A 50,813-nucleotide genomic window follows, 5' to 3' on the forward strand; every position below is an offset into this window, starting at 1 on the left:
TCCCTGTCTGTTTACTCATGGTGTTGGTTGATTTGAAACGTTTGTTCAAACAGGCGATGTCGGAACATCGCCCGATCAACCAGCACCAATCGATTTTAACATTTTAACGAAAAAAAATCCTCTTCCTGGCAAGGGCTTTGTAGGAAATCAAGCGGTTGGAAAACGAAGGCATGTAGAAGCCATGGGTTTCCTTGGTCCGATGCTCGATCTCACGGCGGCAAAGGTAAAGCTGGCGCTCGAATGCGTCGGCATCCATCCCGTGGGGATTTGAGTCAGCACGCCCGAGCCGTCGCCGGTCTTCATGTCGGCATCCACGGCACCGCGGTGGGTCATGCAACAGACGGAAGTCAGCGCGTGATCCAGAATTTGATGGCTGCGTTTCCCCTGCAAATGGGCGATCGCGCCCAAGCCGCAGTTGTCGTGTTCTTGAGAAAGTCGGTGCAGGGAACCAGAGGGCTGCTTGAGTGGTAAAACGAGTTCATCAGAAGTTCAGAAAATCCAGGCGACCCGCACCGGATAGCAGAACTTGTGCCTGCGGCGGCGGCCAATTCAAACGGCTTCCTCGGGCGGCAGTAACCCACGATCCACCAGGAATCGATCCGCCGCGGCGACTGTCAGCTCGAAGTTCTTGTGACTGACGTTGAAGTTGAAAAAACTGTGGTCCGCGCGCACAAAATCCACCAACTCGCAGGAATTGCCGCGCCAACGCAGGCGGCGGCGGAATTTCTCCACTTCGTCGAACGGCGTGATCCGGTCGGATTTCCCATGAAAGAAGAGCATCGGCGGAAGTTTCCGGCGGATCAGGTTGGTCGGACTCAGGCGTTTGGCCGTCTTCGCGTCGGGAAATCGATCGGCGGCGGCACCTTTGGAAGCCGTGTTGACCAGCGAGCTGAAAAGGATCAGCGCTTGGGGGAAACAATTGAGACCATCGACAGGAGGTAGGCTTTTCAGCTTGGGCAGAGTCGCCAGCAGCGCCAGATACGCTCCACCGCCAGCGCCCCCGATGGTGATTTTGTCGGGATCGAGATTGAAAGTATCGGCATTGTGGCGCAACCAGCGGATCAAATCGCGGGCGTCCTCGATGGCTTCCAGCGGGCCGGTGCCGTGCTTCGCAGAGGTCCGGGTTTCCGCCGCCACCGCGACCGCGCCGCGGCTGGCGAAATGGAGACAGTGGGGGACAAATTGCGTCGGAGTGGGGGAATCCCAGAAGCCGCCATGAAAGAAAACCACGACCGGACGGGGCTCGTCCTTGGCTTTTTCAGGGAAAAAGAGATGCGCCAGGACATCACCCTGGGGCCGCTGCTCGTAGACATAAGTCGCCGCATCCTTCAAAATCTCCCGATCGCGCGCTTCGCCAATTGGCGCCACTCTCTGCAAAATACTGCTCATAGCTCAGTCCCGGCCGCACTCAATTGAATCGGCATGCAATTTGTTTGTTGTGGGATGGACCATCTTGTCCAATCGTTTCGCCAATGAATCGACTGATTTTTGCGTTCTTGCTGATTTCCGCCACTCTAGCAGGCGGGCAGGAAAACCTGCGCCCGACCCTCGAAACCACCTACAGCGCTTGGCGTGAGTCGATGATCCGGCGTGATCCGGCGGCGTGGCAACGGGTGACCGCCGAGCATCGGCGGGTCGAGGTTCGCAACCGGATTGTCTCGGAAAAGCAGCCCTATCCCGCCACGGTCTTCGATCTCCCGGCACCGCCGCCATCGCTTCAGGGACTTCAATTTCTCGAAGCGAAACAAAACGGAGCGACTGCAAAAGCCTCCTATTTCGGGAAAATCGACTTCGCCGTAGGTGGCGAGCCGACGGACAACCTGCTGGTGCTTTCCTTCGTCCAAGGCACCGGCGGCTGGCTATACGACCGGGCGGATTTCGTCAATCTGGCGGCGCTTCCGGTAGTTCGAAAGGAATTGGCGGCGGGGAACCTCAAGTATTTGAAAGAGACTTCGGAAGCCCAGCCCAGCGGACAGATTCCGCCAACACCGATCGCCGCGCAGCCGGCAAAATACGTGGCCAAGGTTTACGTTTTCAGCCCGGGCCGCGAGGTGCAGGTGCAAATCAACAAGATCAGCCGCCATCGGTTTGCCAATGCCAAGGAGGCCGAAGTTGTCATCGGCGGGGCCGTGGATGGCCTGAACGAGGTGCAATTCACCGTGAAAAAGCTGGAGGGGGGCACTGGCAAAGAGGTCATGACGATCCGCGTGTATCTGATGTCCGAGTTGGCGGGTGCGAAGCCGGTCAAAGCCTTCGAGTATCAAATCGCGGCCGGTGAGAAACCGGAACCGGTTGCAACCAAGATGTTCAATGTCGATGCCGCGACCGTCGCAAAACTTGCCGGACGCTGATCGGAAGAGCGGCAGGATGGAGGTAAGCCTTGGAATTCACGGCACCGCAGCACGAACCCCCGGCACCTTGTTCGGGCAGAGCTCCTTCACCGGAAGATCAGTGGGACGAATCGGTTTAAGCGACTGGGGGCTGGTTGACCCCGTTTGATTCCGCATTACATATATTGTAACAAGTGAATTTTATTGGAATTGCGATACTTCAATGCTGGCTCAGGCCCCGCAAACCGGGTTCCATCGCCGCAGATGAACCAGCTTCAAGACAATGTTGCCGACCTCATGGCGGATACCAACGACCGGATCGGGAAAACCCGCCGTCCGCTTTTCCGAATTTATGAAATCCATGCGGCGATCCGCGGCGGCTCTTATCCGAATTGCAACCAACTCGCCAAGCAACTCGGCGTTCAGCGCAAAACCATCCAGCGCGATATCACCTTCATGCGCGACGAACTCAAGCTCCCGCTCGTCTATGAGGAAACCCTTCACGGCTATTTTTACGAAGCGGATGTCTCGGATTTCCCGGTCTTCCAAACCAGCTCCGAGGAGCTCGCCGGCTTGTTCCTCGCTCGCACCGCCTTGGAGTCCGTCCGCGGCACGCCCTTGGCCGAGGTCATGCAAAAGGTCTTCGCCAAGCTCACCCGTGGGATGTTGGGTAGGATCCAGTTCGCCTGGAGCGATCTGGACGAGGCCTTTTCCCGCAAGTCGATCGAGTCCAGCCCACGCGATGTGAAACTTTTTGGCCAGATCGCTGATGCTGTTTTAAATCAACTTGTTACAACCTTTTATTATCGAAAATTAGGCGCTGAGACATCCGAGCTTCGGCGGGTCAATCCCTTGCATCTCGGCGAGGTTGATGGTGGCTGGTATTTGATTGCGCAGGACTTGGAGCGCGACGCGCTGCGCACCTTTGCGTTGCCTCGGATGACCCGCCTCAAGGTCAGTCAGAAAAGCTTTGAGCGCCCTCAAGGCTTCGCTGGAAATGACCACTTAAAACAATCGTTCGGCATCTGGAGTGTCGCTGGCGATTACTCCCGCCAAATCGTCCGGGTCGAGCTGAAGAATTATGCAGCCCGACTCGCTCAGGAACGTCGTTGGCATCCGACTCAGGAGATTTTCCCGCTCAACGCGAAGGGCACACGGGTGGAAGTCCGCTTCGAAGTCGGACGCCTTGAAGAGGTTCTGCGCTGGGTTCTCAGCTTCGGCAGCCAAGCGAAAGCACTCGGTCCGCCGGAATTGGTTGCAATCGTGCGGGCGGAAATCGAGGCGATGCGTGGCTGAGATTTCACGACATATTAGACGATTCAACTTCACAGTGCCGTTTTCCTGACGTGCGATCCGCAAAGAGTCCTCAACAAGTCCACTTACCAACCAACATTTCACCCATGTGCCGATTTATCGTTCCTATGTTCATCAGTCTGCATCTGATCGCCGCTGGCGCTCAGCCCGCGGAGCAAGCCGCCGACAAAACAGCACCTCCGGCCGCCGAAACCCCGCCGAAGGACGCTCCACCGGCCAAAGTAATCGCGCCAGTCGTGAAAGAATCCACCGTTACCATTGACGGTAAGAAGGTTGCTTACAAGGTCACCACCGGAAAATTGCAGCTCAAGGAGGACGACGGCAAGGCCCGCGCATCAATTTTTCACGTCAGCTACGAGCGCACCGACACCAAGGATCCATCCGCGCGCCCGGTGATGTTCGCCTTCAATGGCGGCCCCGGATCTTCGGCCGTTTGGCTGCACATCGGCGTGCTCGGGCCGAAAATCATCAAGCTCCAAGGCGACGGAACGCTCGCCCCGTTTCCTCCGGTCCGGGTGGCGGACAATCCGCTGAGCGTGCTCGATGTCTGTGATCTGGTGTTCATCGATCCGGTTTCCACGGGGTACAGCCGTGCGGAAAAGGACGTGAAACCCGGCGATTTCCACGGGCTGGATGAGGACATCTCCTCGGTCGGAGATTTCATCCGCCGCTGGGTCAGCGAACATGACCGCTGGTCGTCGCCGAAGTATCTGCTGGGCGAATCCTACGGCGGCATCCGGGCGGCGGGCCTCTCAAACCATTTGCAGGCGCGCTACGGAATGAGCATGAACGGCGTTGTCCTGCTTTCGTCGCTGCTCGATTTCGCCACGCTCCAGCCGGCCCAAGGCAACGATCTTGCCTATCAGGTCTTTTTGCCGTCGCTCACGGGCACGGCCCATTTCCACGGGAAAATCCAGGGCGAGCGCGATGCCTTGGTCAAGGAGAGCACGGAATTCGCCTTCGGTGAATACGCCGCGGCTTTGCTCAAGGGAAATGACCTCGATCAAACAACCCGGACCAGCGTGGCTGACAAATTGGCCCGGCTGACAGGCATCGATGCCGCGATCTGGCTGGCGAACGACTTGCGGCTCGATTCCACGGCGTTCCGCGCGGAACTGCTGCGCAAGGAAGGCAAAGTCATCGGCCGCTTTGATGCCCGTGTCGCGTGGGATGCCACCGACAAGGCCGCCGCGCGCCCTGACTACGACCCGTCCTATTCCCTGGCCTATGGCGCGTTTTCCTCCGCGTTGCTCGACTACCTGGGTCGCGAACTGGGCTACAAAGAGGATCAGCCCTACGAAATCCTCACCGGAAAAGTCCAGCCATGGCGATGGAACACCAGCAACGAGGTGGTCAATGTCAGTGATCGTCTCGCGGTCGCCATGAGGGATAATCCACATCTCAGGGTGCTCCTGATGGGCGGCTACACCGACCTCGCGACTCCTCCGGCGGGAACAGCGCACTCGGTCCGGCACATGCTCAACCTGCCGGTAAACGTCCGGAAGAACATCTCGACCGCCTTCTACGACGGCGGCCACATGTTCTATCTGAATCCGCCGGATCTGATCAAATGCCGCGCTGACATCGTCAAGTTCATCGAAGCCGGGAAACCCTGAAAGCAATGCAGCCCCCCTTGCCCGGCGACTCCCCCGCCCCGCCGCAGATTCCGACCTGTCAGGCAATTTCGGAGGAGGATAAATCCCTCGCGATGTTGTGCCACTTGCTGGGGATCTTCACGGGCTTTATCGGACCCTTGATCCTGTGGCTGGTGAAAAAGGACAGCAGTGCTTTTGTCGGCCACCACGGCCGCGAGGCGCTCAATTTCCAGATCACCTTGATGTTAGTCATGCTCGGCCTCGGCTCGGTCACCGTGGTGCTGATGTTCGTTGTCGTCGGGATTTTTTTAGTTCCGGTGCTTTTCATCGTGCCGATCCTCGCGCTCGTGGCGGAGATCATCGCCGCCGTCGCGGCTCAGAAGGGCGAGTGGCACCGTTATCCATGCTGCATCCGGCTGGTCTGATCAGTAGGTGGCAAATTTAGCAGCGGCCACCACCAACACCGCTGCGAGCGCGCGCTGGAGCGCGGGAGTCCGCGCGCGCCTGCTTCCCCATGACGAGCCTAACCAAGCGCCGGCGAGAACCACGGGGAGAAGAAACCACGCCAGATGGGGAACAACCCCGCCCTTCGTTACAAAACCGGCGAGGCCTGAAAGTGAATTCACGAAAATAAAGGCTGCGGAGATCGCCGCAGCCGGTTTCGCCGGGGTCCAGCGAAAAAGGACCAGCAATGGCGTGAGGAAAATCCCGCCGCCGATGCCGATGAGCCCGGATAGGAATCCAATCGCCAGTCCGAGAATCAGGATGGCGGCGAGCCGCGGCTCGCGGCGAGCCGGCTCTTCCGCATTCCTGTGGAATGCGAGCCGCCACGCACCGAAGAGGAGCGCGGCGGCGAGGATGAGTTTGAAAACCGGATCCGGAGATTGCAGCCATCCGCCGACAAACGCGGCGGGCACCGAGGCGGCGGCGAACAGCCAGAACAAACGGGCCCGGAAATGGCCGGCGCGGGCGAACGCGACGAACGCCAGCAGCGAGACGGCGATGTTGAGCACCAGCGCGATGGGCTTCATTTCCACCGGAGCCATGCCGATGAGCCCCATCACCGCGAGATAGGCCGACGCGCCGCCATGCCCCACCGACGCATACAGAGCCGCCGCGAAAAAGAACGCGAGGCCGAGCGCCAACGGTGAGGCGGAAATTAGAATATCAGACCACATGGATCGGGCTGCGGAGAATCATTTCGCTCTCCGCCCGGATACACTGCCCGTGAAAACCGGAATGGCAACCTTCAGAAGCAAGGTGTAAACGATCAAACCCGCGGCCCAGATCCCGGCCATGATTTTCCACTCGGCGGCGCTTGGGATGTATTCGACCCACTCGTGCAAGGTCGATGGCACGAACCCCGGAATGATCAAGCCCATGCCTTTCTCAATCCAGATTCCCACGAACGCGAGCACGCAGGCGATGTCGAGAACCTTGAGATGCTCGTGCACCTTGGGACGCATCAGCAGCACGGCGGCGGTCACCATGAAGGCCAGCGAAACCCATGTCCACGGCACCAGCGCGTTCAAATCTCCATGGCCGAAGAACAGATACTTGATGGCGGTGGAATGCGCCCCGCCGGTGTAGAGCGCGGTGAAAACCTCGGACCCTAACATCAAAAGGTCGATCAGGATGGTGATGCGCATGATGGCAATCAAGGTCTGGATCGAGCCCGGCCCTATTTTCATTTGGGTCATGCGGCGGATCAATTGCAGCACCACGATGATGAAGGCCGGCCCGGCGACGAAGGCGGAAGTCAGGAAACGCGGGGCCATCAGCGCGGTGTTCCAGAAGGGGCGGCCACCGAGACCGCAGTAGAGGAAGGCGGTCACGGTGTGGATCGAAATCGCCCAGGCGATGCTCAGGAAGACAAACGGCACATACCAGCGCTTGTCCGGAGTTTCCCCGAGGAAGCGCTTGTAGAGCATGTAGCCGCAGATGTGCAGGTTGAGTAACAGATAGCCGTTCAGGACGATCACGTCCCAGGTAAGCATCGAGATCGGCCAGTTGAACTTCCCGATAAACGGCATCATGTGCCAGAAACGGTCCGGCCGGCCGAGATCCGCGACGACGAACATCAGGCACATCACGATCGAGGCGATGGCCAGCAACTCGCCGATGATGACGGTGTCGTGCATGTCCTTGTCATGATAGATATAGGCGGGAATGACCATCATGACGCCCCCGGCGGCGAGGCCGACGAGGAAGGTGAAGTTCGCGATGTAGAGGCCCCATGAAACGTGGTCAGTCATCGCGGTGACGATCATGCCCTCCGCGACCTGGGTCGCCCAGGCGTGGGCACCGACGAGAAAGACGCAGCTCAGAACGAACATCCACACGTAAAACGTCCAGGTTCCCTCGGTCGCCAGGCGGAAGGCGAGGCGCAGGAATTTCAGATAGCTCGTGGCGTGAAACTTCGCGTCGTGAGGACTTTCAGCGTTGGAAATCGTGGGATTCATGGGCGTTCGGGGATCACTCGTCAAAAAAGTAGAAAAAGCTCGGGCGGGTTCCCAATTCCTCCTTGAGGACGAACACCCGCTTGTTGTCGATGACCTTGCGGATCTCCGCGTCCGGATCCAGCAAGTTGCCGAAAACCCGCGCGCCGGTCGGGCAGGCTTCAAGGCAGGCCGGCATTTTGCCTTCCCGCGTGCGGTGAAGGCAGAAGGTGCATTTTTCCATCACGCCCTGCGGACGGATGCGGTTGCTGAGGTACGATTGCTTCGGGTTGATCTCTTCCTTGGGAATCACCGGCCTGGTCCAGTTGAAACGGCGAGCGTGGTAGGGACACGCGGCCTCGCAGTAGCGACATCCGATGCACCAGTTATAATCGACGACCACGATGCCGTCGTCCTCCTTCCATGTCGCTTCCACCGGGCAGACATCGACGCAGGGCGGGTTGTCGCACTGCTGGCATTGCACCGGCATGTAGAACTTGTCCGGGTGCGGCACGGGATGGTCGTAATGGGCGTTGCCGTGCTCCATGTCCATCGAGCCTTTCTGCATTTCCAGCACGCGGATGTAGCTGTTACTCGTCGAGCGGTCGTGATTGTTTTCGTGGTGGCAGGCCTCGGCACAGCGCCGGCAACCGATGCAAACGCTGAGATTGAGCGCGTAACCGAATTTCACGCCCTTCTGCGGCCGGTGGTCGCTGATGGTGACGTCCGCGCCGTAGTTCTTTTTTGCATCCTCTTCGAGATGTTTCATCACGGCGGCGAGCTGCTCCTTGTCGAGCTCGCGGTAATGCTGTTGAATGAACTCATCGACAGATAGATTTTCGCGGCTCCAGTTGACGATCGGCGAGATGGCCTTGGCGAAAGCGGCCGCGCCGAGGGTGACGCCCGCGGCTTTGAGCAGGTTGCGCCGGGTGGCGTCGGCCTTGCCGCCGGGATCCGAGTGACATCCGCAGCCACTGCCGCAGCCTCCGCTTGTAGGTTGGTTTTCCATGGAAATCTAAGTTGAGGATCAGTGGGATTTCATTCCGCCTGCCGATGGAATCGCCTCGCCGATGACTGGTTTGGGCGGAAACACCGGCATGACGAGTGGATACTTGGGATGGTGCGGATCGTGGCAGTCCGTGCAATGGTTCCGCTCGCGTGGTCCTTGTTTCAGGTCCCAGTGGCCGGTCATGCCGCCGTGGCTTCCATTCTGATAGTCGCGGTATTGGGGACCGTGGCACTGGGCGCAGAGCCGCATGCTTTCGGAGAAATCCAGCGAACGCCCGTCGGCGCGTTTCAAGGTGTTGCAATCCTCATGATTGTGGCAACTCAGGCACGTTAGATCCCCGTGCCGCGTCTGCAACCCTTGGTGGAATTCCTTCAACGCCGCACCGCTGTTGGACTTGAAATTCGGATCGCGGGTGTCATGGCACGTGGCGCACGCGACCATCACCGCTTGGCCGTGCGTGTCCTTTTTACCCGAGTCCACCAGCGCCGTTCCCCTCGGTTTCCGGATCACCACCGGATGGGTGAAATCACCAGGCTTCTTGTCCGAAAACGCGCGCCCCGGTCGGTCCCGGTGCCGCTGCATCCACGGGATCGCCAGAGCGCCCAGGAAAAAAATGGCGATTGCGGCGATCACTCCGAAAAACATCCATCTTCCAACTCGGGTTCCTGAGGTCATGGTCTTCTCGTTTTGCGGCTGAACCGGCGCTCCGCCGTTTCCGTGAACGAGGATTAAAAAACAACAGCCGCCAATTCAAGAAAAAACATTCCGTTTTTACTTGAAACTGACATCCGAGTTGGCAGAACAGACCGCGGAAGGAACGCCTGCCATGCCTATGAACGGACTTCTACTCACTCTATCAAACAATGCCGGGTTGGCGGATGCGGCGCGATCGCGGATCGCCCTTCGCCCGGAGGTCACGTTAGGCGACGCGAGCGGGCGCTGGCAGCCTCTCGCTGTCGATACGCCCGACGTGAAGGCGTCGCATGATTTCCACGAATGGCTCGAAGCGCTTCCCGGCGTCGAGCAGGTCGATGTGATTTACGTCGGCTTTGACGAACCCTCTCCCACCGAAACCGCGCCATGAATCTCATCGAACGCCGCACCTTCCTCAAAACCTCCGCCCTCGCCGCCGCCAGCGCCGCCGCGCTCGCCCGGGCCCAGTCCCCCGCCCTGCCGACAGCACCCACGGATGGCATCAAGTGGGACAAGGCCCCCTGCCGGTTTTGCGGCACCGGATGTCATGTGAAGGTCGGCGTGAAAGACGGGAAAGTCGTCGCCATCGCCGGCCACCCGGACGCGGCGGTGAACAAGGGCCTGCTTTGCGTGAAGGGCTATCACGTCGGCGGCATTCTCTACGGCAAGGACCGTCTCACCGATCCGATGCTCCGCCGCAACGGAGTGATGGAAAAAATTTCCTGGGAGGAAGCCATCGATATCGCCGCCCGCCGCATCATGAAAAACCCGGCGGGTTTCGGGTTCTACACCTCCGGTCAATCGACGATTCCCGAGGGCTACGCCGCCACCAAGTTCATGAAGGGCGGGCTCTCCAACAACCACACCGAGCCCAACGCCCGCCTGTGCATGGCCTCCGCAGTGACAGGCTATATCTCAACCTACGGGGTCGACGAACCCGCCGGCTGTTATGACGACCTCGACGCCTGCAACGTCCTGCTCATGTGGGGAAACAACATGGCGGAAATGCACCCGGTGCTATTTTCCCGCATCCTCGACCGCCGGGAACGCGGCCAGAAAGTCACCATCATCGATCTCGGCACCCGCCGCACCCGCACTTCGGAATTCGCCGATCATTACTTGGAATTCCGCCCGCAGACCGACCTCGCCATCGCCAATTGCATCGCCCAACAGCTCATCGAGCGCGGCGCATGGGACAAGAAGTTCGTCGGAAACCACTGCGCCTTCCGTGCCGATGCGGACGTCGCGAGACCCGACCTCCTCGGCGTGGCGATCAGCTTCGATGAGTTCAAGAAACGCGTCGCCGAATACACGCCCGAACACGTCAGCGAACTCTCCGGGCTTTCCGTGGAGCAGTTGAAAATGCTAGGCGACCTGTTCGCCGACCCCGACATCCGCATCACCTCCACCTGGTGCATGGGCATGAACCAGCACACCCGCGGCACGGCGATCAACCGCCTGGTCCACGGCATCCACCTGCTCAGCGGGCACTTCGGCAAACCCGGCGACGCGCCCACATCCCTAACAGGTCAGCCCTCCGCCTGCGGCACCGCCCGGGAAGTGGGCACCCTCTGCCACACGCTCCCCGGCGGCCGCCTCGTCGCCAAGCTGCCTCACCGCGAGCAGTGTGAGAAACACTGGAACCTTCCCGCCGGCCGAATCAAGGAAACACCCGGCTACCACACGGTGTTGTTGTTCGAGAAATTCTGCACGCCCAAGGGCAAGGGTGGCGACATCGACACCATCATGGTCCAAGTGACCAACCCGGGCCAGACACTGCCCAACCTCAAGAAACTCTACACCGCGAAAAACGGCCTCGAAGACAAGTTTCTCATCGTTTCCGATGTCTATCCGACCGCCTCCACCGAGATCGCCGACCTCGTCCTGCCTGCCGCAATGTGGGTCGAGAAAAACGGCGCGTATGGCAACTCCGAGCGCCGCACCCAGCAATGGTTCAAGATGGTCCAGCCACCCGGCCAGGCGCGTGAGGATGTCTGGATGACTATCGCCATCGCCCGCCGCATTTTCGAGCTCGGCCATCCCGGCATGAAGAACAAGGACGGGAAATTCATCTTCACCTTCAAGGATGACGCCGGAAATGAAGTCCCCGCCTGGGATTACGCGCATTTTCACGACATCAATGTGGACCGCGCACTCTACGAGGACTACCGCCCGCTCACCCACATCAAACACAAACACGTCGCACCTTACGACGAGCTCGTCAAAGCAACGGGAATGCGCTGGCCGGTCGTCGAGCAAGCGGACGGTTCCTACAAGGAAACGCGCTATCGCTTTGTCGAAGGCGAGGATCCCTTCGTCGAAAAGGGCAAGGGCATCGATTTCTATCACTCCACCACCGAGGACGGCCGCGCCCAAATCTGGTTCTGCCCCTTCGAGCGCCACCCGGAAGAGCCGGACACCGAATATCCGTTCTGGCTTTGCACCGGACGCGTCGTCGAGCACTGGCACAGCGGCTCCATGACCATGCGCGTGCCCCAGCTCCGCGGGGCCATGCCGAACGCCTACTGCGAAGTCCACCCGGACGACGCCGCGGCGGCGGGTATCGGCAACGGCGACGAGATTATCGTCTCCACCCGGCGGGGAGAAATCAACCTAACTGCCTGGCTCAACGGCCGCGGGCGGCCACCGAAGGGCGCCCTGTTCGTGCCCTTCTTCGATGAAAAGCGCCTGATCAACAACATCACGCTCGATGCCGTCTGCCCGATTTCCAAGGAGCCGGACTACAAGAAGTGCGCCGCCCGGATTCGTAAAGCCTAAGCAGCCATGGACAGCCACGATATCGAAAGCTACTTCCGCCAGCACCGCAAGACGCTCGCGGTGGTCTTCCTGGTGGTTTGCATGTTAGCCATCTCCGGTTTTTTCATGGGAATGCGCCAAACCGAGCGCCAGGTGACGCGCAACCAGCTTCCGGTTGCTGGGAAACACGAGGTTTCCGAACAGACGCAGGAAGTCCCGGTTGCGCCCAACTATAAGGAAATCGGGAAAGCCGCTTGGCTCGCCAACCGCGACTGGAAATTCACCCTCGCCGACCTGCCACGTGCTGTCGCCCCGTTAGCCGGTCAAGCCGACGCCACTCCCGCGGAAACCGCCGCCGCCATCGAACGCCGGAAATCCCTCCGCGCCTATGACGGAGCGCCGCCCGTGATTCCCCATGCCATCGACACGCTCAAGGCATCCGCCTGCACCTCCTGCCACGGCGAAGACACCAACCTCGTCATCGGGGGCAAGCGTCCCTCGGAAATCAGTCACCCGTGGATCACCAACTGCACCTCCTGCCACGTCCCGGCAGACGGCCTGCGCCAAGTAACAGCCCTCGCGAAAGATCGGTTAGTCATCGAAAATTCCTTCCTCGGAAAAACCTCCGCCGGTCACGGCCCGCGTGCTTACGGCACCGCGCCGCCGACCATGCCGCACGCGGTCTGGATGCGCCAAAACTGCATGGCCTGCCACGGGCCGGGGCGCGAACAGGCCATCCGCACCTCCCACCCGGAGCGCCAGAACTGCCTCCAGTGCCACGCGCCCAATGCCGCGTTCGACAACCGGGAAACCTACCTGACGAATCCCAAACCGCCCTTGGATTCGTCGATTCTCAAAAAACAATGAGTTCCATCAGTCGTCGCGATCTCTTCCGTTCCATGTTCGGTCGCCGGACGGAACCGGCAGCTCCAAGCGTCCAGGAAACGCCCGTCATTGCCGAATCGCCGCCACTCGCGCTCATCCTCGACCGCTTCTGCCTCGCCTACCAAGGCTCATTCTGTTCGGTCTGCTCCGAGCGCTGCCCGGCCGATGGAGCCATCACCGTCGAACAAGGAAAGCCCCGCGTGAATCCGGATTTTTGCACCGGCTGCAAGATTTGCCACGACGTCTGCCCGGCGCCGAAAAACGCTGTTTTCCTCGTATCCCGCAAACCCCGCCAAGGCATGGTCGTGCGCCCGGCCGACCCCACTCTGACATGAGCCACCCCGTACCTCTACCCGATCTCCACCAGGCCGAACTCGACGAGGCCACAGTCCGACAGCTTTTCGAAGACGTTCGTGACCACACCGAGCTCATGGAAGTCATCCCGAAGCACGCGGCTTCCGCCTACGTTCCGGAAATCGCCGCCATCACCCTCGCAGAAGGGCTGGAGCAATTGTTAGCCGGCGGCGTCCGAGCGCTTCAGCTCCGCTACCGGCACGACGGCACAGTCTGGTGGGACACGCTGATGCCCACGCCGCACGGCACTTTCCGCATTGTCCGTATCCAACACGATTTCCCGGCATGAGTCCACACGGACAGCAAGTCACCCCAACCAAAATACGATCCATGAAAACAAACGCTGCAATACTCCTGTTGGCATCATCCCCCGTGCTCTGCGCGGGAACTCCCGAAGTGACTCCTCCGCCCGCGCCTGCCGAGCAATGGATCACGCCGACCATCGACATCCGCGCCCGTTATGAGTTCGGTGATACGGATGGCCTTGATCAATCCCACGCGTTCACGTTCCGCGAGCGCCTCGGGCTGAAAACCAAGGCATGGAACGGCTTCAGCGCCTTCGTCGAAGGGGAATTCAGCCAAGCGGCTGTCGATGACTACAATGCCAATGCTGGTCCGGAAGCCAATCCCTATGACCCAGCGAATACGGTGATATCCGATCCCGAGACCAACGAGCTCAACCAAGGTTTTCTTCAATATGAAGGCTTTGACACCGTCGCGAAAGCCGGTCGTCAACGAATCATTTATGACAACGCCGCTTTCATCGGCAACGTCGGATGGAGACAAAACGAGCAGACCTACGATGCAATCTCACTTTCCAACAAGTCAATCGACGGACTGACCCTCAACTATGCCTATCTGAACCAGCTGAACCGGATTTACGGCTCCGAAGCGGACGCGCCGCTGGCTCCGGGATTCACGAACGTCGAGGATATCGGGACCAGCAGCCACCTTTTCAACGCTTCCTACACCGGGATCGAAGGAATCACCCTCGGCGCTTACGCGTATGTGATGAACTTCGAGGATGTCGGCGCATGGGACAACAACACCTTCGGACTCACCGCCAAGGGCAAGCTGAGCGACATCGCCCTCTACGGCGAACTCGCCTGGCAGGACAAGGCCGGGGTTGCCGGCGAGGATGACGCGCTCTACGCCCATGCCACCGCGACGAAAGCCTTCGGCCCGCAGGCTTTGACCCTCGGTCTGGAGCATCTCGACGCCGGGTTCAAGACCCCGCTCGCCACGGTCCACGCCTTCAACGGCTTCGCCGACGTCACCGACGCCGCCCGGATCTCCGGAGCACATAACGGTCTGACGGATCTCTACCTCTCGCACACGATGCCGATCTTCTGCGGCATCAAGTGGATGAACGTCCTGCACGCTCTCGGAGACAATGAGATTTCGGCCGGCTACGGCTGGGAGTATGACTCCGTGCTGACCAAGAAGTTCGACGACAACTTCACCGCCATCGCCAAGGTCGCGTTCTTCGAGTCCGAGGGAGACGACTACACGGCTAACGCAACGAATGACAGCCTTCCGACCACCGCACGTTTCTCGGTTGAGTTGAATTACACCTTCTGATTGTTGGCAGTCGGTTGCTGCGCGGAGGGGGCGTTTCGATCAAACGAAACGCCCTTTTCTTATTCCGTGAGACTGGCCGGCATCGCGGCGAAGGCCATTTCGCAAAGGCCGATGAACGCCTCTTCGACCAGGCTCGGCTCCCGTTTGGGCGAGTGAAACACGCCCCACTCGCGCTCGATCCCGGGCTCGTCGATGCTGACGACTTTCAAGCTCCCGTCCGCGATCTCGCGCGCCGCCACCCAGGGCGCGACGATTCCCACGCCGATGCCGAGCTTCGCCATTTCCTTGATGGCCTGCATGTCACCCAGCACCAGAGGCTTTTTGCCCCGGCCGCCTTTTTGCTCCAGCCATTCCTCGATCAATCGGTGGGTCTCGGTCGCTTTGGCGTAAATGATGAACTGGTGATCGTTGATCGTGGAAGTGACCGACGAGCTGTCGAGCGCCCACGGATGAAAGGACGAGACCACCAAGGCCAGCCGGTCTTTGAACATCGGCCGATAGCCATCGTCCCCTTTTCCACGAGGCTTCAGACCGACGACCAGGTCGAGATCCGCACCGGCCAGTCGATCTAGCAAAAGTGTCGTGTCACCGGCCTCAATGACCGGCTCGCACCTTGGGAAACACTCGCGGAACTCGCGCAGGACCGATGGGATTAGAAAGTGACAAAGGCTGTGAGGCGCCCCGATCCGGATTCGCGTCTGCCCCCAGCGGCGAAGGCCGTCGAGATCCCGGCTGGCTTGCTCCAACTCGAAAATCACCCGTTTGCAGCGCCTGAGCAGCAACTCGCCCTCGGCAGTGACCGCCACCCGCTTTCCCGTGCGGTCCAGCAAGCGGCAGGACAATTGCTCTTCGAGCGTGCGCAGCGAGTGACTAACGGCCGACTGCGTCACGAAAATCCGGCGCGCGGCGAGCGTGAAACTGCCCTCCTCCACCACGGCCACAAAGGCTCTCAGTTGTCGTAAATCCGGAACCCAGTCCATAGATGAATGCCTTTCATTGAAAGACAGGGGGAAATTAGCAGCGCTTGTGCCAAATTCTTATCTTTGGCATTCCACGCGCTTAGGGAGCGGCGTGAAGCATCATGACCCACCGCAAATGCCGGGTGTCCCACTTCGTCTGGGATACGTTCCCCTGAGCGACTGTGCCCCGATCGCAGTCGCCATGGAAACGGGGATTTTCGCGCGTTACGGGTTGAATGTGATGCTGTCCCGTGAGCTCGGCTGGACGAGTGTCCGCGACAAGATGTTCTACGGAGATCTGGAAGCCGCCCAGTCGATTGCCGGGATCGCCTTCGCCCTCGGGATGGGCTTCAGCGAGTTGCGCGGCGAAGTCGCAGTGCCCTTGATTCTCAACCTGCACGGCAATGCCATCACTCTATCAAAAGATTTCGCGCCATCTGAAATCGGCAAGGGCGAGGGCCTGCCATCCTTCCTCGCCCACCATTGGAAGAAGGACCGGCCTTTCACCCTGGCCGCCACCCATCGCTTTTCCTCCCATCACATCCTCCTTCATCAGTGGCTGAAACGCCACGGACTATCAGCCCCGGCGGACGTGGAAATCATCTTTCTGCCCCCCCCACTCATGCCGCGCCACCTCAAGGCCGGCCACATCGACGGCTACTGCGTCGGCGAACCGTGGAATTCCGAGTCGGTGCTGGCAGGAACCGGATGGTGTCCTGTCACTTCCTCGGATCTTTCCCACGGTCACCCCGAGAAGGTTCTGCTGGTCTCCGGAAAATTCCTGCACGAGCGCAAGGACGAGTCGATCGCGCTGGTCGCCGCGCTGTTGGACGCCTGCCGGCTGTGCCAGGACCCCGCCTTCCGCAATGAGATGATCTCGATCCTCGCGCTCAAGGACTACACCGGTGCTGCGGAGGACGTGCTGCGGAACAGCCTCGGCAACCAGTTCAATACCGGAGCCGGCACCACCAGTGCCTCAGCCTTTCACATCTTCCACGGGGACTCGGTGAACCGGCCAACCGTGGAAAAGGCCTCGTGGGTGCTCGCCGGGCTCCGTAACATCGGCATCCTGCCGGATGTCACCTGCGGCTCGCTGTCCCGCATCTATCGGGAGGATCTGTTCCACACCGCCACGCAATGTTCCCAGGGGGCGTGAACGTCCTTCATTCCCGTCTCCACATCCTCATCTGCATGTCCATCGCCTCACCCCTGGTTACTGGCGGCGCACCGAAGAAGCCGATGGTCGCTAACATGCAGGCCGGGAAAATCATGTGCGGTCGCGATTTCAAAGCGCGAGCTTCCAGATCACCCCTAGCAGCGCGCACCCCGCCAGCACCGGGATCACGCCGATTTTGAATCGCTCCATCGCAAGCCAAGCCACGGTCGCCACGACCGCAACGAAGTAATCGTAGCTGCCCTCCACCGGCCTCAGCGCGTGCCAGGCGAACCAGATCGCGAGATTGAGAATCACCCCGACGACCGCCGCGGTGATCGCGGTTAGTGTGGAAGCCAGGGCCGGACGCTCGTGCAAACCCTGGACATACGGCGCTCCCAGAAAAACGAAAAGGAAGCACGGCAGAAAGGTCACCCAAGTCGTGATCAGCGCCCCGAGCGTCGCGGCGGCGAGTGGCGGCAAGTCGCCGGGATGTTGCCACGCCGCCACGAACCCCACGAACTGGAGCACCATGATCAGCGGTCCCGGCGTGGTTTCCGCCAGGCCCAGCCCCGCCATCATTTGCCGCTGGCCAAGCCAACCGTAATGCCCCACCGCCATCTGCGAGACATACGGCAGCACCGCGTAGGCACCGCCGAAGGTGACCAGCGCCGCCTTGCTGAAAAACAGCCCTTCCTGAAAGTGAATCCCCTGCCACCCCAGCAACATCCCCGCGCCGATGACCGGAATCCACCACAGCGTCAGGCAAATCACCGAGATCAAAACCGTCCGCCCCAGACTCGCCCTCGCGGCTGGAGGCAGCACCACGCAGGGCGTTTCCTCCGTCCCCGACTTCCCGTGCCCTTTGCCCGCAGGAAATTGCTTTGGAAAAAACCTGCCGCCCAGACAGCCGATCAGCGCGGCCGATAGAATGATCAGCACGAAGGAGATCTTGAAAACAAAGATCGCGACGAAAGCCAGCAATGCCAGCGCCCACAGGCTCCGCGTTTTCAACGCCTTCGAGCCGATCCGTTTCACGGCCGCCGCGACGATGGCGATCACCGCCGGGATCAACCCGTAGAAAATCCCGCCGATCCAGACGACGTCTCCGCCCGCCATGTAGAGCCAGCTCAGGCCTAGCAGGATGAAGACCGAAGGCAGCACGAACAGCGCTCCCGCCGCGACTCCGCCGCGCGCGCCGTGCAGCCGCCAGCCGAGATAAGTCGCCAGTTGTTGCGCTTCGGGTCCCGGCAGCAGCATGCAGAAATTCAGCGCGTGCAGGAAATGCTCCTCCGACAACCAGCGCCGCCGCTCGACGATCTCCCGGTGCATGATCGCGATCTGCCCCGCCGGTCCGCCGAAGCTGATCCAGCCGAGTTTCCACCAGAAACGGAGCGCCTCGCCAAAAACCGGCGAGGGCGGAGGAACTCTTGTGGATGATGCGTCATGACTCATTGCCAAGCCCAAGGCTCTTCAAAATCCTCCCGGAGCAACAGCGCTATCTTCCCCCATTTCGGATTCCGCTCGGATCATTCAAAACCCCCAAGTCAATCCTCCGGACAATCGCCCCTTGACCGGAACGGCTCGGCCCTCTACCTACCCCGCCGTATGGGATTTGACACACTTGGGCTCTCCGCAGCCGTTCTGGAAGCCATTGAGGAGTCCGGTTACACCACGCCTACGCCGATCCAGGCGCAGGCCATTCCGCTCATCCTCGAAGGAAAGGACCTCATCGGGGCCTCCCAGACAGGCACGGGGAAAACCGCCGCCTTCGCGCTTCCCACCCTTTCGAAAATCGAGAAACTCGGCAAACCGCAGATTCTCGTCCTCGAGCCGACCCGCGAGCTGGCCCACCAGGTCGCCGAGCAATTCGAGAAATACGGCAAGCACACCGGTCTGAAAGTCGCGCTCCTCTACGGCGGCGTCGGCCTCGGCACCCAGTGCGAGCAACTCGCCGCCGGTGCCGACATCGTCGTCGCCACGCCCGGCCGCCTCGTTGACCACTTCTACCGCACCTCCATGCGCTTCGGCGAAATCAAGGTGCTCATCCTCGACGAAGTGGACCGCATGCTCGACATGGGATTCCTCCCGCAGGTCCGGAAAATCGTCAATCTCTGCCCGTGGGAAGGCCGCCAGACCTTGTTTTTCTCCGCCACCATGCCGCCGGCGATCCAGACCTTCGCCCAATGGTGCCTCACCGATCCGATCAGCATCGAGATCGCCCGCACCTCCATCCCCACCAGCGTCACCCACGCGTTCTATCCGGTCGCCATGGACCAGCGCGACGAGCTGCTCTTGGAACTCCTGAAACAAACCGACTACCACTCGGTGATGATTTTCACCCGCACCCGCAAGGAAGCGGACCAGCTCACATCGCTGATCAAATCCACCGGCCAGACGAAAGTCGCCGCCATGCACTCCGACATCAACCAAGTCGACCGCATGAAGGCGCTCGCTGGATTCAAGGCCGGTGACTACGAAATCCTCGTCGCCACCGACGTCGCCGCCCGCGGCATCGACATCTCCGGCGTTTCCCACGTCATCAACTACCGCGTCCCGGAAAACGCCGAGGACTACGTCCACCGCATCGGCCGCACCGGCCGCGCCGAGGCCGAGGGCGACGCCTTCACCATCCTTACCGCCGATGAGCTCGACTACGCGAAATCCGTGGAAATCTTCATCGATCAGCCGATCCCGCGCCGGAAACTGGAGGATTTCGACTACATATACACCGCGCTGCTCGACGACTCACCGATCAAATCGGTGCGCCGCAAGAAGGTCGGCGGAAAAAAGCGCCGTTGACCGATGCCTTGCGCTACAACAATGTAGCCACATGAGAATTGCCGCTGTCCGCGATCTTCGCAACCACTGCTCCAGCCTCCTGAGCTGGGTCAGTGCCGGTGAGGAAGTCGTCATCACCCAACGCGCCAAACCTGTTGCGAGGCTTGTTCCGGAAAAGCCGGAGGTGCACGAGCAAGTGAATTGGGCGGACAGTCCTGCGGTGACCCGTGACCGCACGGGTGAGAGAATGCTCACCGCACAGGAATCTTTGGATCTCATCCATGACGCAGCAAGCAAGTGGTGATCTGCACCGATACCAGTTTCCTGTTCTCACTGTATGGGAATGATTCCAAAACACCCGATTCGGTGAAATGGAGCGCAAGCAACAACGTTGCCATCTTGATTACCGCATTGACGCATTTCGAATTGATCAATGTCCTTCGTTTTGCTGAATGTCGGCGTTTCATTGGAATAGGTGATTCGGACCGATTCGCCGCCGATTTCCACACCGATCTCAAGGGAGGAAGATTGATAGAAAGATTCTGTGATCTCGCGGATATCCTGGCGGAAGCTTCCCGCCTTTCCCTAGCCCATACCCTCACCGGCGGCCATCGCGGTTTCGACATCCTTCACGTGGCCGCAGCGAAAGTGATCGGTGCCACCCGTTTCCTAACTTTCGACGCGACCCAGAAAAAGCTAGCCGACAAAGAAGGCCTCATTGTCCCCCTCTGATGCGTGTCCTCTCCATCGATCCCGCCGTGCGCAACACCGGTTACGCCGTGCTTGAAGGCGATCCGCGCAAGCCCACCGTGCTCGCCTTCGATGTGATTTCCATCCCGAAGACTGTCACGCAATCCGCCGCGCTCTCCGCCATCCGGACGCATCTGGTCAACGTCATCCAGAAATTCCAACCGGATGAAGTCGCCGTCGAGGGCATCATTTACGTCCAGTCCCACCAGACCGCCATTTCCATGGGCGCCGCACGCGCCGCCGCGCTCATTGCCGCGGCCGATCACGGATTGCGGGTTTTCGAATACTCGCCGAAGAAGGTGAAGATGGCCGTCGTCGGCAATGGCAACGCCGACAAAAAACAAGTCGCCTTCATGGTCCGCGCCCTCCTCGGACTCGCCGAAACACCGCCGTCCGACGCCGCCGACGCTCTCGCCATCGGCATGGCCCACCTCCAGGCGTCCGATCCGCTCAAAGCCAAACTCCTCGAACGCCGCCTCGTCTAACCGTAGCGGCGATCACCGGTCGCCGCATCAAACATTCATGCTGGAAATCCTCCACCTCCCCGCCCCCATCGACTACGAAGCCGGCCTTCGCCTTCAGGACCAACACGTCGCCGCCATCCTCGACGGCACCGGCGGCGACACCATCCTCCTTCTCGAACACCACCCGGTTTACACCATCGGCCGACTGCGCGACCAATCCTCCCTCCGCGATCCCGCCTCGCTCCCCTACCGCGTCCACGAAATCAACCGCGGCGGCCAGGCCACCTATCACGGTCCCGGCCAACTCGTCGGCTACCCGATTCTTGATCTCACCCCGCGCGGCAAGGACCTCCACGAACACCTGCGGAAACTCGAAGACTCCCTCATCCGCGCCTGCCGGAAATTCGGCGTGCAAGCCGGCCGCCGCGAAGGCCTCACCGGCGTCTGGGTGGAAAACCGCAAACTCGCCTCCATCGGCGTCGGCGTTAGGAAATGGATCTCCATGCACGGCTTCGCCATCAACATCACCCGGGAAAGCCTGCCGCCCTTCTTCGCCATCACGCCGTGCGGCATCGACGGAGTTTCCATGAGCTGTCTGGAAACCGAAGCCGGCCGGAAAATCAGCGTCGCCGAGGCTGCGAAGGTGATTGCTGAAGAACTGCGCGAGCTGTAAGGAGGGTTGGCGTGTCGTCAACCCGTGTGGACCGAAGGTCCACACTCCTTACCGCCCGCCCTTCTTCACCCACGAATCCTTGAGCGCAACGGTGCGGTTGAAGACGGGTTTCACACCGGGCTGGTGGTCGATGGCGTCGGAGATGAAGTAGCCGGTGCGGTCGAACTGACAGGAGAACCCGGCGGCCTCGGTGGCGAGCGCGGGCTCGATTTTCGCGGTGAGAGTCTTCAGCGAATCCGGATTGATCACGGTGAGGAAGCCGCCTTCCGCGCTATCAGGATCTTCCTCGGTGAAGAGCCTGTCATAAATGCGAACCTCGGCATCGACACAGGTGGCGGCATCGACCCAGTGGATCGCCGCCTTGCAGACAACGCCTTCCGGCGAGTCCGCGCCGATGGTGCCGGGGAGGATTTCCGCGCGGATGAGGGTGATGCTTCCGGCAGCGTCCTTTTCGAATCCGGTGCAGCGGATGATGTGGCCGCCCTTGAGACGGACATAACGATCCGGGCCGAGGCGGAAGAACTTCTTCTCGGGCACTTCCATGAAATCCTCACGCTCAATCCAGACTTCGTTAGAGATCGGAATGTCGCGGTTGCCCATCTCCGGATTCTGCGGGTGGTTGGGAACCTCGACGCTGGCGAGCGGTTCGGCGGACCAGTTTTCGAGAACGACCTTCACCGGATCGAGCACGGCCATGCGCCGCGGCGCGGAGTGGTTGAGGGAATCCCTGACGTCGAACTCCAACAGCGCGACATCCGTGGTGCCGCTGAACTTGGTGATACCGACGCGCTTGCAGAAATGCACCACCGCTTCCGGCGGATAGCCGCGGCGGCGGAGACCGGAAATCGTCGGCAGGCGCGGGTCGTTCCAACCGCTTACGTGACCTTCCTGCACGAGCTGGAGCAGCTTGCGCTTGCTCATCACGGTGTAGGTGAGATTGAGGCGAGCGAACTCGATTTGCCGCGGCTTGGACGGCACCGGGCAGTTCTCGATGAACCAGTCGTAAAGCGGACGGTGGTTCTCGAACTCCAGCGTGCAAAGCGAGTGGGTGATGTGTTCAAGCGCGTCTTCGAGCGGATGCGCGAAATCGTAGAGCGGATAGATGCACCACGCGTCGCCGGTGTTGTGGTGATGCGCGTGCATGATCCGGTAGAGCACGGGGTCGCGCAGGTTCATGTTCGACGAGGCGAGGTCGATCTTGGCGCGGAGTACGCAGTCGCCCTCCTTGAACTCGCCGGCCTTCATGCGGGCGAGCAGGTCGAGGCTTTCCTCCGCCGGCCGGTCGCGGAATGGCGACGGCGTGCCGGGCGTGGTGAGGTTTCCCCGGTTGGCACGCATTTCCTCGGCGGATTGTTGCTCGACGTAGGCCTTGCCCTGCTTGATGAGATGGACGGCGCAGTCGTAGAAAAACGCAAAGTAGTCGCTGGCGAAATAGAGGTCGTCGCCCCAGTCGAAGCCGAGCCATTTCACGTCCGCTTTGATGCTCTCGACGAATTCGGTTTCCTCCTTCTCGGGGTTGGTGTCGTCGAAACGCAGATGACACTTCGCCCCGACGGAGGCGTTTTCCTGGGCGATGCCAAAGTTCAGGCAGATCGACTTGGCGTGGCCGATGTGGAGGTAACCGTTCGGCTCCGGCGGAAAGCGGGTGATGACGGTGGCATGTTTGCCGGTGGCAAGGTCATCGGCGATGATCTCGCGGATGAAATCGAGCTTGGCGGGCTGGGTGGTGGAGTCGGACATCGGGAAAGGCTTTGACTCTGGAAATGAAGGGCGCGGGCGTCAAGGCTTCCGGGCTTTTGAAAGCTCACAGAGCTGGATTTCAGCCGGAAAACGAGATGACCCGCTTCGTGAGGAAGAAGCAGCGCCAACTTCGAAATCCGCCCGCCCCGGAGGGAGAGAAGCATTCCTTCCGATGTCGGAATCGCCGCCACCAAACAACTCGCCCGCGATCTTTCCGACGCCAAGGTCATCGAGGAGCCCGTCCGCGACCGGATCATTGACAAGCTCGCCGAGCTCTCCAAAAAGTAGCCTGATTCAAATGCGTCGCCCGCGCGGACGGGTTAGGATGAACAAAACGACTCCGAGAGCGGACACTGCGAAGGTAGCGCCAGTTACGAGCATCAGACTCCAATCCCGGAGATCCTTGTTCCGGATGAAGCCGAATTTGTGGAAGAGCGTGAAGATGTCGGCCTCCAGCTGTTTCCCATCGTCGGTGAGGCGCGTGACGCTGCCAGTGGCCGTGGAGACATAAACCCGGGTGCCGCGGGTATCCGCGGCATCGAATCGATAGACCGGGAGAATGCGGAAGATGCCGATGTATTCGCGATTGAAGGCTGTGAGATAGCCAGTCTTCCGGACTGCTTGACCGCCGAGAAAGTCGCTGGCAATTTCCTTGCCATAGGCTTCATCCATCGATGGGTCGCAGGCTCCGGTGACGGCGCTGACATAGCTGGGCGCTCCCGTGGAGGGAAAGATCTGGTAGTGAGGCTGCCCGGCGATCATGCGCAAGTTGATGGCGGTGGCGGCCGCGCCGCCGGGAACCCGCGCCACGGCCTCCCCCGCCGATAGGCGTATGGCTGACGGGTCGAGGAACTGATTTGAAGGACGCGCGGCAGGCGGAGGTGCCTGGCTGCGTGTCATGAGTGTGTGAATCACGCCGCTACCGGATGAAAGCAACAGAGTAAAACTGAAAATGAGACCAAGCCAACGATGGGCTTTACGAATCCAAAGTTTCATGTGTGCAAATAGTAGATAGCTTGAAAAGCGGAGGGGAAGGAGGCGGATTTAGCCGCCGCCTTCCCGAGAAAATCGAATCAACAGCTTACCATTTCCACTCGATCCCGGCGAAGACGCCACGGCCGTCGCCAGGGAGAAAATTGCGGGATTTCTGATCCGGGTCTGCGCCAGCGTTGGCGACGACGCCGGTGGTGGCCGCATAGCGCTCATCCGTGAGATTCTTGGCCTCAATGAACCACGACAGGCCGTTTTCCAACCTGCGGCCGAGCTTGAAGCCGAGCAGTGCGTAGGGATCCGCGCTGAGCGTGTTGGCATGATCGACATAAGACTTCACCGGCACCCACTCGACAGTCGGCCCGGCGTAGTAGCCCGCCTTGCTCTCCCAGATCAACTCGCCGCGGATCAGATGCGGCGGGAGTCCTGCGATGGTGTTGTCGCCGTAGGTCGAGTCGTCGTCGAACTTGAAGCGGCCGTATGTCCAAACACTACGGAGGATCAATCGGTTTTCCGCCATCTCCTCCAGCGCGCCACCGAGCAGATCGACCTCGCCGAACAACTCCACGCCACGGTGGCTCGTCCGGTCCGCGTTGGTCGTCCCGAGCGGGGTTCCGGCGCTATTGTTCAGGGAGAGAAATTCATCCTTCACCGCCGAGACGTAAGCCACCGCATCCCAGCGGAAATTCGCATGGCTGCCGCGGGTTCCTAACTCGATCGTGTTCGCAGTCTGCGCCTCGTTCGGCGTGAGCGCGCCGTTGGTCTCCGAGAAGGACGGTGGCTCGTAGCTGCCGCTGAAATTACCGAAGACCTGGAAATCATCCGTCTCCCAGCGCAAGCCGATCTTCGGCGTGACGTTTTCATACGAGCGGTCGTAACTCGCGGCGGTTCCTGATTGCTGCTCGTTCTCGCGGCGGTTGCTGGCGGCGGTGGCACCGGCAACGCCCGTGAAGCCGTTGCCCAACGCGAGCTGGTCTTCCACGAAGCCCTCGATGTTGGTCGCCGTTTGATCGGCGCTTGAAGTCAAATCGCCGCGTTCGCCGAAGCGGTTTTGAAACGTGGCCGCGTCGATGGTCCCACGGGTGAGAAACGCTCCGGCCCGAGCGCGGTTGTCACGGCCGAAGAGCCGTCCTTCGCGGGTGAAAACCGCGCCTAGCAGCGTATCGTTTGAGAGCTGGTCGATCACTCCCACGAAAGGCGTGATCGGATGATCCAGGTCTTTGTAAGTGAACGCGACGATGAACTCGATGGTGTCGTTTCCGTTTCTCACCGTGGTCTTGTCCGCGATTCGATAGAGCTCGAAGTCGCGCCGGTTGTCGTAGGCGACGGCTCCGAAAAGCGAGTCGTCCGCCTGTGAGGGGTCGTCGTTTAGCTCGGCCTTCGTCAAGCTGCCGGGAAGTTCGGACCGGGAGCGGACGGCGGTGACGAAGAGCCGGGTCTCGGCGCTGTCTGAAAGCCGCCAGCCGAAGTTGCCGAACAGGCGCTGGTTGTTCTGCTCCGCATGCTCCCGGAAGCCGCCTTGGTATTGCTCGGAAACACTGAGATACGCGTCGGCATTTCCCTCGCTGAGACCAAGCGCCACGCGAGCGCGGAGATAGTCGAACGAGCCGCCTTCCAGCCGGACCGAACCACCCGGCGCGGAGAGCCCGGTGGCGGAAATGTAGTCGATGGCGCCGCCGAGCGTGGAGGAGCCGAGAGCAAGCGCGTTGCCGCCGCGCCAGATGTTGACGTGATCCGCGGCCAGCGGATCGACCGCCTGCATGTCGAAGCCGCCATCGGCTAGATTGAGCGGCACGCCGTCCTGCATCACGCGGATGCCGCGACCGTGGAACGTGCGCTGCATCCCGGAACCGCGGATTGAAATGCGCGCCTCGTCCGAACCGAAGCGCGGCTGGGCGACCACACCGGGAGACAGCGCGAAAGTGTCCGCCATCGTGCTGGCCCGCCCGCGAAGGTAGCGCCCGGCCTCGACGACTTCCGTGCCGCCGGGAGTTTTCGCGAGTTCCTCTCGGCTCTCGGCGGCCGTCGGCACCGTCTTGGAAACCGGGTGGTGGTCGGCCTCTACGACGAGGGGCGTGAGACGGCTGGATTGCGCGCCAGCAACGCCGGCGATACTGATGAAAATGAAAATGGAATGATTGAGAGTCATAAAAAATATTTGTTGAAATCAGAAGATGATCGCGATGCGTCCATGCATCGCGCGGCCAAAGCGGCCTGGACGTCCGCGACGGCAACTGCCGTGCGACACGTCCTGAGAGTTTCCAACGAAAGATCCCGGGCACGCTTCGGAGGCCCCCATTGGGGAAACCAGCGGGTCAGTGAGTGGCTTTCGTCTGCGAATGCACGATCAGACGGTTCGCGGCGGCTGCAACGGCACGGCCAGACAAACCTCCGCAAAGGTCCCGGAATACTCCGTCACGCGGAACACGACCGCCGTGCCGCGTGGGAACGGCACCTTGACCGGTGCGGGCAAGATGACTTCCATTTTCATTTCGGATTTGAGCAGGGGCTTCTTCTCCTCTTCGCTCTTCGATTTCCGCACCACCTTGCACAAGTGGCATGGATGCTCGCCGTCGAAGGTCTTTTCAACCGCTTCCGAAATGGAGGATCTGCTGGAGAAATCCACCAGCATGTTTCCCCATGCGATCGTCTGAAGCAGCGCCAAATGCCCGCCCATCGAGATGACGAGCGCTCCTATCAGGAGGTATTGACCTATTCGTAACGACAGCTTCGACACTGAGGCGAATAGACGTCTCCACAAGAAACCGGTCAAGTGGTTTTTTAGAAATCAGGAATTCAAGTCGATCACATCCAGAACTTGCGGAGGGAGAAATCGGTCGCATGATTGCCCGCGCCAAGCTCTGTCATTACCGGAAAACCGCAATTTTCTTACCCGTCGGACTTGACCGAACTGGTGAGCGGTCCGCGGTTACTGATTGGAGTGACTCTCCAAAGACCGTCTCATTCGGCGTCCGACCTCCTTGAATATGAAACCTCCCTATTTCCCATCAGTCTATCTCGCACTTTTCACGGCATCCATTTCCGCCCAGGAAACGAATCCACCCGTGGACCCCAGCCCTCAGACACTTGCGGCCCTCGTCGTCACCGGCAAGGCGGAGAGTCTCATCGGCATCGCGCCCAGCGCCTCGAGAGGCCAAGTGAATTCCAAGGAACTCTTGGATCGGCCCTACCTTCGGCGCGGTGAGCTGCTAGAGGCGGTGCCCGGCATTGTCATCACGCAGCACTCCGGCGACGGCAAGGCGAACCAGTATTTCGTCCGCGGCTTCAACCTCGACCACGGCACGGATTTCTCCGTCTCGATGGACGGGCAACCGGTGAACTTCGTCACCCACGCGCACGGCCAAGGCTACGCGGACCTCAATCCGATCATCCCCGAACTCGTCGAAACCCTCGATTACTGGAAAGGCCCGTTCTACGGCCAACTCGGCGATCTCAGCACCGCGGGAGGGGCGAAGTTCCGCTTTTTCGACATGCTGCCGCAGGGCATGGCAAGCGTCGGCATCGGGGAAAACAATTACTTCCGCGGATTGTTAGCCGGAACCATCGATCTCGGCTCCCACTCCCCGCCGGGCGGACGTTCGAAATCCGCAGCACCCGAAGCACCGGACTCCGATCGGTCCGGCCTGACCTACGCCGTGGAATACAATTACTACGACGGACCATGGGATCGTGAAGGAAGATCCCAGCGCGTGAACGGGTTTCTCAAATACTTCAAGGAATCCGGCCAAGACAGTTTCAGCCTCACCGCCATGGGCTACGACGGGAATTGGGATTCCACCGACCAGATTCCGAAGCGGCTCAGTGACAGCGGTAAGATCGACCGGCTCGGAAATATCGACGACACCGTGGGTGGAGAATCCAGCCGCTACAGCTTGATGGGAGCGTGGGACCGCGATCTTGCTGATGGCCGCCTCCATACCGATTTCTATCTGGGAAGCTACGATCTCGATCTGTTTTCCAACTTCACTTACTTCCTTAACGATCCTATCAACGGCGACCAGTTCGAACAACAGGACCAACGCTGGTTTCTCGGCGGAGAGGTGCGGCGTGAGTGGGATTTCGGCAACGAAAACACCCTGACCGTCGGATTCCAGACGCGCCATGACATCATGAACGGCATCGGCCTTTATAACACAACCGACACCGTCCGCACCAGCTCGGTCCGCGTGGACGACGTTCATGAAAGTTCAGCCGGACTCTACGCGTCGGCGAACTATCAGGTGAACGACTGGTTCCGCGTCCAACCCGGCCTGCGAGCGGACGGCTTCTACTTCGACGTGGAAAGCGAAGATCCCGCGAACTCTGGAAATGAATCCGACGCCATCGTCAGCCCCAAGCTCAGCCTGATCTTCGGCCCATGGGCTGATACAGAATTCTACGCCAACGCAGGAATGGGGTTCCACAGCAACGACGCCCGCGGCGTGACGCTCGCCATGGACGCGGTGGATCCCCTGGTTCGCACCTACGGCTTCGAACTCGGAGCAAGAACCGAAGCGCTAGCCGACGTGGTCAGCACCTTGGCATTGTTCTATCTACACAGCGATTCGGAGCTGCTCTACGTCGGAGACGCGGGCACGTCCGAGGCCGGGCCCGCGACCGAGCGCTTCGGCGTCGAGTGGTCCACTTACTGGCGTCCCTCGGACTGGTTGACGCTTGATAACGAGATCACACTGAGTGAAGGCAGGCTTAAAGACGTGGGAGCAGATGATGAAATCCCGGGCGCAGTGCCACTCACCCTCGACACGGGAATCACCGTAGGAATGAGTGAAGGCTTCTTCGGCAGCCTGCGCTCACGATATTTCAGCCAACGGCCCCTGATCGAGGACGGCAGCGTCAACTCCCGGCAAAGCTGGCAGATAAACGCCCGCATCGGCTATCGAAAAAGCGATTGGGAAATCTCCTTGGATTGCCTGAATCTCCTCGGCCGCGATGACAACGACATCGAGTATTTCTACGCTTCCCGCCTCCCCGGCGAGCCGGTCGGCGGGGTGCAAGACATCCACCTGCATCCGGCGGAACCACGCACCTTCCGGCTGTCGCTAACCCGGCGGTTTTAAAACGGAACGCTTCTGTTTCATAGGGTCAGCCAAGCATGCGAGGATCCTGCAAACGATCGGGATGCCGGAGGAGGCCACGAGGGCTTTTCGTGGTCCGGGTGTAATTTTTGATTTCCGAATTCGCGGATGATCGTTCCGGCCTTGTCATTTCGGGATTCCGGGGCTTTTTTGCTTTGTGCAGAGTCCGATCACATCCGACAAACTCGCCGCGCTGGAGCAGCGACTGGCGGCGCTCGGGATCGCGGAGGCGGATCTGTTGGAGAAATTCGTGCGCGGCTCGGGGGCGGGCGGGCAAAAGATCAACAAGACATCGAACTGCGTTTTTCTCAAACACCTGCCGACTGGCGTCTGCATCAAGTGCCAGATGGACCGCTCGCGGGAGATGAACCGGTTCCTCGCACGGCGGGAACTTTGCGAGCAGCTTGAGGCGATCCGCGAGGGCAAGGCGGTGGCGAAGACCCAGGCGATCGAGAAAATGCGCCGGACGAACCGGCCTCGCTCGCGGAACTCGAAAAACCGCTCCGTGGCGGACAAGCGGAATTTGTCGCAGAAGAAATCGATGCGCCGTTCGCCTTCCGGCGATTGAGGTGGGCGCCCCTATCAGTCCTCGATCTTGATCGTCTTGGGGTCCCAGTTGATGGCCGGATACTCCATGTTGAGCTTCTTGAGCGTGTCGAGCATGATCCGGGCGACGCAGAGATTGCGGTACCATTTCCGGTCGGCCGGCACCACATACCACGGCGCGAACTCGGTGGAGGTCTTCTGCATCACGTCCTCGTAAGCCCTCATGAAATCATCCCAGCGCGCGCGGTCCACCAGATCGTCAGGGTTGATTTTCCAGTGCTTGACGGGATCTGCCAGCCTCGCTTCCAAGCGCTTCTTCTGCTCGTCCTTGGAAATGTGCAGGAAGATTTTCACGATCGTCGTCCCCTCTTCCGCGAGCATCCGCTCGAACTCGACGACGTGGCGCTGGCGGCGTTTCCAGACCTCGTCGGGGAAGATCTTCTTCACCCGCACGGCGATGATGTCCTCGTAGTGACTGCGGTTGAAAATCACCAGTTGCCCGCGGTGCGGGACCTTGGAATGCACCCGCCACAGGAAATCATACGACAATTCCTCCTCGCTCGGCTTCTTGAAGGAGCGGACGTGAATCCCCTGAGGGTCGATCCGTGAGAAAACGTGCTTGATGCAGCCGTCCTTGCCACCGGTATCCATCGCCTGCATCACCACCAGGATGCGGTGCTTGTTCTGCGCGTAGAGACGTTTTTGCAATTCCTGCAGCTCGTCCTGAAGCTCGTCGAACTGCCGCTGGATTTCCTCCTTGCCTACCCCCTTGAACAGGACCTTCTCGCCGCCGTCAATTTTCACCAAGTCCACCTCGGCACCGGGCTTCACCCAATATCGCTCCAACGCTCCTCTGACTGGCATGGGCGTCTTATTGCCAGCGAATCCCCCCGTGACAAGCCCTGACTCGCCGAAGATTCATCTTGTCACACATTGAGGGTTGAACCGCTGGCGATTGCGCGTTGTCCTTGTGCGATGCCGCCCGCCCGCAAATCCGCGAAAAAAGCCCTTGTCGCCGAAAATCTATTCACCGCCCTGCACATCGGCGCGAGTTCGGTCTCCATGATGGTCGCGGAACGCCAGCAAGACGGCTCGTTCATCTCGGTCGATTTCCTCGAACAACCCGCGCCGGTCGCCCGCGACATTTTCCGGGGCGGCGTCGTCAGCCCGTCCACCACCGAGCGGGTCGTGGCTATCATCAAGGGCTATCAGAAATCCCTCGCCGAACTCGGGCTCGACCCCCACGCCGTCACCCGCGCGGTGGCCACCAACATCCTCAGCGAGGCGACCAACCATGAGACCTTCATGAACCGCATCCGCATCGCCTGCGGACTGCGGATCGGCACCATCGACGACGGGGAAATGACCCGGCTCATCTATCTGAAAACCCGCCGCCGCCTGCTCAGCCTGCCCGCCATGCGCAAGGACACCACGCTGGTCCTGCACGTGGGTCCGGGCAACACCCGAGCGCTTCTGTTTCAAAACGGCCTCATCGCGCGCTACACCAGCTACCGCATGGGCACCCACCGGACGCGCGAGGCGGTGGAGGGTTCCCACGCGGAAGGTCCGGCCATGCTCCGGGTCATCCGCGAGCACGCCTACGGGAATCTCGCCCAGATCCGCTTCGACTACTCGGATGTCAGCATCGACGGCCTGGTGGTCATCGGCTACGAGCTGCAATCCGTCGCGCCCTCGCTCACCAAGTCCACCCAGGTTTGCTCGATCAAGGCCCTGCGCCAGTTCACCGCCGACGCCGCCAACATGAGCGACGTGGAGCTCGTGAAGCGTTTCCAGCTCGACTATCAAACCGCAGAGGCCCTGCTCCCCGCCCTGGAAATCAACCTCGCCATCGCCGAAACCCTCAAGCTCGGCGAGGTCCACATCCCCACCAGCGAATACGAGCAAGGGCTGCTCCACGACCTGCTCGTCTCGCAGGAACTCACCGGCACCTTCGCCGAGGAAGTCCTCCGCTCCGCCCGGATCCTGGCGGAACGCTATCAGTCCGACCCCAGCCACGGCGAACACGTAGGCAATCTCTGCACCCGCTTCTTCGAGGCGCTCCCCGATCTCCATCAGCTCACTCCGCATGACTCGCTATTGCTCCAGGTGGCCGCCATTCTCCATGAAGTTGGCACTTACGTCAGCCCGCGGGCCCACCACAAACACTCGGAATACCTGATCCTCAACTCGGAAGTCTTCGGACTCAACCGACTGGACGTCACCATCGTCGCGCTCGTCGCCCGCTATCACCGCCACTCCGGCCCACGGCTCGACCACCCGAGCTACGCCGCCCTCAGCACCGACGACCGCATCCGCGTTTGCAAGCTCGCCGCCCTGCTCCGCGTGGCCGACGCCCTCGAGCGCACCCACGTCCAGCGCGTCGCCAACCTCGAAATCCGCCGTGAGTCCGGCAAACTCCGCATCCGCCTGCCCGGCCTGGCAGACGCCGCCGTCGAGCGCCTCGCCATGGACTCCAAGGCCGACCTCTTCGAGCAAATCTTCGGCCTCGGCGTCGTCATCGACGAAGATAACTGAGGGTAAATGCTGAAACGCTGAAAACTGAAACGCTGAAATTTCCTCCCATGTCCACTCCCTACCTCAACCGCGAGCTCTCTTGGATCGAGTTCAACCAGCGCGTCCTCAACGAAGCCCTGCGCGAAGACCTGCCGCTGCTGGAGCGGGTGAAGTTCCTCGCCATCACCGCGTCCAACCTCGACGAGTTCTTCCAAGTCCGCATCGGCGGGCTCATGCTGATGCGCCGCAGCGGACGCAAGACGCCGGACGCATCCGGCCTCACGCCGGCGAGAAACCTAACCGCACTGCGCCAGCGCATTCTCAAGATGAGCGCGCAGCAATACGCCCTGCTCACCGGCACCCTCGTCCCCGCGCTTGAAAAGGCCGGCATCCGGCCGCTCCAACCGTCCGACCTTTCCGTCACCCAGGCGGCCCAGGTCGCCGCGACTTTCGAGGACTCCGTTTTCCCGCTGCTCACCCCTCTCGCCGTCGATCCGGCTGGCGCGCCGCCCGTCGTCCCCGCGCTGCAAATCATCGTCGCCTGCCGCCTGCTCGATCCTGAAACACAGACCGCCCGCCACGCGCTCATTCCCATTACGGAAATCCTCGGCCGTCGCGTGAACGTCGCCATCGAAGGCGAGGGTCATGCCTTCATCCTCATCGAGGACCTTGTCGCCACCCACGCCGGCCAGCTTTTCCCCGGCGAAGTGGTCACCTCCACCACCGCCTTCCGAGTCACCCGCAATGGAGACATCGCCGTGCAGGAGGAAGACGCCATCGACCTCGCCGGTGAAATGGAAGACGTCCTGACCGCCCGCCGCTTCGCCGACACCGTCCGCCTCGAACTCCGCTCGGACGCGCCGCGCGATCTGGTCCGCATGATCCAGCACGTCACCGCCGCCACTCCGCAGGAAGTCTATCGCGTCGATGGCCCTCCGGGGCTGGCATCGTTCATGGAGCTCGCGTTCCTGCCCGATTTCGACCACCTGCGCGACGCCGACTGGCCCGCGCAGAACTCGCCCGCCATCGCTCCCGGCGCTTCGATGTTTGAAACCATCGCCTCCAACGACGTCCTGTTGTTCCACCCCTACGAATCCTTCGAGCCCGTCCTCCGCCTCATCGAGGAAGCCGCCGAGGACCCGGACGTCATCGCCATCAAGCAAGTCCTCTACCGCACCGCGCGGAAGTCCCGGATCATCGACGCCCTCATCAAGGCCGCGGAAAACGGCAAGCACGTCACCGCGCTCGTCGAGCTCAAGGCCCGCTTCGACGAGGCCCGCAACCTCAACCGCGCCGACGAACTCCAGCGCGCCGGAGCCCAGATCGTTTACGGCGTCAAGGGCCTCAAGACCCACGCGAAAATCTGCCTGATCGTCCGCCGCGAGTCCGGCCACCTGCGCCGCTACGTCCACCTCGGCACCGGCAATTACAACGAGACCACCTCCAAGCTCTACACCGACCTCTCCTACCTGACCTGCAAGCCGGAGTATGGAAACGACGCCTCGCTGTTCTTCAACGCCGTCACCGGCCGCTCCAAGCTCCTGCGTTTCCAGCGCCTCGTCCCCGCCCCCACCGCGATGAAGCCCGAGCTGCTCGACCTCATCGCCGGCGAGGCGGAGCGCGCCAAACAAGGCCTACCCGCCCGCATCATCGGCAAGGTGAACTCCCTGCAAGACCCGGAAATCATCAACGCCCTTTACCGCGCCTCGCAGGCCGGCGTCGAGATCCGTCTCAACGTGCGCGGCATCTGCTGCCTCAAGCCCGGCGACCCGAAATACTCGAAAAACATCGAGGTCATCTCGGTGATCGACCGCTTTCTCGAACACGCCCGCCTGTTCTATTTCCATCAGGGAGGAAACGCCGGAGTGTATATTTCCTCCGCCGACTGGATGACGCGCAACCTCGAAAAGCGCGTCGAGCTCATGCTCCCCATCGAGGAAACCGCGCTCAAGCGCCGACTCGTCCGCATCCTCGAAGCCTATTTCCAGGACAACACCCAGTCCTCCCGCCTGCTCCCCGACGGCAGCTCCCAACGCATCATCCGCGCCAAGGGCCAGAAGGCGTTCCGCGTCCAGGACCATTTCTATCAACAGGCGAAAAAGGCCGCCAAGGCCCGCGAGCACGAGCGCGCCATGACCTTCGAGCCCCACGTCCCGGCGGAATGAAGTGTCGCAGGCATTCCTGCCTGCATCTTCCAATCCCCCTGATGAAGCGGCTTGTTTGTGACTCGTTTCTCGGGCACTCTCAGGTATGCCCGCGAAGGAATCCCCCACTCCGCTCGCCCGCTGGACACGGGACGGCGGGCAGCTGGTGTTGGCGATTTCCGGCGATTGGCGGCGCGGAGGGATGGCTCCCGCGATCCAAGGCGATGCGCCCGCCGAGGCACCCGCCCGATATGTCACGGGCGAACTCGGCAAATTTGATTCCACCCTTCCAGCCTTCATTCTCGCCCATCTGCGAAGCGTGGCAAAACCCGGCGACGACGCGAAGCCGTCGCTCGACGGCCTGCCGCCCGATCTCCGCGGACTGATGGAACTCGCGCTGGCCGTCCCCGAGGAAATCGAAGCCCGCCAGATGCCTACGGACGTTTCCGAAATCAAGAAGCTGGGAACAACCTCGCTCAATGTGTGGGCTGGCATCCTGTTAATCGCCGAGTTCACCGGACAATCCGTGCTGGCGCTCGGACGCTTCGTGACGGGCCGGGCCCGCTTCCGCGCCCGCGATTTCTGGATGATCGTCCAGGAATGCGGCGCGCAGGCGCTGCCGATCGTTTCGCTCATCAGCTTCCTCGTCGGGCTGATCCTCGCTTTTGTGGGAAACGTCCAGCTGGCTAACTTCGGGGCCAGCCTTTACGTCGCGGATCTGGTAGGCATCGCGATGGTCCGCGAAATGGGTGTGATGATGACCGCCATCATCATGAGCGGCCGGACGGGTGCCGCATTCGCCGCCCACCTCGGCAGCATGAAGGCGAATCAGGAGATCGACGCCCTGAAAACCTTCGGCTTCGACCCCTTCGATTTCCTGGTGCTTCCCCGCCTCCTGGCGCTGGTCTTGATGATGCCGCTGCTCACGCTGTATGCGAATGCCGTCGGTATTTTCGGAGGCATGTTAGTCGGCGCGGCGGTGGGCATCCCGCCGGTGCTGTATTGGAATGAAACCGTCGCCACCATCGGCCTGACGATGGCCTCCCTCGGTGTTTTCAAGAGCGTGTTCTTCGGGGCGGTCATCGCCATGAGCGGCTGCCTGCAAGGCATGCACGCGGGGAACTCCTCCGCCGCGGTGGGCGAGGCGACAACCCGTGCCGTGGTCGCCTCCATCACCGCCATCATCATTCTCGACTCCGGTTTCGCCGCCATCTTCACCGTGCTCGATATCTAATCCATGACCGCTCCTCCGGAAAATCCCCCGGCCAAGGCCAAGATCACCGTGCGTGATCTGACGATGGCCTACGACTCCTTCGTGGTCATGCGGGATCTCAACTTCGAGGTCGCCGAGAAGGATATCTTCATCATCATGGGCGGCAGCGGCTGCGGCAAGAGCACGCTGCTCCGCCACCTTGTCGGCCTGCTGGAACCGACCCAAGGCAGCGTCTTCTATGGCAACGAGAATTTCACCGCGACCGGTCCCGCGGAACGGGTGAGATTCATCCGCCGCTTCGGCGTGATGTATCAATCCGGCGCGCTGTGGTCCTCCATGACGCTTGCCGAGAACATCGCCATGCCTCTCGAGGAAAACACCGAGCTCGCCCCCAAGGTCATCCGCGACCTCGTCTCCTACAAGCTTTCCCTCGTCGGCCTCTCGGGCTACGAGGACTACTATCCCGCCCAGATCAGCGGTGGCATGAACAAGCGCGCCGGCATCGCCCGCGCCATGGCGCTCGATCCCGAAATCCTCTTCCTCGACGAGCCCGGCGCCGGACTCGATCCGCTCAGCTCGCGCCGCCTCGACGACCTCATCCTCCGCCTCCGCGACAGCCTCGGCTCGACCATCGTGATCGTCACCCACGAGCTCGCCAGCATTTTTGCGGTCGCGAACAACTCGATTTTCCTCGATACTGCCACTCGCACCCAAGGTGCCATCGGAAATCCCACCGAACTCCGCGACCATTCCGAGAACCCCGCCGTGCGACTCTTCCTGCGACGCGGCGAGGAATCATCGTCATCAGCCAATTCACCGTCATGAGTAAAAAAGCCAGTCCCACCGTCATCGGCGTTTTCACCCTCATCGGCATTATCATCGCCGGGGCGACCATCGTGCTCTTCGGTGCGGGCAAGTATTTCAAAAGCAACCACGAGCTGCTGCTCTATTTCGACAAGAGTGTTTACGGCCTCCAGGTCGGCTCGGACGTACGCTTCGGCGGCGTGCGCATCGGCAGGGTGCAGTCCATCAGCGTGCTGGTGGACCGCAAGGAGAACCGCAAGATCATTCCTGTCGTCGTCGAGCTCGGCGACAAGGAACTCAGCCTCATCAGCACGGAAGAGGGCGGCGGCATCGACCTGTCATCCTTCGAGGGCGTGGAAAAAGCCGTCAGCCAGGGACTCCGCGCCGGGATGAAACAACAGAGCCTCCTGACGGGGCTTCTCTACGTCGAGTTTGACATCGTGCCCGGCGAGCCGGGCTTCGTCTATCCGTCTTCCGGCGAGCCGCTCTATCCGGTCGTTCCCACCATCGGCACTGAGTTCGATGAACTCATCGCGGGCATCGCTGACGGATTGAAAAAATTCAACGCGCTCGATTTGGACGGCGTGATGATCGATCTCCGCCAGGTCCTGGTCAAAGCCAAGGAACAGATCGCCGGATTGAACGTGAAGGAAATCAACGACAACGTCATCGCCATCACCAAGGACGTCCGCAAGATCACCAGTGACGAGAAGCTCGCCAGCGCCGTGCAAAACCTCGACGAGGCGCTCGTCCAGATCGACGTCCTCGCCACCAAGGCCAATGCCGGATTTGATCCACTGCTCGCAGACATCAACGCCATCATCGCCAAGACCGACGCCGGGCTCGCCAGGATCGACGAGGCCGCCAAGGAGATCTCGAATTTCTCCAACGCCCGCGCGCCCGTCATGCTGCGCCTGCAAAACGTGCTGCAGGAAACCGAACGCGCGTCACGCGCGCTCAAGGAGCTATCCAACGACCTGAAACGCGATCCCGACACCCTCCTCCGCGGCAAAGCCACCCCCGAATGAAAACACTCCTCCTCGCACTAACCGCTCCTCTCCTGCTCGCCGCCTGCGGCCTCGCGCCCGTCAAGGACACCTCGGTGCTCCACCTGTTGGACCCGCTGATTCCCGCACGCCGGATCACCGGCGCCAGCCCGGCCATCGCCATTTCCCGGCCCGCGCTGCCGAGCTATCTCGACCGCCAGCAACTCGTCAGCCGCAGCGGCGGTGGCCAGCTCCAGATGAACAGCTACCATCTTTGGGCCGAACCGCTCGACGCCGCCATTTCCCGCGTCACCGCCATCAACCTCGGGCGGTTGGAGAACTCGCTCAACATCCAGCCGGTCGAAAGTTTCGTCACCCTCGATTACCAGTCGCTGCTGGAAATCCGCGTCTCGCGCTTCGAGCCAGACTCGCCCGGCAACCTTGTTTTCGAATGCACATGGAAATTACAACCCGTCAGCGGACGCGTCGCGGACACCCGCCCGTTCCTTACCAACGTCCCCATTTCCCCCGCCGACACCGCGAAGGATCTATCGGGAAGGACCGCCGCCATGAACGAAGCCCTCGCCCGCCTCGCGCGGGAAATCGCCCACGCACTATGAGGATCCGCCCTACGTCTTCGCGTAAGGCGGTGGCGTTGACAGTCCGTGGCTGCGCTCTAAAATCCCGGCACCGCTCCGTCAGGTTGCGGTGTTTCCCCCTATCATGAGAATTGTAGTTCACGATTACGCAGGCCATGCGTTTCCCATCTCGCTGAGCCGCGCGCTTGCGGCGCTGGGGCATGATGTCGTACATGCGTTTGCAAGCTCCCTGCAAACCCCGCGCGGCGACCTTGCACGGAGGGATGACGACTCCCCTACCCTGGAGTTTCGGGAAATCCCGATGGACCCGGATTATCCTCGCTACAAATACTCGTTCCGCCGCCGCCGGAACATGGAGGTCCGCTACGGCAGGGAGGTCGCGAAATTCATCACCGCTTGGAAACCCGACGCCGTGCTTTCCGGCAACACGCCCACCGAGACCCAGGAACCGATCACCCGCGCCGCCATCGCCGACGGCGGACGGTTCTATTACTGGGTCCAGGATTTCTACAGCCTCGCGGTGGGCCAGTTCCTCCGCCGCAAGATCCCGGTCGCCGGGGCTTGGATCGGCGCGTGGTACCGCCATCTCGACCGCCGCCAGTTCCAGCGCAGCTCGAAAATCATCGCGATCACCGCGGACTTCATGCCGATTCTATCCAACGAGTTCGGCGTCGATCCGGCGAAAGTCGAGGTCGTGCCGAACTGGGCGCTGATCGAGGAGATCCCCGTCCTGCCGAAGGACAATCCCTGGTCGCGCCGCCACGGCCTGCACGACAAGTTCGTCTATCTCTACTCCGGCACCATCGGCATGAAGCACAACCCGGCGATGCTGCTGGAGCTGGCCCGCAAGCACTCGGACGATCCGGAGGTGCGCGTGGTCATCGTCTCGGAAGGCATCGGCGCGGAGTGGTTGCGGAAGGAAGCCGCCGCCGCGCAACTGCCTAACATCCTGATCCTGCCTTATCAACCGTTTCACGAGTTGCCGGCGGTGCTGGCAACCGGCGATGTGCTGGTAGGCATTCTCGAGGAAGAAGCCGGGGTGTTCTCGGTTCCTTCGAAGACCCTCAGCTACCTGTGCGCCGGACGCCCGCTCTTGCTGGCCATCCCGCTGGAGAACCTGGCGGCACGCATCACCTGCGACCACCACGCCGGGCTGACCGTGGCTCCGCGCGATCTCGCCGGATTCCTCGCCGCCGCCGCCACCCTCCACGCCTCGGAAACGCTGCGGGCGACGCTCGCCGCCAATGCGCGAGCGTATGCCGAGGCCACCTTCCCGATCGCCAAAACGGCAGCCGTCTTCGATCAAATCCTCGCCCGGTGAATTCCGTGATTTCCACTTCCGCAAGTCCACCCGACCCCGTATCCGTCCCCACGGCGGGGCAGGCCGTGTGGGTGGAGCGGCTGCTCTGGGTCTTCATGCTTTCCTTCGCCCTAGACTACCGGGGCGCGGCGGCGCGCGAAGGAGCGGGCGGCGCCGGCATCGACCAGTTGCTCTTTCTCGGCTCCTGCACCGCCTCGACCCTCGGAATTGCATATCTGGGATGGAAATCCCTAACTGTCCGTCCCGGAGCCTGGCTGATCGCCTTCTGGGGCTTGTTCATCGCCTTCATGCTGGCCAACTCGGTCTTGCAAGGCGTGCAACCCGGCCGCTCGATCCGGGTCATCCTGCCGCTGGCTTTCTGTCTTTTCGGAATGATCAACGCCCACATTGCCGGCTGCATGGGCATTCGTCCGTCACGAATCATCGCTCCCGTGTTCACCGCGGCGTGCATCAATATCCTGTGGCGGATCATCCACGGATTTCTCTTCAAGGAAGCCTCGCTGGAGACCGTCCGCTTCGAGGTCCAGAGCCCGGCGACCAACTGGATCGCCGCGTGGATCGCCTGCGCCATCCTGCTGCGCGGGCGCTTTCACTGGAACCTGCTGGTGGCCTGCGGCGTGCTTTTCATCGGCATCGGCATCACCGTGAGCCGCTCCTTGATCTTCCCGGTGGTCGTCGGCGGCATGGCGGCTTCGGCGTGCTTCATGGTGGGTGTGAGTTGGAAGCAATACCAATGGTCGAGCCTCGGCAGGCGGTTGCTGCCAGTCGGCGCGATTCTTACCTTGATCGCCGTGGCCATCGGGCTTGTCGCGCTTTTCCAGCCTCTGATGATCGAGCGCTGGAATGAACGGCTGTTCCACAACGCCTCCGATCGGAATCTCGGCTCGGACATCTCCTACCTCACCCGCAAGGCGGAGGCCGATGCGATCTGGAAAATCCTCTCAAACGACCCGGTGCATTTCATCCACGGCCGCGGCGTCGGCTCGTCCTACTACTGGGACAGCGCCTACATGCCGGAAATCTGGATGGTCATCCCGAAGGAGGAGGCCAGCGAGGATGACATCTGGTTCGCCGGACACTCGGTCTGGACTTACGGACTCCTGTCAGGCGGGGTCATCGCGCTGGCTAGCTATCTGATTTTATTGGGCGGCACCGCGGTATCCAGCCTGTTGGCGGCGCGCGCCAACGCCTCCGATCCCGGACCGGACCAATGGCTGGCATTCCTCCCCTTCGTGGCGACCTGCTGCCTCCTCAGCGAATCGCTCACCAGCAACCCGTTTCAGGAACGACTTGTCGGCATCCTCTTCGGCATGATGGCGGGCCTGCCGCAGGCCTTCATGGTCCGTTCGTCCTGGATTCACACCACCGCCCGGCGGTCGCTCTCATGATGCCGAAAAACGGAAAGACCGTCGCGCTGATCAATCCGCTGTGGGTCGGGCATCATCCCATGTATTTCAGCCAGTTCACCGCGTCCTTCCTGCGCGCCGGCGCGCGGGTCATCGGCCTCTGCCCCGAACCGGAAGCCGCGATGCACGACCTGCTTCAGGCCGTGGATGCCGAGACCGCCGCCACCCTCAGCCGACGCGTCCACTTCCACAAGCTTCCCACCGGCAGCCGCAGCTTCTTCAACGGTCGCTTCGAGGGCGATCCCGCCCGCACCTTTTCCCGCTGGAAAACAGCCGCCGAAACCCTCTCCCAGGCAGAAGCCGCCAGCGGACTGCGCGCCGACCTCGTCTATTTCCCCTATCTCGACAGCTACCTGCGCTTTCTCCCCATCCCGGCCATTCCCGGAGTCCTGCTCAACCGCCTGTGGAGCGGCCTCTATCTGAGAAACCACCACCACGGCGAGACCCCGTCACTGAAAAAATCCCTGCGCCTCCTCGCCAAGGGCGACGCGCTCATCCGCAGCAACCTCTGCCGCGGCATCGGCGTGCTCGACGAGCGCTTCATCCCGGCGATGGAGGAATCCGGCGTCAGGGTCACCGCCTATCCGGATGTCACGCAGGCCGGCCTGCCCGCCGAGGCGTTTCCGCTCGCCTTGGAAATCCAGCGCAAAGCCGCCGGGCGGAAGATCATTGGTATCATCGGCCTCGAGCGCCGCAAGGGCTTACTAACATTTATCCGCACCGCGAAACTCGCGCGCGAGATGGACCTCCCTTACTACTTCGTCTGCGCCGGCACCATTCACCTCCCGCAATTCACCGAAGCAGAGCAGGCGGAAATGCACGCGCTCGTCGAAGCAATCGCCGCCGGGGAAGTCCGCAACATCCACTTCGATCCCGCCGCCGGGCGCATTCCTAACGAGGCGGACTACAACTCGCTCTTCAGCGCCTTCGACATCGCCTGGGCGGCCTACGAGAACTTCGAAGGCAGCAGCGGCACGCTCGGCAAAGCCGCGGCCTTCGAGATCCCCTCCCTCGCCACCGCGGGCGAATGCGTCGGCGGCCGCGTGGAAAGCTACCGCCTCGGCCTCACCATCCCGGAAGGAAACGCGGAACAGGCACTCGCCGCCATCCCGCGTCTCGCGGCACGCACCAATCTCGATGGAAACCCGCTCTCCTCCCGCTTCGCGGACTATCGCGAGCACCACTCTCAAGATCGCCTCGACCGGATTCTGGTGGAGCTGCTGGAGTCATTGTGACGGGATTTTCACCCCACTCGCTCCAACTGCTCCGCAAGCCTGACGTAGTCCGCTTCACCGGTGAATTCCGCGCGCGGGTGGGCGGCGCAACGGCGTTTCACCACCTCCCACTCCGCCGAATCCAGCAATTCGAAAAAATCCGCCAGATTCTCCCCCAGCGGCTCGGCGAACGTCCAGCCGAGCGCGTGCTCGTCGATCCAGCGGCCGGTTTCGGTCGTCTTCGCGCCGATGACCGGCACGCCGAAACAACCGCCTTCATAGATCCGGTTCGGCAAAAGCCAGGCGGAGTTGCCGTTCGGATCGCTCATGTCGAAGGCCCAGTTGAAATCAATTTCCGCATAGAGATCCGCCAGCTCGTCCGGATAGAAATAAGAGCCGCCGAATTCGAAGTTCGGCAGATCGCCGAGCAGGTCGTCGAAGTCATCGGCAATCACACCCGCCGGATAGCCGCGCAGCACGATGCGGACTCGGTCGCCGAGGCGCAGCGCCAGCGCGTGCATGAGTTCGAGGCTCCGGCGGCAGCGCAGCGCGCCGAAGCAACCAATCACCCACGGCCGCCCCGCGGATACCGGAGCGGTGTTGTCCAGCGCGGCCGGCAGGCGGCGGCTTGGATAGACCTTGTTCTCCAACAGGAAAACCTCCCCGGCATAACCTTGCACCGGCAGGAAATACTCGCGGACGAATCCGGGCGAGGTCGTGACCAGCAGCGCCGTGCGATCCAGCACCGCGCGCTCGATGGCGCGCAGGATCTTCGAAATCACTCCGCGGCCCGTCATCGCGGGCTGGATGTCCGCCAGCTCCAGGACGAGCGGCACCCGGCGGCCCGCGAAGAAGCGGCCTAGCAGTGCCAGGACGGCGTTGTCCGTGTTGACCACGTAGATGAGCGCGCAATCCCCCAGAAGCTCCCGGTTCGCCCACAGCACGCCGGTGCATTTCACAAACGCCCACAGCCGCTGGAGGTAGCGGCGGTTGTAGGTGGTGCCGAGATGGACGTTTTTCCAAGTCGGGGGAAGGTCCGCCTTGTCGCGCTCCCGGTGGAAGGTGAAGCCGATGACTTTGCGGCCCTGGTCCTGGAGAGCGGCGATGCGTTTCCTCACCCGCGCGTCTCCGCGCTCGTGCGCGAAAAATGCGATGGGGCGCGGATCAGACGGAGGCACGGCGGTAGATTGGGAAATCACAGCAGGCTTTTCAAGGGAATCCCAAGCCGCCACTTCTCACCGGCGCATCAGCTGTTCGATTTCCTCCACTTCGATCGGGATCTTGCCCATCAGGTCGAAATTCCTGTCCTTGCCGATCACGAAGTCGTTTTCCAAGCGCACGCCCAGCGCTTCCTCGCGGATGTAAATCCCCGGCTCGATGGTGAAGACCATCCCATCCGCGAACGGCTCGTGCGGCGGGGCGACGTCGTGCACGTCGAGGCCGAGATGGTGCGAGGTGCCGTGCATGAAGTATTTCTTCACCAGCGCCTTGTCCGGCCCCTGCTCGCTGGCCTCCTTGGCGGTGAACAGCCCCAGCCCGACGAGCTCGCGCTCCATCAGCTCGATGACTTGCTTCTGATATTCCATCGGTGTGTTGCCGGGGCGGAGGATGTCATTCGCGCCGCGGAAGACCCGCAGGACCGCGTTGTAAACGTCGCGCTGGCGCTTGGTGAATTTCCCGTTCGCGGGCACCGTGCGCGTCAGGTCGGAGGCCCAGCCCGCGTATTCGGCGGCCACGTCCATCAGGATCATTTCCCCATCCTTGCAAACCTTGTCGTTCTCCACGTAGTGAAGCACACAGGCGTTTTTCCCGCTCCCGATGATCGGCGAATAGGAAAACCCCCGCGAGCCGCGGCGGACGAACTCGTGCAGCAGCTCCGCCTCGATCTCCCACTCGCCCACTCCCGGCTTGATGAATCCCAGCACCCGCCGGAACCCCGCCTCCGTGATGTCGCAGGCCCGCTGGAGCAGCTTGATTTCCTCCGCGTCCTTAGTCATCCGCAAGCGGTGGAGCAAGGGCGCGAGCCGCTCGTAACGGTGCAGCGGATAGCGCGCCTGGCAGTCCTTGATGAATCGCGCGTTGCGGGTTTCCACCACCACGCTCGCCCGCAGATGCTCGTTGGTCAGCAGGTAAATGTGCTCCACCTGCGGCACCAGGCGATGCAGGAACCCCTCAAAGGTGTGGGACCACTCGATCCGCTCGATCCCCGTCGCCGCCCGCGCCTGTTCCTTGGTGAGCTTCTCACCCTCCCAGACCGCGATCAGCTCGCTGGTCTCCTTCACGAACAAAATCTCACGCTCCTTGGAATCCGCCGCATCCGGCATCAGCACCAGCGTCGTCTCCTCCTGATCCACGCCCGTGAGATAGAACAGGTCGCTGTTCTGTTTGAAAGCCATCGTCCCGTCCGCGTTGGTCGGGTAGATGTCATTCGCCAGGACGATCACCATACTGTTCGGCTTCAGCAATCCGCGGAGGTTCCCGCGGTTGCGGACAAAAAAATCAGGAGCAATCGGTTCGTAGCGCACGCCGGGAGTTCAAGCTATCCGCCGCCGCAGGGCAATCTGGATTTTGATCAAGGAGCAGCGGAACGCGTCCGCCGCGTCCCTGCAACGCGTGGCTGCGGGCGTCTCGCCCCAGACCGTTGCCGGAGCGTCTCGCTCCGTGCCCAATCCCGGCAGGGCGTGACCGCCGCGGCGCGCCCATCACCTTCCCCCGCCGGAGGCTGCTCTTCATCTTCCCTTCGACGTTCCAGGTTGAGCGTTCGATGTTCACCCCTTCCTCTTCCCATCCAAAATCCAAAATCCACCATTCAAAATTCCTTCACCTCCCCCGTCCAATCATCCGCCAGCGCCCCCGCCTGTTTCAGCACCGGCGCAATCGCCTCCTCGCATCCCTCCTGCAAATAGCAGCGACGCCGCTACTCTAGATAAATCTGCTTAAGCCACTCCTTGATACAGGTATTTTTGAAATCCGGTGAACGCCTCACCGATGTCTTCTCCCAGATCCGCCACGGCATCGTTGATCGAGTCCCGATATCTGAGCTTGAGCAACGGAGCCAGTTTCTTTTGGTCCAATTCCTCCACGCCCACGCTGACGTAGTGGGACAGCACGAAATCGAGAAACACCTGCTGCTTGCTGTTGAAGTGGGTGCTGATCTCCACCTTGGCTTTCGCCGCCCGTTGATCGCGGCTGAGCGTCGGCAGGGCGTAGGCCACGTGGGCCAGCACGTCGAAGAGATCGCTGTTCTCGGCATCGATGATCTTCTGCATCTCCGCCAGCTGATCGTTGCCGAAGCCTTTTTCATCGAGGCCGGCAAGCAGCTTGGCGCGGGTGTCCGGCACGCTCCACAGCTCGCGGAGTTCGTCTTCGTTGGCGAAGAAATCCGGCAGCTTGCCGAAGAGCATGTCCATGAACTGCTGGGAGGACATCGGCGTGCCGTCGGGATGCCAGAAGGTGGTCATCATCATGTGCTGGATGCTGCGCTCCTTGCCGTCGGCCAGTTTCACTTTGGCTTTCTTCCGCTTCTCGCAGGTGCATTGGACCTTGCCGCAGGCCTCGCAGGATTCCTTGGGGCACTCGCACGGTTTCTTGCCGCAGGCTTCGCAAGGAGGCCGCGGCTTCACCTCGCAGGTGCAGGGACGGTTGCCGCATTTCGGGCAGTCTTCCTCTTCCAGCGGCTCGCCGTCCCATTCCGGATCGGCGAAATGAAGGTGCGCCTTCACGAAGTCGTAAACCGTGAAGTAGTCCTTGCCGTCGTAGAGCCGGGTGCCGCGGCCAATGATCTGCTTGAACTCGATCATCGAATTCACCGTGCGCATCAGCACGATGTTCCGCACGTTGCGCGCATCCACGCCGGTGGAGAGTTTCTGCGAGGTCGTCAGGATCGTGGGGATGCTCTTCTCGTTGTCCTGGAAATCCCGCAGATGCTGCTCGCCGAGCGCGCCGTCGTCCGCCGTGACCCGTTGGCAATAGTTCGGGTCCTTGCTGGTCTTCATCTGGTTGATCATGTCGCGCACGATCCGTGCGTGATCCTGGGTGGCGCAGAAAACGAGGGTCTTCTCGTTTTGGTTGATCTGGCCCATGAAGATCTCCACCCGCTTCTTCTCGCGCTCGCGGATTTGGATGTTCTTGTTGAAGTCCGCTTCCTCGTAAACCTTGCCCGCCTCGATCTCCCCCTCCACCACCGTGTCGTCCGAGGTGTAGGTGTAGTAATCGATGGTCGTGGAAATCTGCTTCACCTTGAAGGGCGTGAGGAAACCGTCATTGATGCCGTCCTTGAGCGAGTAGATATACACCGGCTCGCCGAAGTAGGCGTAGGTGTCCACGTTGTCTTTCCGCTTCGGTGTCGCCGTGAGGCCGAGCTGCACGGCAGGCGTGAAATAATCCAAAATGCCGCGCCAGTTACTCTCGTCATTCGCGCCGCCGCGGTGGCATTCATCAATGACAATGAAGTCAAAAAAGTCCTCCGGGTATTCCCCGAAGTAGGGTGACGGCTCGCCATCCTTCGGCGGACCGCTCATGAACGTCTGGAAGATGGTGAAAAACAGGCTGCCGTTCTTCGGCACCTTGCCCTTCTTGCGGATGTCGCCCGGTTCGATGCGGACCAGCGCGTCCTCGGGAAATGCCGAGAACGCGTTGAAGGCCTGGTTCGCCAGAATGTTCCGGTCCGCCAGAAACAAGATGCGCGGACGTCGCGTGGCCTCGCGGCCAAGGCTCCAGCGGCTGTGGAAAAGCTTCCACGCGATCTGGAACGCGATGAAAGTCTTGCCCGTGCCGGTGGCCAGCGTGAGCAGGATGCGCTGCCGGTCGTCCGCGATGGCTTCCATCACGCGGGTGATCGCCACGTCCTGATAGTAGCGCGGCTGGAAATAGCCGCCGCGATCTTCGAAGGGCACGGCGGCGAAACGATCCCGCCACGCGTTCACCTTGGCGAAGGTCAGCGCCCACAGCTCGTCCGGTGTCGGATAGCCGGAAACGTCGCTCTCCTTGCCCGTCTCCATGTCGATCCCGTAGATCCCCTGCCCGTTCGTGGCGTAGGTGAAACGGATGGAAAGCTTGCCTGCGTAGTTCTTCGCCTGCGCCACGCCTTCCGTGAGCGCCACGTCCCAGGCCTTCGCCTCCACCACCGCGAGTTTCGTGTTCCGGTATTCCAGCACGTAGTCCGCCGAGAGCGCCTTGCCGCGTTTCCCGTGGCCCTCGATGCGCCCGAGCGTGATCGGATGCTCGCGGCGGATGCGACTGCCTTCGATGACTCCCCAGCCAGCGGCGGTTAGCGCGGGATCGATGTGCTCGGCTCGGGTTTCGGACTCGTTCATGGGGTGGTGTGGGACTTTATTGACGTTGTTGACGGCGTTGACAATTGGGTCAACAACGTCAATGCGGTCATTCTAGCGGCTTTGTTCCTTTGCATGCCGGGTAGCCTGTGCAGCCCCAGAACTCTCCTTTTGCGGATCTGCGGCGGCGCATGGGTTGGGCGCACTGCGGGCATGGCGGGGAGGGATCGGCGGCGTTGCGTTGCTCCTCGCGGGCTTCGAGCCGGCGGGTGGTGAGGCGCTCGCTGAAGCCGCCGGTTTCCTCGAAGGCCTTGCCTTGCGCGGCAATCTGGCTTTTCAGCATGTTCAAGGCGCGGCCGATGATGAGCAGCATGGCGTTGGCGGCGACCACGGGGTCCGGCGAATCCAGCCAGCGGGCGTATTTCCGGCGTTGCGCCAGCGCGTGCTTGGCGGACTCGTGGACCATGTCGTCCTGGAACGGCGCGGGGTCGATGGAAATCGCGTTCACCGCGCGGGCTTCCTCGGAGTGGACGGACCACGGCAGCTCGCCGCTGTCGATGATGAAGACCTCGTAGTCGCCGCGCAGCTCGCTGAGGCTGGCGCGGGCCACGTCGGTGAGTTTCATCTCCGTGTCCTTGGAGGTGGACGAGCGTTCCGAGCCTTCGATGATGTTCTGGCGTCCGCTGCGGGCGGCCTGGGTCATCTGGTCGTATTGGCGGCCTTTGGGGTCGTAGAATTTTTCGGGCGTCTGGCGGTGGTCGTGCGTCAGGAAACGCCGGCAGAAACGCAGGGTTTCGAGCTGCACGATGGTGGCCAGCGTGAACGAATGCAGCTTCCGGAATCCGCCGTGTTTGTCAAAAAGCTCGGACATGGCGGGGCGGGGTTGGGTTGGGGGGCTTTGTTGCCGGGATGAGTGACCCTGTTGCCGGGATTGACCCTGTTGTCAGCGTCAGCAAGGTCATCTCTGTCATTTCTGTCAATAAGGTCACCATCTCTCTTTCTGACAAGTTCCGTTCACAACTCCCCGCTGAACGCCTGGTGCAGCAGCGACTTCTTCAACGCCTCCAGCGCCGCGAGCTTGCGGGTGTAGAGGCTGGTTAGGCGTTGGGTTTCGGCGCGGAGGCTCGACAGTTGCGCGACAACTTCGCGTTGTTTTGCCAGAGGAGGCGCAGCCAGCAAAAGATTCTTCGTGTCCGGCACGCGCATGTGCTGGACGGTCGATCCCGAAGCTTTTGCGTGTATCTGTCCCTGAAGGTCTCCTGATTGCAGGGCAAAGAGGAGAAAGTGGTTATCTAGTTTCGTGGAGTTGACGCGATACGACACGAGCCGTTGCCCCAGAAAAACCTTGTCGTCAGTGAGAAGCATTCCAACTTCGCCCATCGGAGCTTCGCGGGTCAAAATCACGTCTCCCTTCTGAGGCGTCTGGCGACGGGTCCAGACCTTGTAAGTCTCCTCAGTCACATATTTGACGGACGACACATCGACACGCCCATGACGGACATTGGTGGTTCGTATCATCTTGAACGGCGTTGGTCCATCAACCACGGGCGCAGTCTTATTCACACAGTCCATGATCGAGTCGCACCATTCTTCAATCCTCTTCTCCACCCACCCCTCACCGCGCTGGGAGAAGACGGATTGGAGGTGGCTTTCGAAGAGGGCGCGGGCGTTTTGGAGGTTCTTTTCGGCGTTGGCTTTGGCGGTGGCGATGCCCTCAAACGCTTCGTCGAGCAGGCCGACGATCCGCTGCTGTTCGGCGAGCGGGGCGAGGGGAATCGGAATCTCCCGCAGATTCCCCTGATTGAGCTTAGGCACCGTTAAGCCGGAAACAAACACGGAGAGGTCAGAATGATTCAGGAAATAGATCAGCCAGTTATCTAGGATTTCGTTGCGGTGTGGTCGGAGAACGTGCGCGTGATTATTAACCCAAATTTTGCCTCCGACGGCGAATGCAGTGTGTGCTCCAGATTCCCACTTCGCGCCGTCCTCTCCAACGAGAACAAGAGGCTCGTCAAAGATGTAACCTTCGACATGCCCCAGGACGCCAGTTGCTCCGTAATAAGGATAATCGCCTGCAACCCGGTCACACTTGGTAATTGGTTTGCGCTTGTGGTCGAGCACATCGCAAAGCTCACCAAGACTCTCTGTTCTCCACCCCTTCTTCATAACAGCGCCTTGATGGATTTCAGAACCTCCGCGCTTTCCTGATCCAGCGCGGCGATTTCCTTCATGATATCCGCCGGGCTGAGGTGATCGATCACCTCGCCGCCGTCCGGGTTTTTCACGGAGAGATCGCAGGTTTTCGGATCGATGTCCTTCACGTCCACGCTCCAGCTCTTCGGCGAGTCCGCAAACGTCTTCTGCCGTTCAATGAAGTCCGCGAGGTCGGCATCATTGAGCGGGTTGGTTTTCCCCATGTTCCGGCCGGGATCGAGCTTGTAGAACCAGACCTTGCGGGTGGGCGCGCCTTTTTCGAAAAACAGCACCACCGTCTTCACGCCCGCGCCCTGGAAGGTGCCGCCGGGGCAATCGAGCACGGTGTGGAGATTGCAGTTCTGCAACAACAGTTTCCGCAGGCTGACGGAAGCGTTGTCCGTGTTGGATAGAAAGGTGTTCTTGATGACGATGCCGGCGCGCCCCCCGGCCTTGAGCAGGCGGATGAAGTGCTGGAGGAAGAGGAAGGCGGTCTCGCCGGTGCGGATGTGGAAGTTCTGCTGCACTTCCGGCCGCTCCTTGCCGCCGAAGGGCGGATTGGCGAGCACCACGTCATACTGGTCCTTCGCCTGCACGTCGGCGAGGTTCTCGGTGAGGGTGTTGGTGTGGATGATGTTCGGCGCCTCGATGCCGTGCAGGATCATGTTCATGATCGCGATGACGTAGGCGAGGGACTTCTTTTCCTTGCCGTAAAACGTCCGGGTCTGGAGGGTGGTGAGATCCCGAGTGGTGAGTTTTTTCCCGGACTTGAGGTAATCAAAAGCCTCGCAGAGGAACCCGCCGGAGCCGACCGCGCCGTCGTAGATGGTGTCGCCGATCTTGGGATCGACCACCCGGATGATGGCGCGGATGAGCGGGCGCGGGGTGTAATACTCGCCGCCGTTGCGCCCGGCGTTGCCCATGTTCTTGAGGAAGAGGATTTTTTTTCGTTAAAATGTTAAAATCGATTGGTGCTGGTTGATCGGGCGATGTTCCGACATCGCCTGTTTGAACAAACGTTTCAAATCAACCAACACC

At 61.2% G+C, this 50,813-nt stretch carries 46 protein-coding genes and 2 pseudogenes; 27 read left to right on the plus strand and 21 right to left on the minus strand.

What is annotated here, in order from left to right; all coding sequences use genetic code 11:
* Positions 1-103: 103 nt before the first annotated feature.
* From AC4DF4_RS02230 to AC4DF4_RS02240, 3 genes and pseudogenes are all read right to left on the minus strand, one after another.
* Positions 104-256: a hypothetical protein gene (locus tag AC4DF4_RS02230; protein ID WP_490046484.1), complete on the minus strand. Its 153-nt coding sequence runs from the start codon at positions 254-256 to the stop codon at positions 104-106.
* Positions 257-300: 44 nt separating this feature from the next.
* Positions 301-408: pseudogene (locus tag AC4DF4_RS02235) on the minus strand (hypothetical protein); the annotation flags it as partial.
* 141 nt (positions 409-549) lie between these two features.
* Positions 550-1,368, minus strand: a complete 819-nt coding sequence (locus tag AC4DF4_RS02240; RefSeq protein ID WP_490046485.1) for an alpha/beta hydrolase — start codon at positions 1,366-1,368, stop codon at positions 550-552.
* A 104-nt stretch (positions 1,369-1,472) separates the two neighbouring features.
* On the opposite strand from AC4DF4_RS02240, the gene AC4DF4_RS02245 reads away from it, so the two are divergent.
* Entirely contained in the window at positions 1,473-2,351 is an 879-nt protein-coding gene (locus tag AC4DF4_RS02245; protein ID WP_490046486.1) for a hypothetical protein, read from the plus strand.
* A 210-nt stretch (positions 2,352-2,561) separates the two neighbouring features.
* Here the strand turns inward: AC4DF4_RS02245 and AC4DF4_RS02250 are convergent, their stop codons facing one another.
* Positions 2,562-2,966, minus strand: a complete 405-nt coding sequence (locus tag AC4DF4_RS02250) for a hypothetical protein (RefSeq protein ID WP_490046487.1) — start codon at positions 2,964-2,966, stop codon at positions 2,562-2,564.
* Here AC4DF4_RS02250 and AC4DF4_RS02255 point away from each other — a divergent pair.
* From AC4DF4_RS02255 to AC4DF4_RS02265, 3 genes are all read left to right on the plus strand, one after another.
* Positions 2,961-3,626: a helix-turn-helix transcriptional regulator gene (locus AC4DF4_RS02255; RefSeq protein ID WP_490046488.1), complete on the plus strand. Its 666-nt coding sequence runs from the start codon at positions 2,961-2,963 to the stop codon at positions 3,624-3,626. The genes AC4DF4_RS02250 and AC4DF4_RS02255 overlap by 6 nt on opposite strands.
* 104 nt (positions 3,627-3,730) lie before the next feature.
* Positions 3,731-5,260, plus strand: a complete 1,530-nt coding sequence (locus AC4DF4_RS02260) for a S10 family peptidase (RefSeq protein ID WP_490046489.1) — start codon at positions 3,731-3,733, stop codon at positions 5,258-5,260.
* 5 nt (positions 5,261-5,265) lie between these two features.
* Entirely contained in the window at positions 5,266-5,664 is a 399-nt protein-coding gene (locus AC4DF4_RS02265) for a DUF4870 domain-containing protein (protein ID WP_490046490.1), read from the plus strand.
* Here the strand turns inward: AC4DF4_RS02265 and AC4DF4_RS02270 are convergent, their stop codons facing one another.
* Genes AC4DF4_RS02270 through AC4DF4_RS02285 form a run of 4 tightly spaced genes read right to left on the minus strand, consistent with a single transcriptional unit; the run spans position 5,665 to position 9,361 of the window.
* Positions 5,665-6,417, minus strand: a complete 753-nt coding sequence (locus AC4DF4_RS02270) for a sulfite exporter TauE/SafE family protein (protein WP_490046491.1) — start codon at positions 6,415-6,417, stop codon at positions 5,665-5,667.
* A gap of 18 nt (positions 6,418-6,435) precedes the next feature.
* Complete coding sequence (gene dsrP / locus AC4DF4_RS02275; protein WP_490046492.1) at positions 6,436-7,701, minus strand: sulfate reduction electron transfer complex DsrMKJOP subunit DsrP; 1,266 nt, start codon at positions 7,699-7,701, stop codon at positions 6,436-6,438.
* A 13-nt stretch (positions 7,702-7,714) separates the two neighbouring features.
* Positions 7,715-8,686, minus strand: a complete 972-nt coding sequence (locus AC4DF4_RS02280; RefSeq protein ID WP_490046493.1) for a 4Fe-4S dicluster domain-containing protein — start codon at positions 8,684-8,686, stop codon at positions 7,715-7,717.
* Positions 8,687-8,704: 18 nt separating this feature from the next.
* Positions 8,705-9,361, minus strand: coding sequence for a hypothetical protein (locus AC4DF4_RS02285; protein ID WP_490046494.1), 657 nt, complete (start codon positions 9,359-9,361; stop codon positions 8,705-8,707).
* Between the two features lie 100 nt (positions 9,362-9,461).
* Between AC4DF4_RS02285 and AC4DF4_RS02290 the strand changes: the two genes are divergently transcribed.
* The 6 genes from AC4DF4_RS02290 to AC4DF4_RS02315 are packed head-to-tail and all read left to right on the plus strand — an operon-like array spanning position 9,462 to position 14,956.
* A complete protein-coding gene (locus tag AC4DF4_RS02290; protein WP_490046495.1) occupies positions 9,462-9,770 on the plus strand; it encodes a hypothetical protein in 309 nt (102 codons plus the stop codon).
* A complete protein-coding gene (locus AC4DF4_RS02295) occupies positions 9,767-12,157 on the plus strand; it encodes a molybdopterin-dependent oxidoreductase (RefSeq protein ID WP_490046496.1) in 2,391 nt (796 codons plus the stop codon). The genes AC4DF4_RS02290 and AC4DF4_RS02295 overlap by 4 nt, the downstream gene beginning before the upstream one ends.
* A gap of 6 nt (positions 12,158-12,163) precedes the next feature.
* On the plus strand, positions 12,164-13,003 hold the full coding sequence (locus AC4DF4_RS02300) for a nitrate reductase cytochrome c-type subunit (protein WP_490046497.1): 840 nt from the start codon (positions 12,164-12,166) through the stop codon (positions 13,001-13,003).
* On the plus strand, positions 13,000-13,356 hold the full coding sequence (locus AC4DF4_RS02305; RefSeq protein WP_490046498.1) for a 4Fe-4S binding protein: 357 nt from the start codon (positions 13,000-13,002) through the stop codon (positions 13,354-13,356). The genes AC4DF4_RS02300 and AC4DF4_RS02305 overlap by 4 nt, the downstream gene beginning before the upstream one ends.
* Entirely contained in the window at positions 13,353-13,664 is a 312-nt protein-coding gene (locus tag AC4DF4_RS02310) for a hypothetical protein (RefSeq protein ID WP_490046499.1), read from the plus strand. The genes AC4DF4_RS02305 and AC4DF4_RS02310 overlap by 4 nt, the downstream gene beginning before the upstream one ends.
* Before the next feature lie 41 nt (positions 13,665-13,705).
* Positions 13,706-14,956, plus strand: a complete 1,251-nt coding sequence (locus AC4DF4_RS02315; protein ID WP_490046500.1) for an alginate export family protein — start codon at positions 13,706-13,708, stop codon at positions 14,954-14,956.
* Between the two features lie 59 nt (positions 14,957-15,015).
* Here AC4DF4_RS02315 and AC4DF4_RS02320 read toward each other — a convergent pair whose 3' ends face one another.
* Positions 15,016-15,936, minus strand: a complete 921-nt coding sequence (locus AC4DF4_RS02320) for a LysR family transcriptional regulator (RefSeq protein ID WP_490046501.1) — start codon at positions 15,934-15,936, stop codon at positions 15,016-15,018.
* A gap of 115 nt (positions 15,937-16,051) precedes the next feature.
* Between AC4DF4_RS02320 and AC4DF4_RS02325 the strand changes: the two genes are divergently transcribed.
* Positions 16,052-17,071 (plus strand): CmpA/NrtA family ABC transporter substrate-binding protein, encoded by a 1,020-nt coding sequence (locus AC4DF4_RS02325; RefSeq protein WP_490046502.1) that lies wholly within the window; start codon positions 16,052-16,054, stop codon positions 17,069-17,071.
* Between the two features lie 129 nt (positions 17,072-17,200).
* On the opposite strand, the gene chrA is transcribed toward AC4DF4_RS02325, so the two are convergent.
* Complete coding sequence (gene chrA, locus AC4DF4_RS02330) at positions 17,201-18,523, minus strand: chromate efflux transporter (protein ID WP_490046503.1); 1,323 nt, start codon at positions 18,521-18,523, stop codon at positions 17,201-17,203.
* A 153-nt stretch (positions 18,524-18,676) separates the two neighbouring features.
* Here chrA and AC4DF4_RS02335 point away from each other — a divergent pair, with 153 nt between their 5' ends.
* Genes AC4DF4_RS02335 through lipB form a run of 5 tightly spaced genes read left to right on the plus strand, consistent with a single transcriptional unit; the run spans position 18,677 to position 21,736 of the window.
* Entirely contained in the window at positions 18,677-19,870 is a 1,194-nt protein-coding gene (locus tag AC4DF4_RS02335; protein WP_490046504.1) for a DEAD/DEAH box helicase, read from the plus strand.
* A gap of 31 nt (positions 19,871-19,901) precedes the next feature.
* Positions 19,902-20,153, plus strand: a complete 252-nt coding sequence (locus tag AC4DF4_RS02340; protein WP_490046505.1) for a type II toxin-antitoxin system Phd/YefM family antitoxin — start codon at positions 19,902-19,904, stop codon at positions 20,151-20,153.
* Positions 20,150-20,581 (plus strand): type II toxin-antitoxin system VapC family toxin, encoded by a 432-nt coding sequence (locus tag AC4DF4_RS02345; protein WP_490046506.1) that lies wholly within the window; start codon positions 20,150-20,152, stop codon positions 20,579-20,581. Before AC4DF4_RS02340 ends, AC4DF4_RS02345 begins: the two co-directional genes overlap by 4 nt.
* The gene (gene ruvC, locus AC4DF4_RS02350) at positions 20,581-21,084 is read left to right on the plus strand and encodes a crossover junction endodeoxyribonuclease RuvC (protein ID WP_490046507.1); all 504 of its coding nucleotides are present in this window, start codon (positions 20,581-20,583) and stop codon (positions 21,082-21,084) included. Before AC4DF4_RS02345 ends, ruvC begins: the two co-directional genes overlap by 1 nt.
* A 37-nt stretch (positions 21,085-21,121) precedes the next feature.
* Entirely contained in the window at positions 21,122-21,736 is a 615-nt protein-coding gene (lipB, locus tag AC4DF4_RS02355) for a lipoyl(octanoyl) transferase LipB (protein ID WP_490046508.1), read from the plus strand.
* Between the two features lie 48 nt (positions 21,737-21,784).
* Here the strand turns inward: lipB and AC4DF4_RS02360 are convergent, their stop codons facing one another.
* From AC4DF4_RS02360 to AC4DF4_RS02375, 4 genes are all read right to left on the minus strand, one after another.
* Complete coding sequence (locus AC4DF4_RS02360; protein ID WP_490046509.1) at positions 21,785-23,476, minus strand: glutamine--tRNA ligase/YqeY domain fusion protein; 1,692 nt, start codon at positions 23,474-23,476, stop codon at positions 21,785-21,787.
* Between the two features lie 294 nt (positions 23,477-23,770).
* The gene (locus AC4DF4_RS02365) at positions 23,771-24,472 is read right to left on the minus strand and encodes a hypothetical protein (protein WP_490046510.1); all 702 of its coding nucleotides are present in this window, start codon (positions 24,470-24,472) and stop codon (positions 23,771-23,773) included.
* An 85-nt stretch (positions 24,473-24,557) separates the two neighbouring features.
* On the minus strand, positions 24,558-26,615 hold the full coding sequence (locus AC4DF4_RS02370) for a TonB-dependent receptor family protein (protein ID WP_490046511.1): 2,058 nt from the start codon (positions 26,613-26,615) through the stop codon (positions 24,558-24,560).
* Positions 26,616-26,813: 198 nt separating this feature from the next.
* Entirely contained in the window at positions 26,814-27,203 is a 390-nt protein-coding gene (locus AC4DF4_RS02375) for a hypothetical protein (protein ID WP_490046512.1), read from the minus strand.
* Between the two features lie 250 nt (positions 27,204-27,453).
* Here AC4DF4_RS02375 and AC4DF4_RS02380 point away from each other — a divergent pair, with 250 nt between their 5' ends.
* Positions 27,454-29,544, plus strand: coding sequence for a TonB-dependent receptor (locus AC4DF4_RS02380; RefSeq protein ID WP_490046513.1), 2,091 nt, complete (start codon positions 27,454-27,456; stop codon positions 29,542-29,544).
* Positions 29,545-29,719: 175 nt separating this feature from the next.
* Positions 29,720-30,130, plus strand: coding sequence for a peptide chain release factor family protein (locus AC4DF4_RS02385; RefSeq protein WP_490046514.1), 411 nt, complete (start codon positions 29,720-29,722; stop codon positions 30,128-30,130).
* 14 nt (positions 30,131-30,144) lie between these two features.
* Here AC4DF4_RS02385 and AC4DF4_RS02390 read toward each other — a convergent pair whose 3' ends face one another.
* Positions 30,145-30,972 carry a PPK2 family polyphosphate kinase gene (locus AC4DF4_RS02390; RefSeq protein WP_490046515.1) on the minus strand — a complete coding sequence of 276 codons (828 nt, stop codon included), beginning with the start codon at positions 30,970-30,972 and terminating at the stop codon, positions 30,145-30,147.
* A 111-nt stretch (positions 30,973-31,083) separates the two neighbouring features.
* Here AC4DF4_RS02390 and AC4DF4_RS02395 point away from each other — a divergent pair, with 111 nt between their 5' ends.
* The 9 genes from AC4DF4_RS02395 (at position 31,084) to AC4DF4_RS02435 (ending at position 42,330) form a co-directional block, all read left to right on the plus strand.
* Positions 31,084-32,643 carry a Ppx/GppA phosphatase family protein gene (locus AC4DF4_RS02395; protein ID WP_490046516.1) on the plus strand — a complete coding sequence of 520 codons (1,560 nt, stop codon included), beginning with the start codon at positions 31,084-31,086 and terminating at the stop codon, positions 32,641-32,643.
* A gap of 47 nt (positions 32,644-32,690) precedes the next feature.
* Entirely contained in the window at positions 32,691-34,787 is a 2,097-nt protein-coding gene (ppk1, locus tag AC4DF4_RS02400) for a polyphosphate kinase 1 (RefSeq protein WP_490046517.1), read from the plus strand.
* A gap of 85 nt (positions 34,788-34,872) precedes the next feature.
* Complete coding sequence (locus AC4DF4_RS02405; protein ID WP_490046518.1) at positions 34,873-36,000, plus strand: MlaE family ABC transporter permease; 1,128 nt, start codon at positions 34,873-34,875, stop codon at positions 35,998-36,000.
* A 3-nt stretch (positions 36,001-36,003) separates the two neighbouring features.
* Positions 36,004-36,804, plus strand: coding sequence for an ABC transporter ATP-binding protein (locus AC4DF4_RS02410; protein WP_490046519.1), 801 nt, complete (start codon positions 36,004-36,006; stop codon positions 36,802-36,804).
* A complete protein-coding gene (locus tag AC4DF4_RS02415) occupies positions 36,801-37,811 on the plus strand; it encodes an MlaD family protein (protein ID WP_490046520.1) in 1,011 nt (336 codons plus the stop codon). The genes AC4DF4_RS02410 and AC4DF4_RS02415 overlap by 4 nt, the downstream gene beginning before the upstream one ends.
* Complete coding sequence (locus AC4DF4_RS02420) at positions 37,808-38,389, plus strand: PqiC family protein (RefSeq protein WP_490046521.1); 582 nt, start codon at positions 37,808-37,810, stop codon at positions 38,387-38,389. The genes AC4DF4_RS02415 and AC4DF4_RS02420 overlap by 4 nt, the downstream gene beginning before the upstream one ends.
* 103 nt (positions 38,390-38,492) lie before the next feature.
* Positions 38,493-39,689: a glycosyltransferase family 4 protein gene (locus tag AC4DF4_RS02425; protein ID WP_490046522.1), complete on the plus strand. Its 1,197-nt coding sequence runs from the start codon at positions 38,493-38,495 to the stop codon at positions 39,687-39,689.
* Positions 39,690-39,694: 5 nt separating this feature from the next.
* On the plus strand, positions 39,695-41,077 hold the full coding sequence (locus AC4DF4_RS02430; RefSeq protein ID WP_490046523.1) for a hypothetical protein: 1,383 nt from the start codon (positions 39,695-39,697) through the stop codon (positions 41,075-41,077).
* Entirely contained in the window at positions 41,074-42,330 is a 1,257-nt protein-coding gene (locus AC4DF4_RS02435; protein ID WP_490046524.1) for a glycosyltransferase family protein, read from the plus strand. The genes AC4DF4_RS02430 and AC4DF4_RS02435 overlap by 4 nt, the downstream gene beginning before the upstream one ends.
* Positions 42,331-42,338: 8 nt before the next feature.
* On the opposite strand, the gene AC4DF4_RS02440 is transcribed toward AC4DF4_RS02435, so the two are convergent.
* The 6 genes and pseudogenes from AC4DF4_RS02440 to AC4DF4_RS02465 all read right to left on the minus strand — a co-directional run.
* Positions 42,339-43,487 carry a glycosyltransferase family protein gene (locus AC4DF4_RS02440; protein ID WP_490046525.1) on the minus strand — a complete coding sequence of 383 codons (1,149 nt, stop codon included), beginning with the start codon at positions 43,485-43,487 and terminating at the stop codon, positions 42,339-42,341.
* 57 nt (positions 43,488-43,544) lie between these two features.
* Complete coding sequence (locus AC4DF4_RS02445; protein ID WP_490046526.1) at positions 43,545-44,834, minus strand: aminopeptidase P N-terminal domain-containing protein; 1,290 nt, start codon at positions 44,832-44,834, stop codon at positions 43,545-43,547.
* Between the two features lie 411 nt (positions 44,835-45,245).
* Positions 45,246-47,624 (minus strand): EcoAI/FtnUII family type I restriction enzme subunit R, encoded by a 2,379-nt coding sequence (gene hsdR, locus AC4DF4_RS02450; protein WP_490046527.1) that lies wholly within the window; start codon positions 47,622-47,624, stop codon positions 45,246-45,248.
* Between the two features lie 67 nt (positions 47,625-47,691).
* Positions 47,692-48,453, minus strand: a complete 762-nt coding sequence (locus tag AC4DF4_RS02455; protein ID WP_490046528.1) for a four helix bundle suffix domain-containing protein — start codon at positions 48,451-48,453, stop codon at positions 47,692-47,694.
* Positions 48,454-48,596: 143 nt separating this feature from the next.
* On the minus strand, positions 48,597-49,748 hold the full coding sequence (locus AC4DF4_RS02460; protein WP_490046529.1) for a restriction endonuclease subunit S: 1,152 nt from the start codon (positions 49,746-49,748) through the stop codon (positions 48,597-48,599).
* Positions 49,745-50,707, minus strand: a pseudogene (locus AC4DF4_RS02465) (HsdM family class I SAM-dependent methyltransferase); the annotation flags it as partial. The gene AC4DF4_RS02460 and the pseudogene AC4DF4_RS02465, both read right to left, overlap by 4 nt.
* Between the last annotated feature and the right edge of the window lie 106 nt (positions 50,708-50,813).

It is taken from the genome of Luteolibacter sp. (genome assembly GCF_058122085.1).

Coding starts and splice junctions, on each gene's coding strand:
- AC4DF4_RS02305 (WP_490046498.1), top strand. CDS start 13,000: ATGAGTTCCATCAGTCGTCGCGATCTCTTCCGTTCCATGTTCGGTCGC.
- AC4DF4_RS02395 (WP_490046516.1), top strand. CDS start 31,084: ATGCCGCCCGCCCGCAAATCCGCGAAAAAAGCCCTTGTCGCCGAAAAT.
- AC4DF4_RS02260 (WP_490046489.1), top strand. CDS start 3,731: ATGTGCCGATTTATCGTTCCTATGTTCATCAGTCTGCATCTGATCGCC.
- AC4DF4_RS02300 (WP_490046497.1), top strand. CDS start 12,164: ATGGACAGCCACGATATCGAAAGCTACTTCCGCCAGCACCGCAAGACG.
- AC4DF4_RS02285 (WP_490046494.1), bottom strand. CDS start 9,361: ATGACCTCAGGAACCCGAGTTGGAAGATGGATGTTTTTCGGAGTGATC.
- AC4DF4_RS02325 (WP_490046502.1), top strand. CDS start 16,052: ATGCCGGGTGTCCCACTTCGTCTGGGATACGTTCCCCTGAGCGACTGT.
- AC4DF4_RS02370 (WP_490046511.1), bottom strand. CDS start 26,615: ATGACTCTCAATCATTCCATTTTCATTTTCATCAGTATCGCCGGCGTT.
- AC4DF4_RS02295 (WP_490046496.1), top strand. CDS start 9,767: ATGAATCTCATCGAACGCCGCACCTTCCTCAAAACCTCCGCCCTCGCC.
- hsdR (WP_490046527.1), bottom strand. CDS start 47,624: ATGAACGAGTCCGAAACCCGAGCCGAGCACATCGATCCCGCGCTAACC.
- AC4DF4_RS02425 (WP_490046522.1), top strand. CDS start 38,493: ATGAGAATTGTAGTTCACGATTACGCAGGCCATGCGTTTCCCATCTCG.
- AC4DF4_RS02390 (WP_490046515.1), bottom strand. CDS start 30,972: ATGCCAGTCAGAGGAGCGTTGGAGCGATATTGGGTGAAGCCCGGTGCC.
- AC4DF4_RS02245 (WP_490046486.1), top strand. CDS start 1,473: ATGAATCGACTGATTTTTGCGTTCTTGCTGATTTCCGCCACTCTAGCA.
- ppk1 (WP_490046517.1), top strand. CDS start 32,691: ATGTCCACTCCCTACCTCAACCGCGAGCTCTCTTGGATCGAGTTCAAC.
- AC4DF4_RS02230 (WP_490046484.1), bottom strand. CDS start 256: ATGGATGCCGACGCATTCGAGCGCCAGCTTTACCTTTGCCGCCGTGAG.
- dsrP (WP_490046492.1), bottom strand. CDS start 7,701: ATGAATCCCACGATTTCCAACGCTGAAAGTCCTCACGACGCGAAGTTT.
- chrA (WP_490046503.1), bottom strand. CDS start 18,523: ATGAGTCATGACGCATCATCCACAAGAGTTCCTCCGCCCTCGCCGGTT.
- AC4DF4_RS02365 (WP_490046510.1), bottom strand. CDS start 24,472: ATGAAACTTTGGATTCGTAAAGCCCATCGTTGGCTTGGTCTCATTTTC.
- AC4DF4_RS02460 (WP_490046529.1), bottom strand. CDS start 49,748: ATGAAGAAGGGGTGGAGAACAGAGAGTCTTGGTGAGCTTTGCGATGTG.
- ruvC (WP_490046507.1), top strand. CDS start 20,581: ATGCGTGTCCTCTCCATCGATCCCGCCGTGCGCAACACCGGTTACGCC.
- AC4DF4_RS02405 (WP_490046518.1), top strand. CDS start 34,873: ATGCCCGCGAAGGAATCCCCCACTCCGCTCGCCCGCTGGACACGGGAC.
- AC4DF4_RS02255 (WP_490046488.1), top strand. CDS start 2,961: ATGCAAAAGGTCTTCGCCAAGCTCACCCGTGGGATGTTGGGTAGGATC.
- AC4DF4_RS02420 (WP_490046521.1), top strand. CDS start 37,808: ATGAAAACACTCCTCCTCGCACTAACCGCTCCTCTCCTGCTCGCCGCC.
- AC4DF4_RS02360 (WP_490046509.1), bottom strand. CDS start 23,476: ATGTCCGACTCCACCACCCAGCCCGCCAAGCTCGATTTCATCCGCGAG.
- AC4DF4_RS02265 (WP_490046490.1), top strand. CDS start 5,266: ATGCAGCCCCCCTTGCCCGGCGACTCCCCCGCCCCGCCGCAGATTCCG.
- AC4DF4_RS02310 (WP_490046499.1), top strand. CDS start 13,353: ATGAGCCACCCCGTACCTCTACCCGATCTCCACCAGGCCGAACTCGAC.
- AC4DF4_RS02335 (WP_490046504.1), top strand. CDS start 18,677: ATGGGATTTGACACACTTGGGCTCTCCGCAGCCGTTCTGGAAGCCATT.
- AC4DF4_RS02380 (WP_490046513.1), top strand. CDS start 27,454: ATGAAACCTCCCTATTTCCCATCAGTCTATCTCGCACTTTTCACGGCA.
- lipB (WP_490046508.1), top strand. CDS start 21,122: ATGCTGGAAATCCTCCACCTCCCCGCCCCCATCGACTACGAAGCCGGC.
- AC4DF4_RS02280 (WP_490046493.1), bottom strand. CDS start 8,686: ATGGAAAACCAACCTACAAGCGGAGGCTGCGGCAGTGGCTGCGGATGT.
- AC4DF4_RS02320 (WP_490046501.1), bottom strand. CDS start 15,936: ATGGACTGGGTTCCGGATTTACGACAACTGAGAGCCTTTGTGGCCGTG.
- AC4DF4_RS02435 (WP_490046524.1), top strand. CDS start 41,074: ATGATGCCGAAAAACGGAAAGACCGTCGCGCTGATCAATCCGCTGTGG.
- AC4DF4_RS02340 (WP_490046505.1), top strand. CDS start 19,902: ATGAGAATTGCCGCTGTCCGCGATCTTCGCAACCACTGCTCCAGCCTC.
- AC4DF4_RS02270 (WP_490046491.1), bottom strand. CDS start 6,417: ATGTGGTCTGATATTCTAATTTCCGCCTCACCGTTGGCGCTCGGCCTC.
- AC4DF4_RS02415 (WP_490046520.1), top strand. CDS start 36,801: ATGAGTAAAAAAGCCAGTCCCACCGTCATCGGCGTTTTCACCCTCATC.
- AC4DF4_RS02315 (WP_490046500.1), top strand. CDS start 13,706: ATGAAAACAAACGCTGCAATACTCCTGTTGGCATCATCCCCCGTGCTC.
- AC4DF4_RS02455 (WP_490046528.1), bottom strand. CDS start 48,453: ATGTCCGAGCTTTTTGACAAACACGGCGGATTCCGGAAGCTGCATTCG.
- AC4DF4_RS02410 (WP_490046519.1), top strand. CDS start 36,004: ATGACCGCTCCTCCGGAAAATCCCCCGGCCAAGGCCAAGATCACCGTG.